The organism is Pantoea sp. SO10, assembly GCF_005281435.1.
Classification (GTDB): Bacteria; Pseudomonadota; Gammaproteobacteria; order Enterobacterales; family Enterobacteriaceae; genus Pantoea; species Pantoea leporis.
In genome coordinates this window covers 4,076,934-4,132,962 of the sequence record NZ_CP040095.1, presented here as the reverse complement: position 1 = coordinate 4,132,962, position 56,029 = coordinate 4,076,934, and the positions used below count along the sequence as shown (strand labels likewise).

At 53.2% G+C, this 56,029-nt stretch carries 57 protein-coding genes (1 of these 57 running past the window's edge); 27 read left to right on the top strand and 30 right to left on the bottom strand.

Annotation, left to right across the window (positions count from 1 at the left end):
* Positions 1-430: 430 nt before the first annotated feature.
* From FCN45_RS19170 to FCN45_RS19160, 3 genes are all read left to right on the top strand, one after another.
* Positions 431-1,360 carry a haloacid dehalogenase-like hydrolase gene (locus tag FCN45_RS19170; protein ID WP_137386788.1) on the top strand — a complete coding sequence of 310 codons (930 nt, stop codon included), beginning with the start codon at positions 431-433 and terminating at the stop codon, positions 1,358-1,360.
* An 838-nt stretch (positions 1,361-2,198) separates the two neighbouring features.
* Positions 2,199-3,170, top strand: coding sequence for an AAA family ATPase (locus FCN45_RS19165; RefSeq protein ID WP_137386787.1), 972 nt, complete (start codon positions 2,199-2,201; stop codon positions 3,168-3,170).
* Positions 3,171-3,191: 21 nt separating this feature from the next.
* Positions 3,192-5,792 (top strand): S8 family peptidase, encoded by a 2,601-nt coding sequence (locus FCN45_RS19160; protein WP_137386786.1) that lies wholly within the window; start codon positions 3,192-3,194, stop codon positions 5,790-5,792.
* A 474-nt stretch (positions 5,793-6,266) separates the two neighbouring features.
* Here FCN45_RS19160 and FCN45_RS19155 read toward each other — a convergent pair whose 3' ends face one another.
* Positions 6,267-6,713 (bottom strand): P27 family phage terminase small subunit, encoded by a 447-nt coding sequence (locus FCN45_RS19155; protein WP_168197472.1) that lies wholly within the window; start codon positions 6,711-6,713, stop codon positions 6,267-6,269.
* A 285-nt stretch (positions 6,714-6,998) separates the two neighbouring features.
* On the opposite strand from FCN45_RS19155, the gene FCN45_RS19150 reads away from it, so the two are divergent.
* Entirely contained in the window at positions 6,999-7,511 is a 513-nt protein-coding gene (locus tag FCN45_RS19150) for a DUF2778 domain-containing protein (RefSeq protein WP_137386784.1), read from the top strand.
* 395 nt (positions 7,512-7,906) lie between these two features.
* Here the strand turns inward: FCN45_RS19150 and FCN45_RS19145 are convergent, their stop codons facing one another.
* The gene (locus tag FCN45_RS19145; RefSeq protein WP_137386783.1) at positions 7,907-8,389 is read right to left on the bottom strand and encodes an Hcp family type VI secretion system effector; all 483 of its coding nucleotides are present in this window, start codon (positions 8,387-8,389) and stop codon (positions 7,907-7,909) included.
* Positions 8,390-8,635: 246 nt separating this feature from the next.
* Positions 8,636-9,499 (bottom strand): YicC/YloC family endoribonuclease, encoded by an 864-nt coding sequence (locus FCN45_RS19140; protein WP_061720336.1) that lies wholly within the window; start codon positions 9,497-9,499, stop codon positions 8,636-8,638.
* Between the two features lie 156 nt (positions 9,500-9,655).
* Between FCN45_RS19140 and FCN45_RS19135 the strand changes: the two genes are divergently transcribed.
* On the top strand, positions 9,656-10,099 hold the full coding sequence (locus FCN45_RS19135; protein ID WP_110868218.1) for a DUF3574 domain-containing protein: 444 nt from the start codon (positions 9,656-9,658) through the stop codon (positions 10,097-10,099).
* A 31-nt stretch (positions 10,100-10,130) separates the two neighbouring features.
* Here FCN45_RS19135 and FCN45_RS19130 read toward each other — a convergent pair whose 3' ends face one another.
* Positions 10,131-11,315 (bottom strand): NupC/NupG family nucleoside CNT transporter, encoded by a 1,185-nt coding sequence (locus tag FCN45_RS19130; RefSeq protein WP_137386922.1) that lies wholly within the window; start codon positions 11,313-11,315, stop codon positions 10,131-10,133.
* A gap of 144 nt (positions 11,316-11,459) precedes the next feature.
* Here FCN45_RS19130 and rph point away from each other — a divergent pair, with 144 nt between their 5' ends.
* Entirely contained in the window at positions 11,460-12,176 is a 717-nt protein-coding gene (gene rph / locus FCN45_RS19125) for a ribonuclease PH (RefSeq protein ID WP_101760691.1), read from the top strand.
* Between the two features lie 49 nt (positions 12,177-12,225).
* The gene (pyrE, locus tag FCN45_RS19120) at positions 12,226-12,867 is read left to right on the top strand and encodes an orotate phosphoribosyltransferase (RefSeq protein ID WP_008109749.1); all 642 of its coding nucleotides are present in this window, start codon (positions 12,226-12,228) and stop codon (positions 12,865-12,867) included.
* Between the two features lie 41 nt (positions 12,868-12,908).
* On the opposite strand, the gene slmA is transcribed toward pyrE, so the two are convergent.
* From slmA to coaBC, 3 genes are all read right to left on the bottom strand, one after another.
* Positions 12,909-13,505 (bottom strand): nucleoid occlusion factor SlmA, encoded by a 597-nt coding sequence (slmA, locus tag FCN45_RS19115; RefSeq protein WP_137386782.1) that lies wholly within the window; start codon positions 13,503-13,505, stop codon positions 12,909-12,911.
* Between the two features lie 116 nt (positions 13,506-13,621).
* Positions 13,622-14,080, bottom strand: coding sequence for a dUTP diphosphatase (gene dut, locus FCN45_RS19110; protein WP_167391166.1), 459 nt, complete (start codon positions 14,078-14,080; stop codon positions 13,622-13,624).
* On the bottom strand, positions 14,058-15,278 hold the full coding sequence (gene coaBC / locus FCN45_RS19105; protein ID WP_137386781.1) for a bifunctional phosphopantothenoylcysteine decarboxylase/phosphopantothenate--cysteine ligase CoaBC: 1,221 nt from the start codon (positions 15,276-15,278) through the stop codon (positions 14,058-14,060). The genes dut and coaBC overlap by 23 nt, the downstream gene beginning before the upstream one ends.
* A gap of 185 nt (positions 15,279-15,463) precedes the next feature.
* Here coaBC and radC point away from each other — a divergent pair, with 185 nt between their 5' ends.
* The 4 genes from radC to mutM all read left to right on the top strand — a co-directional run bounded on the left by radC (position 15,464) and on the right by mutM (position 17,658).
* Entirely contained in the window at positions 15,464-16,120 is a 657-nt protein-coding gene (gene radC, locus FCN45_RS19100) for a DNA repair protein RadC (protein WP_101760688.1), read from the top strand.
* A gap of 243 nt (positions 16,121-16,363) precedes the next feature.
* On the top strand, positions 16,364-16,600 hold the full coding sequence (gene rpmB / locus FCN45_RS19095) for a 50S ribosomal protein L28 (protein WP_007885297.1): 237 nt from the start codon (positions 16,364-16,366) through the stop codon (positions 16,598-16,600).
* Positions 16,601-16,611: 11 nt separating this feature from the next.
* The gene (gene rpmG / locus FCN45_RS19090; RefSeq protein ID WP_001051798.1) at positions 16,612-16,779 is read left to right on the top strand and encodes a 50S ribosomal protein L33; all 168 of its coding nucleotides are present in this window, start codon (positions 16,612-16,614) and stop codon (positions 16,777-16,779) included.
* Positions 16,780-16,848: 69 nt separating this feature from the next.
* Positions 16,849-17,658, top strand: a complete 810-nt coding sequence (mutM, locus tag FCN45_RS19085) for a bifunctional DNA-formamidopyrimidine glycosylase/DNA-(apurinic or apyrimidinic site) lyase (protein ID WP_137386780.1) — start codon at positions 16,849-16,851, stop codon at positions 17,656-17,658.
* Between the two features lies 1 nt (position 17,659).
* Here the strand turns inward: mutM and coaD are convergent, their stop codons facing one another.
* The 6 genes from coaD to FCN45_RS19055 all read right to left on the bottom strand — a co-directional run bounded on the left by coaD (position 17,660) and on the right by FCN45_RS19055 (position 23,517).
* Positions 17,660-18,154 (bottom strand): pantetheine-phosphate adenylyltransferase, encoded by a 495-nt coding sequence (coaD, locus tag FCN45_RS19080; protein WP_137386779.1) that lies wholly within the window; start codon positions 18,152-18,154, stop codon positions 17,660-17,662.
* The gene (locus FCN45_RS19075; RefSeq protein ID WP_101760685.1) at positions 18,151-18,927 is read right to left on the bottom strand and encodes a glycosyltransferase family 2 protein; all 777 of its coding nucleotides are present in this window, start codon (positions 18,925-18,927) and stop codon (positions 18,151-18,153) included. Before FCN45_RS19075 ends, coaD begins: the two co-directional genes overlap by 4 nt.
* A 3-nt stretch (positions 18,928-18,930) precedes the next feature.
* The gene (gene waaA / locus FCN45_RS19070) at positions 18,931-20,205 is read right to left on the bottom strand and encodes a lipid IV(A) 3-deoxy-D-manno-octulosonic acid transferase (RefSeq protein WP_101760684.1); all 1,275 of its coding nucleotides are present in this window, start codon (positions 20,203-20,205) and stop codon (positions 18,931-18,933) included.
* An 85-nt stretch (positions 20,206-20,290) separates the two neighbouring features.
* Positions 20,291-21,424: a glycosyltransferase family 4 protein gene (locus FCN45_RS19065; protein WP_137386778.1), complete on the bottom strand. Its 1,134-nt coding sequence runs from the start codon at positions 21,422-21,424 to the stop codon at positions 20,291-20,293.
* The gene (gene rfaQ, locus FCN45_RS19060; protein WP_137386777.1) at positions 21,417-22,493 is read right to left on the bottom strand and encodes a putative lipopolysaccharide heptosyltransferase III; all 1,077 of its coding nucleotides are present in this window, start codon (positions 22,491-22,493) and stop codon (positions 21,417-21,419) included. The genes FCN45_RS19065 and rfaQ overlap by 8 nt, the downstream gene beginning before the upstream one ends.
* A gap of 73 nt (positions 22,494-22,566) precedes the next feature.
* Positions 22,567-23,517, bottom strand: a complete 951-nt coding sequence (locus FCN45_RS19055) for a glycosyltransferase (protein WP_371419606.1) — start codon at positions 23,515-23,517, stop codon at positions 22,567-22,569.
* A gap of 204 nt (positions 23,518-23,721) precedes the next feature.
* Here FCN45_RS19055 and FCN45_RS19050 point away from each other — a divergent pair, with 204 nt between their 5' ends.
* The gene (locus FCN45_RS19050; RefSeq protein WP_137386775.1) at positions 23,722-24,753 is read left to right on the top strand and encodes a glycosyltransferase family 9 protein; all 1,032 of its coding nucleotides are present in this window, start codon (positions 23,722-23,724) and stop codon (positions 24,751-24,753) included.
* Here the strand turns inward: FCN45_RS19050 and FCN45_RS19045 are convergent.
* Positions 24,734-25,699 carry a polysaccharide deacetylase family protein gene (locus FCN45_RS19045; protein ID WP_137386774.1) on the bottom strand — a complete coding sequence of 322 codons (966 nt, stop codon included), beginning with the start codon at positions 25,697-25,699 and terminating at the stop codon, positions 24,734-24,736. The genes FCN45_RS19050 and FCN45_RS19045 overlap by 20 nt on opposite strands.
* A 205-nt stretch (positions 25,700-25,904) precedes the next feature.
* Between FCN45_RS19045 and FCN45_RS19040 the strand changes: the two genes are divergently transcribed.
* The gene (locus FCN45_RS19040; protein ID WP_137386921.1) at positions 25,905-26,987 is read left to right on the top strand and encodes a glycosyltransferase; all 1,083 of its coding nucleotides are present in this window, start codon (positions 25,905-25,907) and stop codon (positions 26,985-26,987) included.
* Positions 26,988-27,022: 35 nt separating this feature from the next.
* Here FCN45_RS19040 and tdh read toward each other — a convergent pair whose 3' ends face one another.
* On the bottom strand, positions 27,023-28,051 hold the full coding sequence (tdh, locus tag FCN45_RS19035; protein WP_101760674.1) for an L-threonine 3-dehydrogenase: 1,029 nt from the start codon (positions 28,049-28,051) through the stop codon (positions 27,023-27,025).
* Positions 28,048-29,256, bottom strand: a complete 1,209-nt coding sequence (locus FCN45_RS19030) for a glycine C-acetyltransferase (RefSeq protein WP_137386773.1) — start codon at positions 29,254-29,256, stop codon at positions 28,048-28,050. The genes tdh and FCN45_RS19030 overlap by 4 nt, the downstream gene beginning before the upstream one ends.
* Before the next feature lie 231 nt (positions 29,257-29,487).
* Between FCN45_RS19030 and rfaD the strand changes: the two genes are divergently transcribed.
* The 4 genes from rfaD to FCN45_RS19010 are packed head-to-tail and all read left to right on the top strand — an operon-like array spanning position 29,488 to position 33,346.
* Positions 29,488-30,420, top strand: coding sequence for an ADP-glyceromanno-heptose 6-epimerase (rfaD, locus tag FCN45_RS19025; RefSeq protein ID WP_137386772.1), 933 nt, complete (start codon positions 29,488-29,490; stop codon positions 30,418-30,420).
* A gap of 17 nt (positions 30,421-30,437) precedes the next feature.
* On the top strand, positions 30,438-31,481 hold the full coding sequence (gene rfaF / locus FCN45_RS19020; protein WP_137386771.1) for an ADP-heptose--LPS heptosyltransferase RfaF: 1,044 nt from the start codon (positions 30,438-30,440) through the stop codon (positions 31,479-31,481).
* A gap of 2 nt (positions 31,482-31,483) precedes the next feature.
* Positions 31,484-32,446, top strand: a complete 963-nt coding sequence (gene rfaC / locus FCN45_RS19015) for a lipopolysaccharide heptosyltransferase RfaC (protein WP_137386770.1) — start codon at positions 31,484-31,486, stop codon at positions 32,444-32,446.
* Positions 32,447-33,346 carry a sugar glycosyltransferase gene (locus FCN45_RS19010; protein ID WP_110868202.1) on the top strand — a complete coding sequence of 300 codons (900 nt, stop codon included), beginning with the start codon at positions 32,447-32,449 and terminating at the stop codon, positions 33,344-33,346.
* 148 nt (positions 33,347-33,494) lie between these two features.
* On the opposite strand, the gene FCN45_RS19005 is transcribed toward FCN45_RS19010, so the two are convergent.
* The 3 genes from FCN45_RS19005 to envC all read right to left on the bottom strand — a co-directional run bounded on the left by FCN45_RS19005 (position 33,495) and on the right by envC (position 36,903).
* A complete protein-coding gene (locus FCN45_RS19005) occupies positions 33,495-34,571 on the bottom strand; it encodes a glycosyltransferase family 9 protein (RefSeq protein WP_137386769.1) in 1,077 nt (358 codons plus the stop codon).
* Positions 34,572-34,701: 130 nt separating this feature from the next.
* On the bottom strand, positions 34,702-35,598 hold the full coding sequence (locus FCN45_RS19000; protein WP_137386768.1) for a divergent polysaccharide deacetylase family protein: 897 nt from the start codon (positions 35,596-35,598) through the stop codon (positions 34,702-34,704).
* 3 nt (positions 35,599-35,601) lie between these two features.
* Entirely contained in the window at positions 35,602-36,903 is a 1,302-nt protein-coding gene (gene envC, locus FCN45_RS18995; protein ID WP_137386767.1) for a murein hydrolase activator EnvC, read from the bottom strand.
* Positions 36,904-37,152: 249 nt separating this feature from the next.
* On the opposite strand from envC, the gene FCN45_RS18990 reads away from it, so the two are divergent.
* The 5 genes from FCN45_RS18990 to cysE all read left to right on the top strand — a co-directional run bounded on the left by FCN45_RS18990 (position 37,153) and on the right by cysE (position 40,266).
* Positions 37,153-37,584, top strand: a complete 432-nt coding sequence (locus FCN45_RS18990; RefSeq protein WP_008109709.1) for a rhodanese-like domain-containing protein — start codon at positions 37,153-37,155, stop codon at positions 37,582-37,584.
* A gap of 18 nt (positions 37,585-37,602) precedes the next feature.
* Positions 37,603-37,857, top strand: a complete 255-nt coding sequence (grxC, locus tag FCN45_RS18985; protein ID WP_007885328.1) for a glutaredoxin 3 — start codon at positions 37,603-37,605, stop codon at positions 37,855-37,857.
* Positions 37,858-37,897: 40 nt separating this feature from the next.
* Positions 37,898-38,362 (top strand): protein-export chaperone SecB, encoded by a 465-nt coding sequence (gene secB, locus FCN45_RS18980; protein ID WP_101760668.1) that lies wholly within the window; start codon positions 37,898-37,900, stop codon positions 38,360-38,362.
* Entirely contained in the window at positions 38,362-39,381 is a 1,020-nt protein-coding gene (gpsA, locus tag FCN45_RS18975; RefSeq protein WP_137386766.1) for an NAD(P)H-dependent glycerol-3-phosphate dehydrogenase, read from the top strand. Before secB ends, gpsA begins: the two co-directional genes overlap by 1 nt.
* Positions 39,382-39,450: 69 nt before the next feature.
* Complete coding sequence (cysE, locus tag FCN45_RS18970; protein WP_007885334.1) at positions 39,451-40,266, top strand: serine O-acetyltransferase; 816 nt, start codon at positions 39,451-39,453, stop codon at positions 40,264-40,266.
* On the opposite strand, the gene trmL is transcribed toward cysE, so the two are convergent.
* The 3 genes from trmL to cpxR are packed head-to-tail and all read right to left on the bottom strand — an operon-like array spanning position 40,263 to position 42,843.
* Positions 40,263-40,736, bottom strand: coding sequence for a tRNA (uridine(34)/cytosine(34)/5-carboxymethylaminomethyluridine(34)-2'-O)-methyltransferase TrmL (gene trmL, locus FCN45_RS18965; protein WP_137386765.1), 474 nt, complete (start codon positions 40,734-40,736; stop codon positions 40,263-40,265). The genes cysE and trmL overlap by 4 nt on opposite strands.
* 35 nt (positions 40,737-40,771) lie before the next feature.
* The gene (gene cpxA, locus FCN45_RS18960; protein ID WP_101760665.1) at positions 40,772-42,148 is read right to left on the bottom strand and encodes an envelope stress sensor histidine kinase CpxA; all 1,377 of its coding nucleotides are present in this window, start codon (positions 42,146-42,148) and stop codon (positions 40,772-40,774) included.
* Positions 42,145-42,843: an envelope stress response regulator transcription factor CpxR gene (gene cpxR / locus FCN45_RS18955; RefSeq protein ID WP_007885339.1), complete on the bottom strand. Its 699-nt coding sequence runs from the start codon at positions 42,841-42,843 to the stop codon at positions 42,145-42,147. Before cpxR ends, cpxA begins: the two co-directional genes overlap by 4 nt.
* A gap of 150 nt (positions 42,844-42,993) precedes the next feature.
* Here cpxR and cpxP point away from each other — a divergent pair, with 150 nt between their 5' ends.
* The 4 genes from cpxP (at position 42,994) to FCN45_RS18935 (ending at position 46,919) form a co-directional block, all read left to right on the top strand.
* Positions 42,994-43,506, top strand: a complete 513-nt coding sequence (gene cpxP / locus FCN45_RS18950; protein ID WP_101760664.1) for a cell-envelope stress modulator CpxP — start codon at positions 42,994-42,996, stop codon at positions 43,504-43,506.
* A gap of 202 nt (positions 43,507-43,708) precedes the next feature.
* The gene (gene fieF, locus FCN45_RS18945; protein WP_137386764.1) at positions 43,709-44,611 is read left to right on the top strand and encodes a CDF family cation-efflux transporter FieF; all 903 of its coding nucleotides are present in this window, start codon (positions 43,709-43,711) and stop codon (positions 44,609-44,611) included.
* Positions 44,612-44,820: 209 nt separating this feature from the next.
* Positions 44,821-45,783 carry a 6-phosphofructokinase gene (gene pfkA, locus FCN45_RS18940; RefSeq protein WP_101760662.1) on the top strand — a complete coding sequence of 321 codons (963 nt, stop codon included), beginning with the start codon at positions 44,821-44,823 and terminating at the stop codon, positions 45,781-45,783.
* Between the two features lie 146 nt (positions 45,784-45,929).
* Entirely contained in the window at positions 45,930-46,919 is a 990-nt protein-coding gene (locus tag FCN45_RS18935) for a sulfate ABC transporter substrate-binding protein (RefSeq protein WP_101760661.1), read from the top strand.
* 45 nt (positions 46,920-46,964) lie between these two features.
* On the opposite strand, the gene FCN45_RS18930 is transcribed toward FCN45_RS18935, so the two are convergent.
* The 8 genes from FCN45_RS18930 to FCN45_RS18895 all read right to left on the bottom strand — a co-directional run bounded on the left by FCN45_RS18930 (position 46,965) and on the right by FCN45_RS18895 (position 55,615).
* Positions 46,965-48,134: a cupin gene (locus FCN45_RS18930; protein WP_137386763.1), complete on the bottom strand. Its 1,170-nt coding sequence runs from the start codon at positions 48,132-48,134 to the stop codon at positions 46,965-46,967.
* Between the two features lie 10 nt (positions 48,135-48,144).
* Positions 48,145-48,927 (bottom strand): HpcH/HpaI aldolase/citrate lyase family protein, encoded by a 783-nt coding sequence (locus FCN45_RS18925; RefSeq protein ID WP_137386762.1) that lies wholly within the window; start codon positions 48,925-48,927, stop codon positions 48,145-48,147.
* Positions 48,909-49,625, bottom strand: a complete 717-nt coding sequence (locus FCN45_RS18920) for an alpha/beta fold hydrolase (protein WP_137386761.1) — start codon at positions 49,623-49,625, stop codon at positions 48,909-48,911. Before FCN45_RS18920 ends, FCN45_RS18925 begins: the two co-directional genes overlap by 19 nt.
* Positions 49,626-49,627: 2 nt before the next feature.
* Complete coding sequence (locus FCN45_RS18915) at positions 49,628-50,809, bottom strand: MFS transporter (RefSeq protein WP_158238591.1); 1,182 nt, start codon at positions 50,807-50,809, stop codon at positions 49,628-49,630.
* 10 nt (positions 50,810-50,819) lie between these two features.
* Positions 50,820-51,581, bottom strand: coding sequence for an SDR family NAD(P)-dependent oxidoreductase (locus FCN45_RS18910; RefSeq protein ID WP_137386760.1), 762 nt, complete (start codon positions 51,579-51,581; stop codon positions 50,820-50,822).
* 10 nt (positions 51,582-51,591) lie between these two features.
* Positions 51,592-52,911 carry a histidinol dehydrogenase gene (hisD, locus tag FCN45_RS18905; protein WP_137386759.1) on the bottom strand — a complete coding sequence of 440 codons (1,320 nt, stop codon included), beginning with the start codon at positions 52,909-52,911 and terminating at the stop codon, positions 51,592-51,594.
* A gap of 170 nt (positions 52,912-53,081) precedes the next feature.
* A complete protein-coding gene (locus FCN45_RS18900) occupies positions 53,082-54,383 on the bottom strand; it encodes an amidase (RefSeq protein WP_137386758.1) in 1,302 nt (433 codons plus the stop codon).
* The gene (locus FCN45_RS18895; protein ID WP_110868189.1) at positions 54,380-55,615 is read right to left on the bottom strand and encodes an MFS transporter; all 1,236 of its coding nucleotides are present in this window, start codon (positions 55,613-55,615) and stop codon (positions 54,380-54,382) included. Before FCN45_RS18895 ends, FCN45_RS18900 begins: the two co-directional genes overlap by 4 nt.
* 298 nt (positions 55,616-55,913) lie before the next feature.
* On the opposite strand from FCN45_RS18895, the gene FCN45_RS18890 reads away from it, so the two are divergent.
* Positions 55,914-56,029 carry the start of a LacI family DNA-binding transcriptional regulator gene (locus FCN45_RS18890; protein WP_137386757.1) on the top strand. It continues 952 nt past the right edge of the window, so only the first 116 of its 1,068 coding nucleotides appear in the window; the start codon lies at positions 55,914-55,916; its stop codon lies off the right edge, out of view.

The window sequence follows — 56,029 nt, the reverse complement described above, 5'->3', positions numbered from 1 at the left end:
TATAGTGACCGGGTCGGTAAACTTCACTCTCACATCTGCCTGTGCATTAGGTGAAGGGCGACAGATTTCTCGATAAATTAATAGGAAAAGTAAAATATTAATATCGTAAGTAATATTCAGAAAAACAACGTCTTTTTATTATAAAAGCATTAATAAGATAGGTGCTTGTGATACTTAGATAGATGTTTTCTGAAATTAAAGACATGTCTTATACACAGCGAGAGAAATGCAATCATTTTAAAATGATTAAGACCTTCTGTTACTTTACCTGATGATAATCATAATCTTTTCATGAATTGCTTTCGCTACCTATTACGGCGGGAGATTTACAAAGAGTTGATCAGGACATATATCTTTTGAATGCCTGAATGTTATTTTGTGCAAAGATTTCCCGGTCTTAATCTGATGATTACCAAAGAGAATAAATTCTATGACACATAAACGTTTGCTGGATTGCTCAGCTTCCGAGCTGCTGCCGATGGATAAAGATGCGTTGATATATGCTGTGCGTGCCAGCGAAGGGCGGGTGGTAGTCAGCGAAACTATCGGCATGACTTCGCCTTTGCTGCATAATATTACTAACGCCGAATTGGCGGCCTCTCAGGGGGCTGATATTGTATTGATCAACATGTTCGACAGTGAAAACCCTGTTATTCATGGCATGCCCGCAAACATTGCGCCGGAACAAACTTTACATGAATTATGCCGGCTGACCGGGCGTATTATTGGGGTCAATCTTGAAGCGGTAGATCCTGATTTTAATGCCACGCATCTTGATGAATTACAAATGGTGCCAGGGCGCGCGGCAACAGCGGAGAACGCCTGCCGTTTGGTGCAAATGGGAGCCAAAATTTTGGTTCTCACGGGCAATCCTAATAACGGTGTAAGCAATCGTGCGCTGGCTAAAGCGGCGAAAATGATCCGCGAGGCAGTTGGTAACAGCGCACTCATTATCACCGGTAAGATGCATGGTGCTGGCATTGTTCAGGAGAGTGGCAGCGGCATCCTCACCGAGCAAGATATTGCTGAGTTCGTGCAGCAAGGGGTTGATGTGGTGTTGGTGCCTGCACCCGGCACACTACCGGGTATGAGTCAGCAAAAAGTTGCCTCACTGATTGAATGTATTCATTCGCATGGCGCTTTAGCAATGACCGCGATCGGGACATCGCAAGAGGGGGCAGATGTGAATACCATTCGTCAAATCGCGTTAATGAGTAAGATGGCGGGCGCGGATCTTCATCATATTGGTGACACCGGTTACATCGGGATGGCATTGCCTGAAAATATCATGGCTTACAGCATTGCCATTCGCGGTATCCGACATACTTACACGCGCATGGCACGCTCAATAAATCGCTAACCCGCATTAATCGTCAAGCCCGTAGGATGACGGACTTGACGTTATTAATGGAGGGCGTGATCACTCGATGTTCTGAATCTGATTATAGAGTTAACCAATAAGCTATTGATTTTAATGTTTTGTTTTGAATCTTTTTTGTTTTTTGTACACTCATGTGTACACTTTATGGCAGGGTGTTAGTTTCTTTTAACCATAAACTGAATTTCGTCAGCTCTGAGTACGAAGAGTGTTTCTTTATACGTTCTGATTCCCGCCTTCCTAAAATCCAAATCGGTGTGCTGCCGAAGAGGTTTACTTTTCTGGATAGCAACTATCGATGTTTTTATGTGGAAGATTAACAGATTGATAACTGTTTGAGAATTTTTACTATAAAATTCAAATAGATGTCTTCCTGAGCTTTTGAAGTTGTTAACAATCTTCAAACACAGCTGTCAACTGTTACCGAAAGGCGAACATTAAGCCTTTCAAATCGACGGCGGTGTTGGTTAACAATGGAATCGCTTACGTACTTAAAAAAATCAACGACTCAATTTTCAACGAATGATTGCGGTGATGAGTAGCCTAACTATATAAAATATAATGGTTTTCATTAGCCCGTCAAACAAAAAACATCTAGTGAAATTAAAGTTAGTCACCGTTATCAAAGGCTATAATGCCTAGGAGGATGTTTATCAGAACCCTGAATGTCCAATGAATCATTTAACATTTTTTAGAGATCAATCCTGTTTGGGTATAAAGAAGCAACTTGGGAGTCTTGATTGCAGGGTTTAACCAGATATGTGTTTGCCGGGTTTGATCGGCTTGATAAACTACACTCTGTAGTAATGTGAGGTGAGCAATGGCCAGAGCCGACTTAGTACTGAATTTAGTTGAAACGGGAATGAAGGGTGACCTGCCTCGTTTCAAAATTACCGCAGAAGCTATCGCTGCGGAGGCTACGGCACGCCACCAACATCAACTGGCTGACAAGCTGAAAAATATTCTTACCAGTTCAGGCTCGGGTGAAGCACGTCGCTATACCTACGATAATGATCTTCAGAATGCGTTTTATGAAATTCAACCCCGCAAAACTCTGGATGACCTCATTGTTCCTGAATCTGTTGTTACGCAGTTTATGGAGCTTATTGAAGAACACGCACGTCGTGATATTCTCCGATCGTACAATCTTGAGCCCCGACATAAACTACTTTTATCAGGCCCTCCTGGCAATGGTAAAACTTCTATTGCCGAGGCGCTTGCAAATCATCTGTCTCTACCATTCTTCACGGTTAAATATGAAGGAATCATTAACCGTTATCTGGGCGAGACAGCGCAGCAGATTGATAAGTTATTTGAGTTCGTTAAAACTCAACGCTGCGTCCTTTTCTTCGATGAATTTGACGCCATCGGGAAAGAGCGCGAAGATGCTAATGACAGCGGCGAAATGAAGCGTGTAGTGAACTCACTACTTAAGCAGATAGATTTATTGCCAAGTCACGTGGTGGTAGTTGGGGCCACAAACCATGAATCAATGCTCGACAAAGCCATCTGGCGAAGATTTCAGTTACAGATAACTGTGCCTGCACCAACACAGAGAATGGCAACAAAATGGTTTGAAGAATTTGAAAAGCGTGTCGGCCACTCTTTTGGATTGGCACCTGCTACCCTTGCCAGAAAATTGTCAGGGTTGAGTTTTGCCGAACTTGAAGAGTTTGCTCTCGACGTGCAACGTAAATACGTGCTCGGCCTCCCTGCAAGTAAAAACAAGCTGAAGGATATTTCCGTTCATTGTCTTAAATTCTGGATGGAGAGATACCGACAGGAAGATTAATTCACATAAAAGGAACGTGAAATGGCGAAGAACCCTCTACTGATATTTACCGCCCCGAAAACAGTCAGAGAGAGGGATGTGCTTCCGCCCTTTGTATCATCAATACAATCACCCCCCTTAAATATACAGGCCAATCGTATACTGCCCAAAGTAGAGAGGCTCGAACGTAAATTTGCAGAATACATAGAGCTTGCTGATACTGCTGATGGTTTCTTGCCAGAAAAAGTGCTCGTCCTTGAAGTTGCAGGTGAAATTCAAGGTGTTGCTAATGCACTTGCACGAGTTAAAGGTTTTGAATATCTCTCATCATCCCTTCTTGAAAAATCTTTTGACAGCGAAGATTACTACACGCTGAGTAACAATAAACGTTCTCCCACCTCCAAAAATGCTTACCTCACGATGAGTAACCAAGCCGGGTTGAGCCGACTTTTGGCTTTGTGGCGAGAATATCAAAGAACCAGTACGGTTGAACGCGGCTACGGAGCCCTTAAAGAAGTATTCAACAGGCTGATTGATATAAGGTTTTGGAATACGCGGGATAGGCTGGATGCCACGTCGGTAGTTGAAAATTGGCAGACTCTTGTAGAAGATGCTGCGGCAGGATATGACACGCCAGTGCCCTTTGAAATCGAACTCTGGTATCGGGCGTCATCGGTAGAGCAGGCCAGAGCGGAAACGCGCATAAGACGCCTTATTTCCCAGGCAGGTGGGAATATTTCTGGCGGATGTTTACACAAAGGGATCAGCTATCACGCTCTAGTTGGTCAACTGCCTGTCAGCAGTGTTCAGCAGGTGCTGGCCGAGGGAGCCGAAGTTCTGGAACTTATGCGGTGTGATGATGTTATGTATTTCAGACCCCTTGGACAGTGCGCGATGCCAGTGAACAGTGAGGAAACGGTAGCTAGTGAAGGGTTGCCAATTGGCCATCAGTCTTTGCCTGATCCCTATGCCAGTCCGGTGATTGCTTTGCTCGATGGGCTGCCGCTTGAAAATCATCAGGCACTCAGCGGCAGACTTGAAATTGATGACCCAGATGACTTTGAGTCACTCTATACTTCTCCTTCTCACCAGAGCCACGGGACTTCAATGGCTTCATTGATTGTGCATGGTGATTTGTCAGACCCTGTAGAGCCTCCACTCCGACGCCGCATTCACATCAGGCCAATTATGGCACCAGGTAGCGCAAGTTTTAACGGCAGCGTCATTGAGCAGATTCCGACTCATTATCTTCCGGCTGATCTTATCCATCGGGCCGTAGTTAGAATGAAAATAGGGGAAAACGGGCAACCCCCAACTGCGCCTAATGTTTCGGTGATTAACCTATCCGTAGGGGATCCCAGCAGAATGTTTGATGCGCATATGAGTCCTTGGGCGCGAATGCTTGATTGGCTTTCTGTCGAGTTTAAGGTGCTGTTTGTAGTAAGTGCGGGCAATTCAGGGATGCAACTGATTCTTGATAATGTCGCAGGCGACGATTTTGGAGCACTTACGCCTGATGAATTGGAAGAACATGCTCTAAAAGCAATTGCAATACAACGCCCGCTTCGACGTTTGCTCTCACCGGCAGAGTCAATTAACGCTTTAACCGTTGGAGCAACACACCACGACGGCTATAAAGGTGTCATTCCTGCTAATCAGGTGGATATTTTTAGAACGCAGGGGATGTTTTCCCCCATTAACACCGTTGCTCTCGGCAGACGTAAATCGGTTAAGCCTGAAATTCATATGCCCGGCGGCAGGCAGACCTATATTAACAAAACCATTACAGCCCGAGATCCTGTAAGGCTGGTTATCTCTCAGACTCCTCGCTTTGGGCCAGGGCTTCAGTCCGCCATGCCTGGAGCTGGAGGTGCCATTAATCAGTATGGATTTACATCCGGCACTAGTAATGCAGCAGCACTGGCAACTCGCAGGCTTGGCATTCTTCATGAGACGCTCCAGGAAATGAAAGAACTAGGCTATGGGGATGCGCTCTCTAAAGCCCCTGAAGCGCTGATCCTTAAAGCCATGATGATCCATGGAGCTGAGCACAATGTGTTGTCAAGACAACTTATCAGCCGCCATCTTGACGTAAATGGTAGCCGGACATTCAAGTCTGACCTTAATCAGTATTTAGGCTTTGGCCGTGTGAATGAAAGCCGTATTCATTTCTGCGATGACAACCAAGCTACGCTGCTTTACACCAACGTTATCGAGGGTGAAAAGGCTCAAGATTTCTTCCTCCCACTTCCCCCCAGCTTAGCCGCGCGGACAATAAATCGTCGCCTCATTGTAACGGTCGCTTGGTTTTCACCTGTAAATCATGGACATAAAGATTATCGGGGAGCTCAGCTATGGGCTAGCCCTGCTTTTGGCGCTATTGATCTGGATGAATTCGATAACTACCCCTCCCATCTAAAGAATGGGACTGTTTATCACGAGGTTCGTAGAGGAAATCGTGCCTCGGCGTTTACTAAAGGCGATCAGCTTGCAATCCGAATTAACTGCTATGGACGTGCCGGTATCAGGCAACTCAAAGTCCCTTATGTTGTGATTGCGACACTGGATACGCCGGGCGTTGCGTTACCCGTCTATGAAGAGGTCCGTGCGGCATTGCAGATTGCAACGCAGCAAAACGCTTAATTCTTGTTTCATGCAGGAATGAAGCTGGTAATACAGAATGGCTCTAAGGGTAAAGGTTGGCGGCGCGTTAAGAAGGAGAAATTTCTTTACGCGCACCTACGCATATGAGCCTTTTGACCTAATCTGCCCCACTTATAATTTAAGAGATTGCGATGATATTTAATTACCATCCAATAACATATTTTAAAGGTGGATAGCTGTTTATAATGCTATTAATTGTATGCGCCATCAGATGAATTGATGCTGGCTAATAAATTTAGATTGTTGATCCAGACTTTTTGCTTTTTCTTAAAGATAGTTAAATATCTGGAACACTAAAATTGTATATGATTTATTCGCCAGCGAAGAGTTATGGGTATTTAAGCTAGAACAGATTTTCGCGTTATTTGATACACGGATTTTAAGCGATTTTCATAGCATGTATGAATGCAGTCGGCATCAAGTCGCTTGATGGGGAGCCCGTCACATCCAATTTTAAAACTTATCAAACTCACCGTAGCCTTCATCCTTAAAACTCGCCGAAAAGCGCATTGAGCTCAGCGGATCTAGCCCTAGAAGTGAGCCTGCACGAATGAATTGATTAAACGCGACGTTTCGAGCCGTAAACGTTGGATTGGTTTTCTCCCCGCCAGAGCCACCTTCACTGGTTAAACCACCGCTAACTGGATGAGTCTCTGCCTTAGCTGTGACGCTCTGATCAGCCATTATCATGTAATGCCAAGCGTTGCAGTAAAGAACCAGCATTGGATAGTGCGCAGGCTCGAATGTGCCGCGTTCAGTCAACACTTTGGCTTGTTTACGCCACATGTCTTTAGCAACATTACCAAGCAACTCTTGAGGCGGCGGAACGCTTACAGCTCGTTTTTTAGAGAGATGAATAACGTTCTTCTTACGTCCCGCACCACTTGCACGAATAGTCATAAGTCCTCCCAAGATAGGTTTCAACATAGAATTGATCATATATCAACGATGAAAGCTATCAGAAAATATGATCCTTATTTAGCGTGCGGAAAAATACGATGGGGCGGGCAGTACGAGACAGATGGCGGCCAAAAAGTTTAACCCATCCTCCCTATAATCAAATCAATTTTTGTGCCCGCCAGCACAGACCGCATTTTTAAACTGCTCTTAAGCCGATGTCTGCTTTCAAATATTACCCTTATCCATATAATAAACGTGGTTTATTAAGGTGGAGACAGGCGACGGATGGCTATACAAGGGAAGTTTATTTTGAATGGTGCAGATATAGCGCCTTTGACGATCTACGGAGTTGGTACGTTTATGGCTTTCTCAGGCCAGCAAAACTACATCAACAAAGGCGGGTGCGCACACATCAAAAGTTTAGGGCCAACACCGCCGGGTAATTACTACATAGTTGATCGCCCTTGGGGGAGACTTGGCAATATGCTGCGTGCAGCAGCGGCTGACATCGCTCTATCAATAAAGCGTGGCACAATCGTGGATCATTATGAATGGTTCGCTCTCTATAGAGACGATGGCATTATTGATGATGACACGTTTTATGAGGGTGTAGCACGTGGAAACTTTAGATTACATCCAGGTCAGATATCAGAAGGTTGCATAACGCTGGTACATCGAACCGATTTTTACAGAATTAAAACGGCCATTTTAAACCAGCCTCAATTTTATATACCGGGAACAAAAATTAAAGCTTATGGAAAAATTGAGGTTATCAGTAATGGGACGTTCTGCCCTTAGTCTTTTATGGTTTATAGTTTTTGTTATCGTGCTCATTTGCATGGTTAGGATTGACTATTATTTTAGCGTGAGCGAAAGCTATAGAAATTCAGAGTTTATATACACACTGGCGGAGTTATTAAAAGTTTTCCCAGATGGCGAATCGATAATGAATTTCAAAGAATGGCTTATAATGCACGTATTAATATTAGCGTCGTTACTACCATTCTCTTTGATTCGAATTTCAGTCGAGTGTGCCATAAGAAAATACTGTTGTATTAAGCTAATAACAAAAGAATGGTTGCATTATTATATCAAACTTAATGTGATCGTGATTATCTCAATGATATCAATAAACTTGGTGATTGAATTACTAGACCGCCTATGATGTGAATAGGGGCGTAAGCCCCTTAATATTATCTTTCATTCCATGAATCAGAGTGTTGTACGTTTCCGTCACAATATTTGTGTGTGATTTTCTCGTACATTAATGCAACCGATTCTGTGTGATTCGCGCCACTAATCCCTGACAGTTTGGTATTAGGCATTCCTGGATTAAACGAAATGACCGTGACGCCTTCCAACAGCATGTTGTAGTACTCTTGTTCCTGCCCGGCATCATTGATGCGATACCATTTAAATTCTGCCGATTGAAGTTTCTGGCCGGTAGTTACAGCCTTGAACAGATAGGGGCTTGATGAATCAAAATCCTTCTCGAAGGATATTGGGGCATGTGTACGTTTGCCCGTTGCTTTACCTGTTTGAGAATCTACAGGGAGCGTGATCGCATGGGAAAAACCGATTACTTCTACGCTGTTTTCTCTGTCCTGCACATCAACACTGCCTCTAATCAGCGCACCACCATCATCTTTGAGCCACAGATAAGCTGGAATTGGCATATTTACTCGTCCTTTTATTAGATATCCCTAAAGCAATATACACTAATTAATAATAACCATTAGTTATTTTATGGTTTTATGGATGAGGGGGGTGATTTCAATGTGGAAGAGTTTGAGGCTTCTGTCATGATACGCATTAACGCGTATTACCTATTCCTGGTACTGGCTTTTATATATCAAAGCCCGCTGCAGTCCACGGTGCGGGCTTTTTAGGATTTAAGCTAGCTGATGAGTTATCGTAATTTCTTACTCAATATTCTGAATCTGCTCACGCATCTGTTCAATCAACACTTTCAGCTCAATCGCTGATGTCGTGATCTCGGCATTAATTGATTTTGAAGCCAGCGTGTTCGACTCGCGGTTGAACTCCTGCATCATAAAGTCGAGGCGGCGGCCAACGGCTTCTTTCTTTTTCAGGATGTTGTAGGTTTCTTTAACGTGCGCATCCAGGCGATCCAGCTCTTCCGACACATCGGTGCGCTGCGCCATCATCACCAGCTCTTGCTCCAGGCGATTATTTTCCAGCTGCACTTCGGCTTCTTCCAGCTTGGTGACCAGACGTTCGCGCTGCCATTTAATTACTTCTGGCATCTGCGCGCGCACTTTGCTGACTTCGTGCGATACGCCTTCCAGACGCTGTTCAATCATCGCTTTCAGCGCGGTGCCTTCGCTTTCACGCGCTTCGATAAAGTCATCTAACGCGCCATCCAGCGCCACCAGCAGTTCGGCGTTGATGGCATCGAGATCCTGCTCTTGCGCAGACATCACGCCCGGCCAGCGCAGAATATCCAGCGGATTAATCGCGCCTTCATCACTCTGCATCTTCACCCAGTTGGCGGCCTGCACCAGCTGTTTGGCCAGTGATTCATTCAGCTGCAGTTCGCCTTGCGCGCTGGCATCGGCGTCATAACGCAGGTTGCATTCGATTTTACCGCGCGTCAGGCGATTACGGATGCGCTCGCGGATGACCGGCTCCAGGCCACGAAATTGCTCCGGCAGACGGATATAGGTTTCCAGATAGCGCTGGTTAACCGAACGGATTTCCCAGGCGGCGCTGCCCCAGTGGCCTTTGGCTTCGCGGCGGGCGTAAGCGGTCATACTGCGGATCATAATCGTCTTCTCTTTTTCAGAAATGTTGGGTGAAGTATAGCGAGGCAGCCACGACGCTAACAGGCATAAGCGCACTTAAGCGTGAATAACAAAAAATTACCTCTTTTACCGACAGACACTTATGCTTAGCGCTGGTTCGCTTAAAAGGATGAAGTGATGTTCCGCTCTCTGGCTCTTCCTGCTTTATTAACCTTACTGCTCGCTGGCTGTCAGGCTCCGTCGACGAAAATGCATCAGATCCCGCCCAACACCGCGCCGGTTGCGGTATGCGGTTCTGGTGACGTGATGATGCAAACTACGTTGTGGTTTGGCATGAATAAACCGAAAGGTGGCATCGTCAGCAGCAGCGAATGGCAGCAGTTTGTCGATAACGATGTGACGCCGCGTTTCAAAGACGGTTTATCGGTATATGACGCCAAAGGTCAGTGGCTGGGCGAGAACGGTAAGCTGGCGCGGGAAAACAGCAAAGCGTTGATGCTGATTCACACTCCGGATGTGGCGAGTTCTGACAGCATCAACAAACTTCGTGATGTGTATAAACAGCGCTTCGAGCAGGAATCGGTGATGCGGGTTGATTCACTGGTGTGCGTGGCGTTTTAAAAAATGGCGGCCATGCAGCCGCCATGCGTTATCAGATAAACAGCCCGGCGAACGCGGCCGACAGCAAGCTCACCAGCGTGGAGCCATACACCAGCTTCCAGCCAAAACGGGAAACCACATTGCCCTGTTTCTCGTTCAGGCCTTTAATCGCACCGGCAACGATGCCGATTGAGGCGAAGTTAGCGAACGAAACCAGGAACACCGACAGAATCCCCAGTCCGCGTGGCGTCATTTCAGCCGCCACTTTCTTCAGCTCGATCATCGCGACAAATTCATTAGCTACCAGTTTGGTGGCCATAATACTCGCCGCCTGCAAAGCATCGGCGGAGGGAATGCCAACCAGCCATGCAAACGGATAGAAAACGTAGCCGAGTAAATGCTGGAAGCTGTAACCAAATACTGCCGCAAACAGCGCATTGATCGCCGCAATCAGCGCGATAAAGCCAATCAGCATCGCCATGATGATCATCGCCACTTTAAAGCCAGCGAGAATGTATTCGCCCAGCATCTCAAAGAAGCTCTGATCTTCATGCAGCTTATCCAGCGCAATCTGCTCTTCGTTTTCCGGACGGGTGGGATTGATGATCGACAGGATAATAAAGGTGCTGAACATATTGAGCAGCAGCGCCGCAACCACATATTTGGCATCAATCATCGACATATACGCGCCAACAATCGACAGCGAAACCGTCGACATCGCCGTCGCCGCCATGGTGTACATGCGTGGCGCGGAAATATCGGCGAGAATGCCTTTATAGGCAATGAAGTTTTCCGACTGGCCGAGAATCAAGGTGCTGACGGCGTTAAACGACTCCAGCTTGCCCATGCCATTCACTTTCGATAACAGAGTGCCAACGGCGCGAATCAGCAGCGGCAGAATGCGCCAGTGCTGCAAAATGCCGATCAGTGCGGAAATAAACACAATCGGGCAGAGCACGCCGAGGAAAATAAAGGCTAATCCCTGATCAGCCATATTGCCGAAGACAAAGTTGGTCCCTTGCGCGGCGTAGGTTAATAAGGTTTCAAAGAAGCCGCCCACCGCAGTGACTACCGATTGGCCGCCGGCCGAGTGCAGGAAGAACCAGCCCAGCGCGGCTTCGACAATCAGCAGCTGAATAATAAAGCGAGGACGAATGCGTTTGCGGTCGTGGCTGACCAACAGCGCAAGGGCAAAGATCACCACCAGCGCCAGCAGGAAATGGAGTATCGCGATCATCATTTATCTTTTTAAGGGAGGAAACGCGCATTTAGCCACAGCCACCACAGAATTTCATCCCGGATTGTGGCGATCGCGGGCGGGACAGCCGCAGCTGAAGTCCGTATAATGCGCAGCCAAACCTAAGCAAGCCGGAGAGAAACCATGCGTCCAGCAGGCCGTAGTGCATCTGAAACACGTCCCGTCACACTCACTCGTCACTACACCAAACATGCAGAAGGCTCTGTGCTCGTTGAATTCGGCGAAACCAAAGTGCTGTGCACCGCAACCGTCGAAGAGAGCGTGCCGCGTTTCCTCAAAGGCAAAGGTCAAGGCTGGATCACCGCGGAATACGGCATGCTGCCGCGTTCGACCCACAGCCGCATGGCGCGTGAAGCCGCCAAAGGCAAACAGGGCGGACGTACGCTGGAGATTCAACGTCTGATTGCCCGTTCACTGCGCGCAGCAGTGGATTTGCAAGCGCTAGGCGAATTCACCATCACGCTGGATTGCGACGTGATTCAGGCCGATGGCGGTACGCGTACTGCATCTATTACCGGCGCCTGCGTGGCGCTGGCCGATGCACTGAATGCGCTGGTGGCGGCTGGCAAGCTGAAAGCCAGCCCGCTGAAGGGTATGGTGGCGGCGATTTCTGTGGGTATCGTCGGCGGTGAAGCGCTGTGCGATCTGGAGTATGTGGAAGATTCCGCCGCAGAAACTGACATGAACGTGGTGATGACCGAAGACGGCCGCATGATTGAAGTGCAGGGCACCGCAGAAGGTGAGCCCTTCAGCCACGACGAGTTACTGCAGCTGCTGGCGCTGGCGCGAGGCGGCATTGAGCAGTTGATTCAGGCGCAGAAAGCGGCGCTAACTAATTGATGTAACAGGCGACCATAGAGTCGCCTTTTCTTTATTTGAGGAGTGAGAAATGAAAGCCTGGCAGCGTCAGTTTATTGAATTCGCCCTGAACAAAGGGGTGCTGAAGTTTGGTGAGTTCACCCTGAAATCGGGACGTAAAAGCCCCTATTTCTTCAATGCCGGTCTGTTTAATACCGGTCGCGATTTAGCGCTGTTAGGCCGTTTCTACGCGCAGGCGCTCGTTGATGGCGGCGTTGATTTCGATCTGCTGTTTGGCCCGGCGTACAAAGGCATCCCAATTGCCACCACTACCGCGGTGGCGCTGGCCGATCATCATGAACGTGACGTGCCTTACTGCTTCAACCGCAAAGAAGCCAAAGATCACGGCGAAGGCGGTTTGCTGGTGGGCAGCCCGCTGCAAGGCAAAGTGATGCTGGTGGATGATGTGATCACCGCCGGTACCGCGATTCGTGAATCAATGGATATCATCAGTGCGCATAATGCGACATTGGCGGGCGTGTTGATTTCGCTGGATCGTCAGGAACGCGGTCGCAGCGATATTTCGGCGATTCAGGAAGTGGAACGTGACTATAAGTGCAAAGTCACGGCGATTATTACCCTGGCTGAGCTGATTGATTACCTGGAAGAGAAGCCGGAGATGGCTGACCATCTGGCGAAAGTGCGCGCGTATCGTAAAGAGTACGGGATTTAATTATTCGGTAATGAGGTCGGCATTTATGCCGACCTGGTCTTTTAAACCAACTGTGCCGCCATCAGCGGCCAGCGGCTCTCGAAATCCACGGTCGGACGAAACCGAAACTCCGAGCGCACATAGCGCGACAACAGCCCTTCACAAAACGCCAGTAACTGGCTCGCCAGCAGCGTTTCGTCGTTCTGGAAACCTTCACCATCACGCATTTTCTTCTCGCGCATCACTTGACGCAGCTGCACTTCAATACGCTCAAACAGCTGATTAATACGCCCTTGCAGGCGATCCTGTTCAAACATCAGCGCGTGGCCGGTCAAAATACGCGTCAGCCCCGGATTACGCTCACCAAATCCCAGAATCAGCTGCACGATTAAACGCAGGCGCGTCAGCGTCTCTTTTTCATCTTTCAGGATCAGATTGATGCGGGTAATCAGACTGTCTTCAATAAACTCGATCAGGCTGTCAAACATGCGCGTTTTGCTGGGAAAGTGGCGATAAAGCGCCGCTTCCGACACGCCGACATTAGCGGCCAGCTTCGCGGTGGTGATGCGCTGACTGCCATCGCCCGACTCCAGCATTTGCGCCAGCGCCTGCAAAATCTCTTCGCGACGATTCCGTTTCGCGACTTTTTTTTCTGCCATGACCTTCAACACCCCTGAAATTCACCAAAAACAGGCAATACTGCCTCATCTGCCACAGACATAGCGGCCTGTGGCGACAAGAAATAAAAAGATGGCTAAGCGAAAAGTGTCGCGTGTTACTGGCGGCCTGAGTGACCGAAGCCGCCTGCGCCGCGGTCGCTGGTGTCAAAATCTTCCACCAGGTTAAATTCGGCCTGCACGACCGGCACGAAGACCAGCTGTGCTAAACGGTCGCCTGGCTGCAGCGTGAAGCTGTCCTGGCCGCGGTTCCACACGGAAACCATCAGTTGGCCCTGATAATCGGAGTCGATTAAACCGACCAGATTACCCAGCACGATGCCATGTTTATGGCCAAGACCGGAGCGCGGCAGAATCACGGCGGCAAGAGCAGGATCGGCAATGTGAATCGCCAAACCGGTGGGAACCAGCGTGGTCATGCCGGGTGTGATTTCCAGCGCATCATCCAGGCAGGCGCGTAAATCGAGGCCTGCGGAACCAGAGGTTGCATAAGTCGGCAGCGGGAATTCATTGCCCACACGTGCATCAAGAATTTTAACGTCGATTTTTTTCATCATAACGGCTGACAATCTCGTCTATTAATTGTTGGCCAAGGAGCGTCTTATCACTGAGCGGTAAGACTTTTTCTCCTTCCTGCCAAAAAAGGTGAAGAGCATTGGTGTCGCTATTGAAGCCCTGACCCGCCTGCGCCACATCGTTGGCACAAATCAGATCCAGGTTTTTTCGCACCCGTTTTTGCCGCGCGTATTCTTCCACATTCTGGGTTTCGGCAGCAAATCCCACAACATAAGGGCGATTTTCCTGCAGCGCCGCGACGCCTGCGACAATATCGGGGTTCTTCACCAACTGCAGCGTGACGCTGTCGTCGCCACCCTGTTTTTTGATTTTCTCTGCGGCAATGTTAGCCGCCCGGTAGTCTGCCACGGCTGCGCTGGCAATGAAAATATGTTGTTGCTGGATTTGCGCCATCACCGCCGCTTCCATCTCCAGCGCGCTGTCGACGTTCACGCGTTGCACGCCAGCTGGCGTTGGCAGCGCCACTGGGCCGGTAACTAATGTCACCTTCGCACCGCGTTTGGCCGCAGCCGCAGCAATCGCAAAGCCCATCTTGCCCGAGCTGTGATTGCTGATATACCGCACCGGGTCCAGCGCTTCGCGGGTTGGACCGGCGGTGATCATAATGCTGAGATGTTGCAGATCGTTGACGGGCGCAGCCCATTCAAGCGCGTGCGCCACAATCGCCAGCGGATCGAGCATGCGGCCGGGACCCACATCGCCGCACGCCTGGCTGCCGCTGTCGGGGCCCCAAATCAGTACGCCGCGCTGCTGCAGACGCTGCAGGTTCTCTTGCGTGATCGCCGCGCGGTACATCTGTTGATTCATGGCCGGGACGATGGCAACCGGCGCTGCGCTTGCCAGGCACGCGGTAGTGACCAAATCATTCGCCATGCCGGCAGTGACGCGGGCAATCAGATCGGCGGTAGCCGGTGCCAGCACAATTAAATCGGCCCATTTCGCCAGTTCAATATGGCCCATCGCCGCTTCGGCTGCCGGGTCGAGCAAATCATCAAATACCGGATAACCGGAAACCGCCTGCAGGCTCAGCGGAGTAATAAAGGCCCTGGCCGCTTCGGTCATCATTACGCGCACATCAGCACCGCGATCGCGCAGCCGACGCACCAGCTCCGGCGCTTTGTATGCAGCAATGCCGCCGCTCACGCCCAGCAGAATTTTCTTTCCAGCTAATCCCGTCATGTTGTTCGCCTCAAAGCAAATTGCCGCGTCAGGGGCGGCAGATGCAGGCAACTTTATCACAAAATCCACAGTGCGCCTTTTCACTGCCTGCGGCCTTTGCGAGCTGGCTCTGAAATCGTTCAGCGCGTGCTAGCGCTGACGGTGGCTGACGCGCAGAATCGCCGCATCGCAGGGAGGAGATGGTCATGACGGAACTGGCACCACGGGAAAAACTGATGTTAATGGGCGCTGAAGTGTTGAGTGATGCTGAGCTGCTGGCGATTTTTTTGCGTACCGGTATCAGCGGCACCAGCGTGCTGCTGTTGGCGCATCAGATGTTGAACGAGTTTGGCTCGCTCTATCGCATTATGACGGCCAGCAAAGAGGAACTCGGGCAGATTAAAGGCGTGGGCAGCGCCAAAATGACGCAGCTTTATGCCATCGCCGAGCTGGGAAGGCGATTTTTTGCCAGCCAGCTGGCGCGGGAAAACGTGATGGAGAATCCGCAGGTGACGCGCCATTACCTGCAAAGCGTGCTGGCGCATCAGGAGCGCGAAGTGTTTATGGCGCTGTTCCTCGATAATCAGCACCGCGTGTTGCAGGCGCAGAAGATGTTTTCCGGCTCGATTGCCAGCGTGGAAGTTCACCCGCGCGAAATCGTGCGCGAAGCGCTGAAACTTAACGCGGCGGCGGTAATTCTGGCGCACAATCATCCGTCGGGAATCGCGGAACCCAGTCGCGCCGACCGGGATATTACCGGAAAAGTCGGGCAAGCGTGCGCGCTGCTCAATATCCGTTTACTTGATCATTTGGTGATCGGTCACGGCGAGTTTACCTCTTTCGCCGAGCGCGGTTGGTTGTAATTCATCGATTCAACTGAACAGAAATAGGGCATTTTTGCGCGATCCAGAGGGATCTTTATCTGTTCGGGACTTGAGCACTCGGGCTGAGCGGCGTATACTACGCCACCTTTGAGAATCTCGGGTTTGGCGTTTGGGCCAGCTTAGCGGGTTCACATGGAACTCGCCTGGGCGGGCTAAGGCCTGACGAGGCGGCCAAAACCTAGTTTTTAAAGCTCGAGCTGATTTGATTTTTGGAGAATAGAAATGTCACGAGTCTGCCAGGTAACTGGAAAGCGTCCGGTAACGGGTAACAACCGTTCCCACGCAATGAACGCGACGAAACGCCGTTTCCTGCCGAACCTGCACTCTCACCGTTTCTGGGTTGAGAGCGAAAAGCGCTTCGTTACTCTGCGTGTATCTGCTAAAGGTATGCGTGTTATTGATAAAAAGGGCATCGATACGGTTCTGACCGAAATCCGCGCCCGTGGTGAGAAGTACTAAGGAACTGAATCATGGCTAAAGGTATTCGTGAGAAGATCAAGCTGGTTTCCTCTGCTGGTACAGGTCACTTCTATACCACCACGAAGAACAAACGTACTAAACCAGAGAAATTAGAACTGAAAAAGTTCGATCCGGTTGTACGTCAGCACGTGATCTACAAAGAAGCTAAAATTAAGTAATTTTAGTGTTCTGTGAAAAACCCGGCTTCGGCCGGGTTTTTTGTTTCTGCGATTCGTTGAGGAGATGAGATGCCTGAATTACCTGAGGTAGAAACCAGTCGTCGCGGTATCGAACCCCACATGGTGGGTGCCACGATTCTGCATGCGGTGGTGCGCAATCCACGTTTGCGCTGGCCGGTCTCGCATGAAATCCACGCGCTGAGCGACCAACCCGTATTGAGCGTGCAGCGTCGCGCTAAGTATTTGCTGCTCGAACTGCCGCATGGCTGGATCATCATTCACCTCGGCATGTCCGGCAGTCTGCGCGTGCTACCCGGCGAACAACCGGCCGCCAAACATGACCATGTCGATTTAGTGATGAGCAACGGCAAAGTGTTGCGCTACACCGATCCACGTCGCTTTGGCGCCTGGCTGTGGAGCAATGACCTCGCAGGCAGCAGCGTGCTGGCCCATCTCGGTCCGGAACCGCTCAGCAGCGAATTTGATGGTGCCTATCTGTTTGAAAAGTCACGCTGCAAACGCACCGTGATTAAACAGTGGCTGATGGATAACAAAGTGGTGGTGGGCGTCGGGAACATTTACGCCAGCGAATCGCTGTTTACTGCCGGGATCTTGCCCGATCGTTCGGCAATGAGTTTGAGTCAGGAAGAGGCCGAGCTGCTGGTTAACACCATCAAAGCGGTGTTGTTACGCTCGATTGAGCAGGGCGGCACCACGCTGCGTGATTTCCTGCAAACGGACGGTAAACCCGGCTACTTCGCGCAGCAGTTGCAGGTTTATGGCCGCGCCGGCGAACCTTGCCGTGCGTGCGGTACGCCGATTGTCAGCGGCAAACATGGTCAGCGCAGCACCTTCTGGTGTCCACGCTGCCAGCACTGAGTTAAGGCTGCGCCAGTCGCGCCAGTCGCGCCAGTAACGCCTTGTGCACAACGGCAGGCAGAAATGCCTGCACGTCACCGGCATGGCGCGCGACTTCTTTGACCAGCGAAGAAGAGACGAACGAGAAACCCTCTGACGGCATCAGAAACACGCTCTCCAGCGTGGGCAACAGATGACGATTCATCTGCGCCAGCTGCAGCTCATATTCGAAATCCGAAACCGCACGCAATCCACGCACCAGCACATTGGCATTCTGCGCCTGGGCAAAGTTCGCCATCAGGTCGCTAAACCCGATCACCTCGACATTCGGCAGATGTGCCGTCACCTGACGCGCCATATCCACGCGCTCATCGAGACTAAACAGCGGCTTTTTACTCGGGCTGGCGGCAATCGCCACGACGATGTGGTCAAACATCTTCGCTGCACGCGTCACAATATCCAGATGACCCAACGTGAAGGGATCAAAGGTGCCGGGATAAATCGCTTTCGTACTCATACGCGACCTTGTGTTGAGGTGTGATGCAGCGCCCAGAGCGCCGAGTATTTGTTGAAAGTGTACTGCGCATTAACCACCGCCAGAATCCAGCCCTGTTTGCCATCGAGAAAACCCGCACGCAGCAGCAGGGTTTTAACGAATGCGCCGAGCGTGTGGCTAAAGATCGAGAACAAGCCGCAGCGTTTGCCGCGCTGGAAACGCTCATTTGCCCAGGCTTCGGCATAGTTCATCTGCTTACGCTGAAACGCCATCAGGTCACGACAGGTGAGATGTTGCAGATCGCCCGCCAGCTTCACCACCGGCGCACCCTGCGTCTCCAGTGATTCATGCACCAGATTGTCGTTGTAATTGAACTTGCGCGGATAGAGGCGCATAACGCGATCGGGATACCAGCCGCTGTGGCGCATAAAGCGGCCGAGAAACAGGTTGCTGCGACCGAGGCTGTAAACGTTGTCCGAGGCGGGCTGTGCGAGAACCTGCTCGATAGCGCGACGCAATTCGGGTGTAACGCGCTCGTCGGCATCGATCATCAAAATCATCTCGCCTTGCGCATGGGCCTGCGCGCGCTGGCGCTGCTTGCCAAACCCCTGCCAGCCTTCAGCCTGGAAAACCTGCGCGCCCTGTTCGCGAGCGACCTGCATCGTGTTGTCGCTGCTGCCGGAATCGAGCACCACAATCTCATCTGCCCAACTGACAGAAGCCAGCGCCTCCGGCAGCAGTTCAGCTTCGTTTTTGGCGATCATCACCACGGAGAGACGTTGGCGTTGCGACATGAATTAGTGAGCTCGCGGCGGTAGGTGAGGTTCGAGTAACTGTAGCAGACGCTGTAATGCGCCCTGATTTTGATGCAGCACTTCCACAGCATGACGGCCGTAATAGCGGCGATAATCGTCATCCTGCAGCAGGTTAGCGACTTCTTTCTGCAGCGATACCACGTCAGTAACGGTAATCAGCCCTTCGGCCTGCTGCAGCTTGGCGCAGATATCTTTGAAGTTCCAGATGTGCGGGCCCATCAGCACCGGAATAGCATGTGCTGCCGGCTCCAGCGGATTGTGGCCGCCGCGCTCAACCAGGCTGCCGCCAACAAAGGCGAGGTCGGCGATGCCGTACAGCATCATCAGTTCGCCCATGGTGTCGCCAATGACCACCTGCGTGGAGCTTGATGGAATTTCGCCGCTGCTACGCAGGATAAAGCTGAAGCCGCGTTTTTGCGTCAGGTCGCAGGCATCTTTGAAACGTTCCGGATGGCGCGGCACCAAAATCAGCAGCAGATCGGGGAACTGCTGCAGTAGACGTCGATGCGCATCGAGCACAATTGCCTCTTCGCCTTCGTGAGTGCTGGTGGCGATCCACACCGGACGACGCGACGCCCACTGACGACGCAGCGTGACCGCTTTTGCCGCCAGCTCTGGCGTTACGGAGATATCAAACTTGAGGCTGCCGGTAACGGTGAGATGCGAACGTTTCAGGCCAAGGCTGAGGAAACGGTCGCCATCTTCGGCGTTTTGCGCGGCAATCAGCGTGATGCGCTGCAGCAGGTCGCGCATAAAGCCGCCGAGTTTCTTGTAGCCTTTGGCCGAGCGCTCAGACAGGCGCGCGTTGGCAATCACCAGCGGAATCTTGCGCTGATGCAGAATACGGATAATGTTTGGCCACAGCTCGGTTTCCATGATGATCACCAGTCGCGGATCGACGGTATCGAGGAAACGGTTAATCGACCCTGGCAGATCGTAGGGCAGGTAAACGTGGTGTACATCTTTGCCAAACGCGGACTGCGCACGTTCGGAGCCGGTTGGCGTCATGGTGGTGACGGTAATCGGCAGCGTTGGATAGCGGTGGCGCAACGCGCGCACCAGCGGCACTGCCGCCAGCGTCTCGCCGACGGAAACCGAGTGCAGCACAATGCCATGTGGCAGCACTTTTCCGCTGCAATAGCCGTAGCGTTCTGCCCAGCGTTTACGATAGGCCGGTGCTTTTCGACCGCGCAGCCACAGGCGCAACCAGATTAGTGGCTGAATCAGGTAGAGCAAGGCTGTGTATAGAGTCGTCATAGTTACCGTTACGACAGAATCGCGTCAAAAAACAGATGAAAGGCGGCATGTTATCAGAAATTAACCGCCTGCTCATACCACTTCGTCAGCTGGTCTGCAGCACTTGCTGATACAGTGAGGTCAGCGCTTGCGCCAGCCGCTGCGGACCATAAGGTTCAATTCTGCGACGTGCGGCTTCGCCCATGGCAGAATTGTGCGTAAGCGCCGGTGTTGCCAGTACGGCTTCGTTTAACGCGTTGATATCTAATGCATCGCAGACAAAACCTTCCTGACCCGCGGTGATAAACTCCGCGCCGCCGCAGCCGGTGCTGGTGATCACCGCCAGGCCGCAAGCCATCGCTTCCAGCACCACATTTGGGAAGGGATCATAAAGCGTGGGCAGCAGCAGCGCATCGGCTGCATGGTAGAACGGTTGCACGTCCTGCTGCACGCCGACGAAGCGTAAGCGATCGAGGCAATTGAGCTGGTTTGCCAGCTGCTGATAGCGCGACAGCTGCTTATCCTGGCCGACCACCACCAGATAGCGATCGCTTTTCGCCACCGCTTCAATCGCCGCTTTTAAGCCTTTGCGCTCAAAGCCCGAACCCACGTAAATCATCACCGTGGCATCTTGCGGCAGTTTGAGCTGCTGACGTGCTGCATGACGCAGCGCTTCGCTGGCTGGCTGGAAGCGTTGGCTATCAATCGCGTTGTGAATCACATGGATCTTGCTGGCATCGAGCCTGAAATGACGCAAAATATCCTGTTTTACCATCACTGAGTTACAGATCACCGCTTTCAACGACGGCGCGTTGAACATATCGGCTTCCGCCTGTAACACATAACGATGATAAGGACTGAGGCGGGCGCTTAAGCGCTGCCACGGTGACACGATGCGCGCGCGCTGCTCCAGCCAGACGCGATGCACGCCATCACCAGCACGAAAGATATCGCAACCGGCGATGCGTTCGTGGCTTTGCACAATATCGAACTTTTCGCGTTCCCAGCATTCACGCGCGGCACGCGCAAAACCGCGCTCGCGCGAGATGCGACCGAACTTCGCTGGATTGCAGATGTGCAGATGCCAGGCCGGATTCGGCGTGCCCTGCCAGCTGCGAGTGATGATATTGAGATCGAGCTGCTCACTGTCCAGCGCTTCCAGCGCACGCGAAATAAAACGTTCAGCGCCGCCGTCTGGGCGGTATTTCTGCCGGACAATCGCCAGGCGTAACTTACTCATGCAAAAAACTCCGGGCGGCAGCCACCACATCCTCAACGGGAATGGCAGAAAGATAGCGCTGTTGCGTGTTGGTATCGATGTCGTCTGGCGAGGGTAGCGGGCCATAATCACCGGCCCAAATCACGCGATTGTGATCGCCCCACGGACGCCAGTGTTGCAGCTTGGTAGGTCCAAACAGCGCAAGACACGGCGTTTCCAGCGCGGCGGCCATGTGCATCGGCGCAGAATCTACGCCGATAAACAGCTGTGCCGCGTCAATCAGCGCCGCCAGCTGCGGCAAGGATAATTCTCCCGCCAGCGACACCACGTTGTGGCTGCGACACAGCGACTGAATATTGGCGATCATTGCCATTTCTTTCTGGTCCGGCGCCGCCGTCAGTACCACGGTGCGGCCTTCGGCAGCGAGCGCATCAATTAGCTGTGCGACTTTTTCATCTTCCCAGCATTTGAACAGCCAGCGTGAAGTGGGTTGCAGCACAACAAACGGCATTTTCACCGCATGATGAGCCAGTACATCCTGCACTATTTGTTGATCGGCTGTGCTGAAATGCATCGAGGCTTTTGCGCCGGCGGCGCTGATGCCCAGCGGCTTCAGCGCCGCCATATTCTGTTCAACCGTATGCAGCTGATGATGATCTTCCGTACTGACCAGATGGTTGTGCATCCAGCGCCATAAGGCGTTATCACGTTTGCGGAAGGCAAAACCGATACGCACCGGCGCGCCAGAGAATCCGGTAATGATGGCGCTGCGCCACTGATCGGCGAGGTTAATCACCAGGTCATAATGGCACGCGCGCACCGCGGAAAGCAGGGCCATTTCATGCCGGAATTTCTGCCAGCCGCCTTCCTTCTTCCAGTTGCGATCGATGATGTGCAACTGGCGAATGGCCGGGTGCGCCTCCAGCATTGGACGGGTTTCTTTGTAGAGCAGAACGTCGATGTTCGCCTGAGGATAGCGTTGGCGCAGCGCGTTTATCGCGGGCGTGGTCAGCAGCATGTCGCCGTGATGACGCAGCTTGATCAGCAGAATATTTTTCGGTGCAAATTGGTCTGGAATCGGGCTTGCCATACTCAAATGATCTCAGAATTCAGTCAGCTGATTGTAAGGCAAACCCCAAAGGCGTGAAAGCCGGACGCGGCGCTTATTTCTTGCGCCAGCGGTAAATCCGGCTTAGCCACAGCAGCAGTTGATACCATTGCTTTATACCGCGCGCGTTACGCAGCATGCGCCGGTGAGTTTGCGTAGCGAACAGATCGGCAATCATCGCCTGACGTGCGCTCTCTTCGGGTTCGCGTCGGATACAGTGGCAGACGCTGAGCGCCTCATGCGTAATCTGGTAGTGAAATGCCGGGTAGATTTTTACCTTATGACGGTAGCGTGCATTGAGCTCTTCCAGCAACTGCGCGATTCTCAGATAGTGACGCTGATATTCCACATTACGCTGGCCGGTGCGCTTACGGTTGCTGATGGAAGCATCATGCATGTAGTAGCAGTACAACACTTTATCGGTGTAACGCACACGTTGCGCGTTGAGCATGAACTCGGTGGTCCATGGAATGTCCTGATGATGCAGGCCGGGTTCAAAGTAGAGTTTGAGCTGTTCGATCAACTCTCGGCGGTAAATGCCCAGCCAAACCACATGCATGTAGCGATGCGTTTGCAGCGCCTTATTAAGCCACTCAGGGCCGCTCAGTACCTGGGTGCTGGTGAGGCGATCGAGCGGAATCAGCGGTTTTACTTGCTGGCTGGCTTTGAAAAACCATTCCGCGTTGCACTGTGCGGCATCAAGGTTGTCGCGCTCCGCCATCTCAACCAGCGTTTGATACATCGCGGCATCCATGGTGTCGTCAGCATCCGGAAACGAAACGTACTTACCGCGCGCCACCGCTAAGCCCGCATTACGCGCGCGCGATACGCCGCCATTGGTCTGATGGATAACGCGAACATGGGGATGCTGCTGCGCATAAGCATCAGCACGTTCGCCCGAACCGTCAGTGGAACCATCATCGACAATGATAATTTCCAGTGAGGTGAGAGTTTGAGCCAGCAGCGAATTCATAAACGTCTCAAACATCACGCCAGCGTTGAACAGGGGCGTGATGACCGAGAGCAAAGGGATAGTTTGCGACATTGTTCATCTAATAATTTACAAATTTATTACATCAATTATTAGTAAGGAATTCAGAACTTTTTGCACATTAATGGTCAAAAGCCTTTTGTTCCCTGGTTTTCCGCATTTTTTTTGAGTTTGTCTTAGTGGATAAGCGAGACAACGCTCCTCAATCTGGGCATCAGCATGAAAAATATTCTCGTGATTAGGCGCGATAACATTGGCGACATGGTGTGTACCACCCCGCTACTGGAAGGGTTAAAACGGGCCTTTCCCGAGGCAAAACTGACCTTGTTAGTAAACAAAGTTGCTGAGGATGTGGTGAGCCATAATCCGCATGTTGATCGCCTGTATGTTTACAAGAAAGCTAAGCACCGCGCTAAAAACGAAACCACGCTAGGTGTCTATTGGCAGCGAATAAAGGTCATGCTGGCGCTGCGTAAAACGCGCTTTGATGCGACCATTCTGGCGAATCCTGTGCCGTGTAAATACAGTCTGCGATTGGCGAAAATGGCCGGTGCAGGGAATGTGATTGGCGCGGCTCAGAATGACGCACAGCTTGATCATCCGTTCCAGAAAAGTGATTTCCACGGCGAGCATCAGGTTGAACACACCTACTCTTATCTCTCTGCGCTAACCAGCACGCCGCCTGCTATACCCGCTGTGAATCTCTATCTCTCCACCAGCGAACGTGAAGCAGCTGGCAAACGCATCAGCGCTTTGTTCTCCTCATTGGGCAAGGTTTATGGCGTGCACATCAGTAGTCGCAGCCCAAAGCGCCGCTGGCCGGTGGAATCCTATGCGGCTTTTATCAATAAGCTGCTGGAAGATGAGCAGGCGCGCGTGCTGGTATTCTGGTCGCCGCAGGGAACGCTCGATCTCAATGATAAAGGCGATGCAGCACGCACCGATGAGCTGATGCAGTTGGTCAATTCGCCGCGGGTGGCGCGCTATCCCACCGCATCTGTGCGCGAACTGGTGGCGGGTTTTGATCGCTGTGAGCAGATTCTGTGTAGCGATGGCGGGCAGATGCATCTTGCCGCCGGGCTGCACAAAAAGCAGGTGGTGTTTTTTGGTGATACCAATGCCAGCCAGTGGCATCCGTGGTCAGGGGAATACCGGATCATGCAGACCGCTTCGGGCGAATGTCAGGATGTCTCGCCAGAAGCAGTATGGGAAGCATGGCAGCAACTCAGCGTTAAGCCTGTTGCAGTTTGAAGTTGTCGTGATACTCCGACAGTGTCTGTCCGACGAAGCGGGGGGCTAACCAGCTAAACAACGCTTCTAAATCTTCGTACAGTCGCTCGATATCCTGTTGGTTTTTGAACGTTGGACTGCCGTCAGGCATAAATTCTGAGCTGTGCAGCATAAACTCGGCGTAATCCTGGCCTTCCGCCAGCGACATTTCAACCACCCGTTTCATGTCAGCCAGATTCCCGCCTGATGGACGTAACCAATAAACGGCAGGACTCTTTTGTTTGCCGCGTAAGCGGTACAGACCCTGTTTGACCGTATTCATCAGCGGTGAATACTTGTATTGAATGCTCATGGGGATTTCGAGCAGCGAGGAGTGACCGCTGCGTGAGATGTCGTCAGGATCGATAAAATAAGGTTTATGCGGGAAGTGAGTGTAGTTCGTGCCGCCTTTCCCCTGCGGCGCACCACGGGTGAAGGCCCAGTTAACGCGCGGTGTGACGGAGCAGTCTACCTTATAGCCCAGTTCAGTTAAGATCGCCGCATAGCGCTCATCAAAAGCCCAGCGTCCGGCACGATGGCTGAGCATTTTTGTCTGGAACTTCTCCTCCAGCAGATCAGTCATATAGGCAACTTTATCCCGCAGTACTGCATCGGGATATTCAATCAGAAAAGGTTGCCAGCGCCAGTCATCATCGGTGAGTGGCGCTTCCGGTGGGCTGTTCCAGGCGTGAAGATGCATGCCAATTTCGCCCTGCTTGCGTGCAATCACATCTTTGCCGAATTCGACAAAAGCAGGATCCGTTGCCATTTCATAGTTGGTTAGCCAGGTAGGTTTAAAACCATAGCGCTCACATAAAGCCTGAAAGCGTGGCAAATAGCCGGTATTTTCAGTGGTGATGGAGCGATGATTGCGCCAAAGGTTGTCGCCTTCGGTGTCTATGGTAATAAGGAAAGCATGCCGGGTCATGTTTGCCGCCTGAGGCCAATAAAATCGCAATGTTACGCTGTGCTTTTCAGTGACGCAAAACTAATTGCTGCGGATGCTTAGAGCGAAAATAGCGCCGTGAAAAATCGGATTTGCTAGCAGACTGCGTTAAGATTCACGCGGCATTATTTAGTCAAACAGAGTTTTAAAATCGGACAGGTGGAGCATTTTGTCAAAGCGCATACTGATGGTGATTGATGGTTTACCGGGCGGTGGAGCCGAAAAAGTCGTGCTGACGTTGGTGACCGGTATGCTTGAGTTGGGACATCGGGTGTCGCTGTTTTCGCTGCGCAAAGTATGCGATTACCCTTTGCCTGACGGCGTTGATTATCAGGTCATCCAGGATACTAATCGTCAGCCCTGGCGCAAGCTGACCGAATTAACGCGTCGCGCCAGATTGCTGGATGACGCTGTTCTGCGGGCAGAACAGAGCGCCGGTAAATACGATTTAGTGGTATCTCATTTACACAAAACCGATCGTATTGTGCGCCGTTGTCGGACGCTCTTGCCTCGTAAAACCTGGTTTTGTCTACACGGTGTATTCTCCGCCTCCTATCTGGGCCATCGTGCGGGACTATCGCGCTGGTTAAAAGCACGCAAAATTCACCGTGTTTATCAGGCACGCAACGTGATTGGCGTCTCTGCTGCGGTGGTGGAAGACCTAAAGACTGCTTTTGCGGTTACGCCGGCGCGCGAGGCCGTGATTGGTAATCCGTTCGATATCGAAGATATTAAGCAACGTGCAGCCGAGCCGGCTGATGTGCCGCCGCAGGGATTTCTGGTGCATGTGGGGCGATTTCACGAAACCAAACGTCATGATCGCTTGTTGCAAGCCTATGCACTGAGCAACATACCGCTGCCGCTGGTGTTATTAGGCCAGGGATCACCGCAGCGTAAAGCTGCGCTGCAGACGCTGGCCCAGCAGTTGGGTATTGCGGATCGCGTCATCTTTCAGGGATTTACGCTCAATCCTTATGCGTGGATTAGCCGGGCAACAATGCTGATAGTCAGCTCGGACAGCGAAGGTTTTGGTAATGTCCTGATTGAAGCGATGCTATGCGGCACGCCGGTGGTGAGTACGCGCTGTCCGGGTGGGCCAGCTTCGTTACTACAAGGCGATTTGGCGCGCGGACTGGCGGATTTAACACCTGAATCACTGGCAGAAAAGATGCTGGAGATTTATCAGTCCCCACCTCAGCTCCATGCTGATGAGTTCGCTGCTTTTGATACCAAGGTCATTTGCCAGCGCTATCTGGCGCTGGCCGAATAATCATAAATGGGAGCATTGCTCCCTTTTATGAGGGTTTAATCCCAGCTCAACACCACTTTGCCGGATCTTCCCGAGCGCATCTCATCAAAGCCCTGCTGGAACTCATCAATGTGATAGCGATGGGTGATGATAGGCGTGAGATCGAGGCCGGACTGAATCAGCGCAGCCATCTTGTACCAGGTTTCGAACATCTCGCGGCCGTAGATGCCTTTGATGAACAAGCCTTTAAAGATCACCTGATTCCAGTCGATGGACATCTCGCCCGGCGGAATGCCCAGCAGCGCGATGCGACCACCGTGGTTCATTACCTCCAGCAAGGTGCGGAACGCCGGTGGCGCACCAGACATCTCCAGACCGACATCAAAACCCTCGGTCATGCCGAGTTCGGCCATCACATCACGCAGATTTTCCTGCGCCACGTTGACAGCGCGCGTTACGCCCATTTTGCGCGCCAGATCGAGGCGATAGTCGTTGATGTCGGTGATCACCACATGGCGCGCGCCGACGTGCTTGCACACCGCCGCCGCCATGATGCCAATCGGCCCGGCACCGGAGATCAGCACATCTTCGCCCACCAGATCGAACGACAGCGCAGTGTGCACCGCATTGCCAAAGGGATCGAAAATCGCCGCCAGTTCGTCAGAAATGTTGTCGGGAATTTTAAAGGCATTAAACGCCGGAATCACCAGATATTCGGCAAAGCAGCCCTGACGATTAACGCCAACGCCTACCGTGTTGCGGCACAGATGCGTGCGTCCAGCGCGGCAGTTGCGGCAATGGCCGCAGGTGATGTGGCCTTCACCGGAAACACGATCGCCAACGGCAAAGCCCTTAACTTCCTGGCCCATTCCCACCACTTCACCCACATATTCGTGGCCGGTGATCATCGGCACCGGAATGGTTTTGCGCGACCAGTCATCCCAGTTGTAGATGTGCACGTCGGTACCGCAGATAGCGGTTTTACGAATCTTAATCAGTAGGTCGTTATGGCCGGGTTCAGGTATTGGCGCGTCCTTGACCATCCAAATGCCTTCTTCGGCTTTTAATTTGGCGAGTGCTTTCATTTCCCTGCTCCTGAAATAACGCCCAGCTGTTGACCAATACGGGTGAAGGCCGCCACGGCGTGTTCCAGCTGCGCCTGCGTATGTCCGGCAGAGATCTGCGTGCGGATACGTGCCTGACCTTGCGGTACCACCGGATAGAAGAAGCCTGTGACGTAGATTCCTTCCTGCTGCAACAGGCTGGCAAATTGCTGCGCCACTTTGGCATCGCCCAGCATCACGGGGATGATGGCGTGATCTGCGCCGGCCAGCGTGAAGCCTGCGGCAGTCATCTTCTCGCGGAAGAAGCGGGCATTTTCCCATAGACGCTGGCGCAAACCGTCACCTTCACTCAGCAGCTCCAGCACGCGAAGCGAGGCAGCCACAATCGCGGGCGCCAGCGAGTTGGAGAACAGATACGGACGCGAGCGCTGACGCAGCCACTCAACCACTTCTCTTTTCGCCGCCACGTAGCCGCCCGATGCGCCACCCAGCGCTTTACCCAGCGTGCCGGTCAGAATGTCGACGCGATCCATCACGCCGCAATATTCGTGCGTGCCGCGTCCGGCAGAACCCACAAAGCCCACCGCATGGGAATCATCGACCATCACCAGCGCATCGAATTCATCGGCCAGATCGCAAATGCCCTGCAGATTGGCAATCACCCCATCCATCGAGAACACGCCATCGGTGGCAATCAGGATGTGGCGCGCGCCTTTGTCGCGTGCTTCCTGTAAACGCGCACGCAGCTCACTCATGTCATTATTGGCGTAACGATAGCGCTGCGCTTTACACAAACGCACGCCATCAATGATCGATGCGTGATTAAGGGCATCTGAAATAATCGCGTCTTCGGCGCTGAGCAGTGTTTCAAACAGGCCGCCGTTGGCATCAAAGCAGGACGAGAACAGAATCGCGTCTTCCATGCCGAGGAACGCAGCCAGCTTGTGTTCCAGCTGCTGGTGGATGTCCTGCGTGCCGCAGATAAAGCGCACCGAGGCCATGCCAAAACCGTGCGTATCCATGCCGTCTTTCGCCGCCTGGATCAATGCCGGATGATTGGCTAAACCCAAATAGTTATTGGCGCAGAAGTTGATGACGGGCGGGCTGTTGGCAACGTTGATTTCTGCCTGCTGCGCCGACGCGATGGTGCGTTCTTGTTTGAACAATCCGTCCTGACGTGTTGTCTCAAGTTGTTGACGAATTTGCGAATAAAACTGACTGGACATGATTATGCTCCTCAGATAGCAAATATTTGGCACATATTACTGATCGAAAAGCGAATCAACGACATTTCAGCCATCAATATCTCGGTTTTGCAGCATAGTTCACGCTGCGAACAGGATTTGTGCAGCGCATACGGCGTCATCTGGCTGCCTGCGTCTGGCTGAAATGTTATGATGATAGGCATTCGTGGGTGAAACCTCCTGTTTCCCCCCAACTCTTTAAAGGCAAAGCATATGATTATCGTAACCGGTGGCGCTGGCATGATTGGCAGCAACATTGTTAAAGCGCTGAACGACCGTGGTCTGACCGACATTTTGGTGGTGGATAATCTGAAGGATGGCACCAAGTTCGTGAATCTGGCGGATCTCGACATCGCCGATTACATGGATAAAGAGGAATTCCTCAGCTACATCATGTCTGGCGAAGATCTCGGCCCCATCGAAGCCGTGTTCCATGAAGGTGCGTGTTCCGCAACCACCGAGTGGGATGGCAAGTACATGATGGATAACAACTATCAGTACTCCAAAGATCTGCTGCACTTCTGCCTCGAGCGCGAAGTCCCGTTCCTCTACGCCTCATCTGCTGCCACTTACGGCGGCCGTAATGAGAATTTCATCGAAGAGCGCCAGTACGAGCAGCCGCTGAATGTGTACGGCTACTCAAAAATGCTGTTCGATCACTACGTGCGCCAGATTCTGCCCGAAGCAGACTCACCGGTGTGCGGCTTCCGTTACTTCAACGTGTACGGCCCGCGTGAAGGCCACAAAGGCGGCATGGCGAGCGTCGCGTTCCACCTCAATACGCAAATTAGCAACGGTGAAAATCCAAAACTGTTCGAAGGCAGCGACGATTTCCGCCGCGACTTCATCCATGTTGATGACGTGGTTGCGGTAAATCTGTGGTGCTGGGAAAACGGCGTTTCCGGTATCTACAACTGCGGAACAGGCCGTGCTGAATCTTTCCAGGAAGTGGCGGATGCGGTGCTGAACTTCCATCAGAAAGGCCAGATTGAATACATTCCGTTCCCGGACAAGCTGAAAGGCCGTTATCAGGCGTTTACCCAAGCCGATCTCACCAATCTGCGTGCAGCCGGTTACGACAAGCCGTTCAAAACCGTTGCGCAAGGCGTGGGCGAATACATGGCCTGGCTGAACCGTAACGTATAAGGAAACCGGCAGCAGCGATGAAAATTCTGGTTATTGGCCCATCATGGGTCGGCGATATGATGATGTCGCAAAGTCTCTATCGCACGCTCAAGGCTGAGCATCCTGATGCGGTGATCGACGTGATGGCGCCGGCCTGGTGCCGCCCATTGTTGTCGCGTATGCCGGAAGTGAATCAGGCGCTGGCGATGCCGCTCGGCCACGGCGCATTGGCGCTGGGCGAGCGTCGTCGTTTGGGGAAAACCCTGCAGGCCAGCGGCTATGACCGCGCCTATGTGCTGCCGAACTCCTTCAAATCTGCGCTGGTGCCGTTTTTCGCCGGGATCAAACGTCGCACCGGCTGGCGCGGCGAGATGCGCTATGGCGTGTTGAATGATGTCCGCGTGCTGGACAAAGCGGCCTTTCCGTTGATGGTTGAGCGCTATGTAGCGCTCGGCTATGACAAACCGGTTGCTTCCGCGCAGCAGCTGCCGCAGCCGTTGCTGTGGCCGCAATTGCGCGTCGATGACGATGAAAAGCGGATGACGGCGGCGCAATTTGCGCTGTCCGCCGATCGTCCAGTGATTGGGTTTTGTCCGGGGGCAGAGTTTGGCCCGGCGAAGCGCTGGCCGCATTATCATTATGCCGCGCTGGCAGAGCAACTGATTGGCGAAGGTTATCAGGTCGTGCTGTTCGGTTCGGCGAAAGATCGCGAAACCGGCGACACCATTGTGCAGACGCTGTCAGAAGCGGCGCGTGCGCACTGTAAAACTCTGGCGGGTGAAACGCAACTTGAACAAGCCGTGATTCTGCTGGCGAACTGTGCAGCGGTGGTCAGTAACGATTCCGGCCTGATGCATATCGCTGCGGCGCTTAATCGTCCGCTGGTGGCGCTGTATGGCCCAAGCAGCCCGGACTTCACTCCGCCGTTATCTCAGCACGCGCGCATTATTCGTTTGATCACCGGCTATCACAAAGTCCGCAAAGGTGAGGCCGAGCAAGGTTATCACCAGAGCCTGATTGATATTCAGCCAGCGCGCGTCCATCAGGAACTGAGCGCGCTGTTGCATCCGGTGCAGGAGTAAAGATGCACGTTTTGATTGTTAAAACCTCCTCGATGGGAGACGTGCTGCATACCTTGCCCGCGCTCACGGATGCGATGCAGGCGATTCCTGGCATCAAGTTTGATTGGGTGGTTGAAGAAAACTTCGCTCAAATCCCCGCCTGGCATCCGGCGGTGGATAAAGTAATGCCGGTGGCGATTCGCCGCTGGCGCAAGCACTGGTTCGGTAGCCAGCAGCGTGAAGAGCGTGTGCAATTTAAGCGTGAGCTGCAATCGCGTCAGTATGATGTGGTGCTGGATGCACAAGGTTTGATCAAAAGCGCCGCGCTGGTAACGCGCCTGGCAAAAGGCGAGAAGCACGGGCAGGACAGCCGCAGCGCACGCGAACCTTTCGCCAGCTGGTGGTATGACAAACGCCATGAAATCAACAAGCAACAGCATGCCGTCGAACGCACGCGCGAGCTGTTTGCCAAAAGCCTCGGCTATGAAAAGCCTGCAACGCAGGGCGACTACGCGATTGCCGGCCATTTCCGCTCTACGCTGCCCAATGACACGCAGCCTTATCTGGTGTTTCTGCATGCTACCACGCGTGATAACAAACACTGGCCGGAGTCACACTGGCGTGCGCTGATTGAGTTAGTTCAGCCAACAGGATTGCGCGTGAAATTGCCGTGGGGCGCAGAGCATGAACATCAACGCGCACAGCGTCTGGCCGGAGGCTTCGACCATGTTGAGGTATTGCCTAAGTTAACGCTGGAGCAGGTAGCGCAAGAATTAGCTGGCGCGCGCGCGGTAGTGTCGGTAGATACCGGTTTAAGTCATCTGACGGCAGCGCTGGATCGTCCGAATATCACGCTATTTGGTCCCACCGATCCGGGACTGATTGGCGGGTATGGCAAGAATCAGCATGAATTAAAAGCAAGCGATGGTACCATGCAGGCAATTACGGCCGAGATGGTTATGGAAAAATTGAAGGAACTGCTCTGAATGACCTCAATTTTTAAACAAATCTATCGTTATACTCATGCAAGGGCATTGAGACATAACGAAAACTTGTGGCCCCATATTAAGATCCGCCGAGCCAAAACCGATAATATTCAGCGGCTAAGCTACTGGGGAAAGCAAGTTAAGATTGAGGATCTCATCGCATTGCGTGCCACGATAACGGGAGATGTGACAATCCTGGCTACTGGCCCTTCGGTTAAATCATTAGACATTGAGAAACTTGCCAGCACCACATTTGTGGGCGTGAATGGCGCCTATAATCTGCGCGATAGAATTACCTTTGCATATTATGTCATCGTCGATCGGGGATTTATCGATAAAAGATTCGATCTTGTCACAGATATTATTAATGACGAAAAGCTGGTTCTGTTTACAACCGTGCACTGCTTCAATGATATCTTGCAGCGCGCTGATTTACGGGACGTTAAGTGCCGCCTGGCAATTATTGAAGATCTCAGCTTTAAAGTATTCAGAGGTATCGTTCGTCCTGAAGAGTATGCCCTCAATTATCAGGGGAAAATGGGGATTTCTCTCTCTGAAACGCCATTCATATCTGGTTTTTCCTGGGATATATGTCAGGGGGTTTTCGATGCTGGCACGGTTGCTTATTGGGCCTTGCAGATATCCGTCTGGCTGGGTGCCAGTCGTATTTTATTAGCTGGCGTTGATATGAATAATTTTTCAGCGCCGCGCTTTTATGAAAGCGACAATGATAAGCTTCCAAGCCTACTTGAATCTAACTTTAGCGCGGTTATTAAACCCGCCTTTATCCATGCAAGCCGGGAATTAGAACGAGCGGGGATTAAAGCGTATAACCTTTCATTAGAAAGTGCTCTTGATGAGAATATTTTTGAGAAGGCTACACCAGAAGCTATTTTTTAAAATAGATCATAACCTTAAATCTATTTATTATTTATTATTATTATTTATTATTTATTATTTATTATTTATTATTTATTATTTATTATTTATTATTTTCTAATTTCTAAAAAACTATACCAGGCTTCACATTAAAACCTGGTATATATTATCAATTTAACGTTTTCAACATTGCGTTATAGACCTGTTCCACATTGATTTTCCGCATAGGAAATTGTGGGTCATCATTTTCTTCAGGCTCAATACGGATTATCTGGTGAATATCCAGATCCTGATAAGGTCCAGTATGGCGAGGATTGGCACCCACATACAGACTTACCGTCGGCGTTTGCGCGGTAACAGCAATATGTAATGGCCCCGTATCGCCCGTTATCAATACATCAATTCGCTTAATAAGCTGAAGCAGTTCGGGCAGACGCGTTTTGCCAATATATGAAGTGACCCGATGATGATACTTTTCTGGCAGTAGTGCAAAGAAGGCGCTTTCGATCGGGCGATCCTGGCCGGCTCCAGTCAGAACCAAAGTGGATTCTGGACTATGGCTAAAAATACGTTCTGCCAATTGTGCAAAGTGTTCCACGGGCCAGCGACGGTTATCACCTGATGCGCCCATTTGAAAACCGACAATGGTTGAGCTTTCCTGCTGGTGACCATTATCAACTTTTATAGGAAATTCCATGCGGATATCAGTGGTGTCACAGCCTAATGAACCAATAAGATTCAGTTTACGTTGAATAATGTGTGATTCTGCTCGCGGTGAGTAGAGATCAAGCCAATGATTAAATACAGGATTATCGCTACCGAAATTATCTCTAACCAGATATTTTGAGCCGCTTAACCGCGCGCAAAGAATATCGTAGCCTAAGCTGGAGTGCAGTAGCAGCGTTAGATCAGGTTTGAAACGGCGTAGTTTCCTGATCAGATTAGGCGCACGGACAATTTTATTGTCCCAAATAGCCACTTGATCAAACCATTCGCTGTCTTCAACCAGATCGCGGTTTTTATCGCTGGAAACCAGCATGATTTTGGCGGATGGATAACGGCGCTTAATCGCTTTTATTGCTGGTGTGTTAAACAGCAAGTCACCTAATGCCGTCGTCGAAAAAATAACGATGCGCTCGAACTCATGGGTCGCGCTCAGCGGGGACTTATTTCTGTCGATTTGGCTCAGTTTAGCGTGCAGACTCAGCACGGAGTTAATTAGATTTATTTTCCAACGCTTTTTCATTAATACGGCTTACCCTAGAGAATCTGACTATTCGACAGCCATAGCAAAAAATAATTTCGCCATTATAACGAAAAAAACATCAGCCCCGTATAGAGGCTAACGTTAAGGCCCATTTGCACTTTGACTTAATTTAGAACAAAGACTCTAAATACTTGAACAATGGGCTTTGCGCAATGCTTTCACTGATCAACTCAACGGCATAGTGCTGCGGCACGGGCGGCAACGGTTTGCCCGGCTTACACACGCCTGGCGCACGGAAGCGTGGCGGCTGGGTTTTGGATGGCGGCGGAGTCGTACCCTGATGCAGCGGCTCATTCAGCAACTGGCTTGGCCGCACTAGCGTGATATCGGCTGGCAATGTCGGCAGCATCTGCTGCAAGACGCGCACCGTCGTCGGATGCGGATGACCAATCGCAATGGCATAACCATCGCGCTGCGCAAGTTTCACCGCGCGGGTAAACTGCGCGCGGATTGAAGCCTCATCCTGACTATCATCAAGGAACACGCGGCGTTTCAGGACTTTAACGTTGGTACCTTGCGCGGCTGGGATCGACTGACTATTGCCAATCGTCATGCTATCGAGAAAGTAATAGTTGTAGTGATTGAGCACCTGCATCACTTTCTGCATGCCGGGCAGGCTGGAGGTCATTTTGCTGCCCATATGGTTATTCAGGCCAACCGCAAAAGGCACTTTGCCGCTGGCTTCTCGAATAATCCGCTCGATTTCCGTGCTGCTCATCTCGGGCGTCAGCGTGTCTTTCTCCAGCGGCTGTTTGCTAAGCGGTGCCATCGGCAGGTGGATCAGCACTTCGCGACCACCCTGATGCGCTTTGGTGGCCATCTCACGCGCATGGGGCGCATTCGGCAGGACCGCAACGGAAATCGCGGTGGGCATCTGCAGCACTTTATTCTCTTCTTTTGGCCGATAACCAAAGTCATCGATCACGATGGAGAGTTTTCCCGCATGGGCGGAAAGTGACAGAAACAGGCCGCATAGGGCGGCCGAGAGCTTAGAGGGTTGAAACAAAACTTATCTTCCTAACCACGGTAGTGGATTGACGGCCTGTCCCTGGCGTCGGATTTCAAAGTAGAGCGAAGGCGTGCCGCGGCCGCCGCTGGTGCCCACAAGGGCGATAGGCTGTCCTGCCTTCACCTGAGCACCCACGCTCACCAGTGCGCTTTGGTTGTAGCCATAAAGGCTCATATCACCTTTACCGTGTTCCAGAACGACAACCAGACCATAGCCTTGCAGCCAGTCGGCCATCAGTACGCGTCCATCAGCGATGGCTTTCACTTCGGTACCTTCTGGCGCATCGACGACCAGACCTTTCCAGCGTAATTCGCCCTGCATCGATTCACCGAAGCGATGTTCGATACGTCCCCGTACCGGCCAAACCGCTTGCCCGCCGGGCTTGCCTAATCCGCCGGTACGCGCCATCAGCTCGCGCTCACTCTGCGTTGGCTGATAACTTGATCCTTTGGCTTTCGCCTGCGCCTGACGCTGACGCACTTTTTCCGCCTCGCGCGCTTCACGTTCCGCACGTTCGCGTGCTTCACGCTCTGCCTTGGCGATTTTGCTTTGCAGGCGGCTTTCATTCTCACGCATTTCAACCAGGTCCGCCTGATCTTTCTCCAGCGAACTTTCCAGTATGGTGAGCGTTTTCTTACGCGCCGCGCTGGCGACTTCCAGCTTGCTTTGCTGCGTCTGCTGCTGGGCCAACAACGATTTTTGCTGCTCCTGTTTGCCCTGCAATGATTGACGCTGTTCCGCTAATTGCTGCTGAGTTTGTTTGAGATCGTCGATGTTTTTCTGGCGTGCGGCGTTGAGATAGCCGAAATATGCAAGAATGCGCTCACTGCGCTGGGCTTCTTCGCCTCCGAGCAGCAACTGCAGACCATTATGCTGTCCCTGACGGAAGGCGGCATCAAGCTGTTGTGCCAGCAGTTTTTCCTGCTGTGCTTGCTGCTTTTCCAGCCGCGAGATAGAAGAGGTGACCTGCGCAATTTCACCCTCGAGCGTGCTGAGGCTGTTACGCGTTTCGCGCAGCTGACGGCTGGCCTGCGCAATCACTTTTTCCTGGCTTTGCAGCTGATCCAACAACTTACTGCGCTGCACTTTCTGCGCTTTAACGCTCTTTTCTTTCTCGGCAATGTCCTGCTGAATGGACTTCAACTGCGTTTTACTGTCATCCGCACTGCGTGCAGCGGCAGGAAGTAATAATGTGCCCGCCAGAAGCAGACTCAGGGAGATTTCGGACCAGCGAAATGACAACGGAAGCGCAGTGCCGTTGTAACGGGTCCTTGTGTGTGTAACGGTCGCTTTTCCCTTCATAGTCGATAATTATTCCACGATGAACAGCCGCTTACCAGTTAGCCCGGCCGGGTTTTACTTTACTAAAAATGTCTGTACCGAGCTTACCGGCATAAACTTTGTCTTAATTTTGGGATTAGAACACTTTTTTTGGAAAATGACGCACAAATCGTAACTCTGTCCCCTTAGCGACTGTACATGCGAAGTGGCGCAGGTATACTCAGAACCCTTGTTTTAGCTTATCAGCCCGGTTTGGAGTCGTTACCCCTCATGCAAGAAATTATGCAGTTTGCAAGCAATCACCCCATCCTCAGTCTGGCATGGGTCGCTTTACTCGTTCTCGTGATTGTGACCACCGTTAAAGGTATGTTCTCTAAAGTAAAAACTATCAGCCGTGGTGAAGCTACCCACCTGATAAACAAAGAGGACGCGGTGGTGGTAGACGTGCGTTCACGTGACGATTACCGCAAAGGACACATTTCTGGGGCTATCAACGTAGCGGCAGCAGACATCAAAAAAGAGAGCTTTGGCGAGCTGGAAAAGCACAAGTCACAGCACATAATTGTAGTTTGCGCGACCGGTCAAAGTGCGGGTGAATCTGCAGCGAAATTGAGCGCAGCGGGTTTTGAAAAAGTCTCCGTACTGAAAGATGGCGTGAGCGGCTGGAGTGGTGAAAATCTGCCACTGGTGCGCGGTAAATAACTTCTCAGAGGTAACCGTATGGCGAATGTAGAGATCTACACCAAAGTCACTTGTCCTTATTGCCACCGTGCAAAGGCGTTGTTGGATCAGAAAGGCGTGTCGTTCCAGGAGATTCCCATTGACGGGAACGCGGCGAAACGTGAAGAGATGATTCAACGCAGCGGCCGCACTACGGTGCCACAGATTTTTATTGATGCGCAGCACATTGGCGGCTGTGACGATCTTTACGCGCTGGATGGGCGTCAGGGACTTGATCCTTTACTCCAGGCATAACTTTTCGGTCAGACAATTTTAACTCACAGGATTTAGTCACATGTCAGAGCAAAGCAGCAGCGAAATGCAGTTCCAGATTCAACGTGTTTACACCAAAGATGTTTCTTACGAAGCGCCAAACGCACCGCAGGTTTTCCAGAAAGAGTGGGAACCGGAAGTGAAGCTCGATCTGGACACCGCCTCTTCTCAGTTAGCTGATGGCGTTTTTGAAGTCGTTCTGCGCGTTACCGTAACGGCAACCGTTGGCGAAGAAACCGCATTCCTGTGTGAAGTACAGCAAGCGGGCATTTTCACCATTAGCGGTATCGAAGGCACGCAGATGGCGCATTGCCTCGGCGCGTACTGCCCGAACATTCTGTTCCCGTATGCACGCGAATGCGTAACCAGCCTTGTGTCTCGTGGTACTTTCCCGCAGCTCAACCTGGCGCCAGTGAACTTCGATGCGCTGTTCATGAACTATCTGCAGCAGCAAGGTGAAGGCGAAGCGCCACATCAGGATGCCTGATGACTAAACTCAACGCTTCAATTAGCGTCATCGGTGCCGGCTCGTACGGCACCGCATTGGCCATCACGCTGGCCCGCAACGGCCATCCGGTTCTGCTCTGGGGCCACAATCCTCAAAGCGTGGCGCAGCTGCAAGCTGACCGCTGCAATGCTGCTTTCCTGCCCGATGTCCCTTTCCCTGATAATCTCGTTCCTGAAGCCGATCTGGCAACCGTGGTTAACGCCAGTCGCGATCTGCTGGTCGTCGTGCCGAGCCATGTATTTGGCGACGTGCTGACGCAGCTTAAGCCGCATTTGCGTGCCGATTCGCGGATTGTCTGGGCGACTAAGGGGCTGGAAAAAGAGACCGGCCGGTTGCTGCAGGATGTGGCGCGTGAAATCCTCGGCGATGCGATTCCACTCGCGGTGATTTCCGGACCCACCTTTGCCAAAGAGCTGGCAGCCGGCATGCCAACGGCCATCGCACTGGCATCCACCGATGCGGAGTTCGCTGAAGACCTGCAGCAGAAGCTGCACTGCGGCAAAAGTTTCCGCGTCTACAATAATCAGGATTTCATCGGCGTGCAGTTAGGCGGCGCGGTGAAGAACGTGATTGCGATTGGTGCGGGGATTTCTGACGGCATCGGCTTTGGTGCCAACGCGCGTACTGCCTTAATCACCCGTGGTCTGACGGAAATGAGCCGTCTCGGCGCAGCGCTGGGTGCCGATGCCACCACCTTTATGGGCATGGCCGGTTTAGGCGATTTGGTGCTGACCTGTACCGATAATCAGTCGCGCAACCGTCGTTTCGGCATGATGCTGGGGCAAGGCGAGAGCGTAGACGATGCGCAACGCATTATCGGACAAGTTGTAGAAGGCTACAGAAACACTAAGGAAGTCAAAGCATTGGCCGCGCGTGTCGGCGTAGAAATGCCGATTACTGAGCAGATTTATCAGGTGCTCTATTGCGGAAAATCAGCGCGAGAGGCAGCATTGACCTTACTTGGCCGTGCAAGGAAGGACGAAAACAGCCAAAGCTGAAGCAGGATGCGCCAGCGTCACCACCTGTAGCGCCCCATCAGGCGCTTTTTTTATCGGGAGCAAACAGCAATGTCGTCTGAAGAGTTAGAACTGGTCTGGAACCATATCAAAGCCGAAGCCAGAGCACTGGCCGACTGTGAACCGATGCTGGCCAGCTTTTACCATGCGACATTGCTTAAACACGAAAACCTCGGCAGTGCGCTCAGCTATATGCTCGCCAACAAGCTGGCGAACCCGATCATGCCCGCTATCGCTATTCGCGAAATCGTGGAAGAAGCCTATCGTGAAGACCCGGAGATGATTGTCTCTGCGGCCTACGATATTCAGGCTGTACGCCAGCGCGATCCCGCCGTTGATAAATACTCTACGCCGCTGCTTTACCTCAAAGGTTTCCACGCCTTGCAGGCCTATCGCATCGGCCATTGGCTGTGGAAAGAGGGCCGCCGCGCGCTGGCTGTCTATCTGCAGAACGAAATCTCCGTCTCATTTGCCGTGGATATTCACCCGGCGGCACGCATTGGTCGCGGCATCATGCTTGACCATGCTACCGGCATTGTCATCGGCGAAACGGCAATCATTGAAAATGATGTTTCAATTCTGCAATCGGTGACGCTCGGCGGTACTGGTAAAACCAGCGGCGATCGTCATCCGAAGATCCGTGAAGGTGTGATGATTGGCGCCGGCGCCAAGATTCTGGGCAACATTGAAGTGGGGCGCGGCGCAAAAATCGGAGCCGGTTCAGTTGTCCTGCAGCCTGTACCGCCGCATACCACGGCGGCCGGCGTACCAGCGCGCATTGTCGGTAAACCGACCAGCGATAAACCGTCGATGGATATGGATCAGCACTTCAACGGCGCAGGCTTTGAGTACGGCGACGGCATCTAGCCTTTGATCAGTGCGCCAGCATAATCGAGTTGGCGCCACGCCTCATACACCACCACTGATACTGCATTAGACAGGTTCATGCTGCGGCTCTCCGCCATCATCGGAATGCGGATTTTCTGCTCAGCGGGTAGCGCGCTGAGAATTTCTGCGGGTAAACCGCGACTCTCCGGACCAAACACCAAATAATCACCCTTTTGATAGCTCACCGCGCTGTGCGCAGGCGTTCCTTTGGTGGTGAGGGCGAACATGCGCTGTGGCGTTTCTGTTGCCAAAAATTCCGCGTAATTGGCGTGTTTTTTTAAGGCGGTATATTCGTGGTAATCCAGCCCGGCGCGGCGCAGGCGCTTGTCATCCCAGGCAAAGCCCAGCGGTTCAATCAGGTGTAACTGGAAACCGGTATTTGCGCACAAGCGAATGATGTTGCCGGTATTTGGCGGAATTTCAGGTTCAAATAAGACAATGTTTAGCATAAGGCCCCCAGAAACGAGGGCCGAAGCATAACAAATTATTGACGGGCGGAGTACAGCGGCAGCCACAGCGTGAGGCGTAAACCGCCGAGCGGGCTGTCATCCGCTTTAACCCAGCCGCGATGCTGCTGGATGGCGGTTTCGACAATCGCCAGGCCCAATCCGGTGCCGCCTGACTCACGATCGCGCGCCTCATCGGTGCGGTAGAACGGACGGAAAATCTGCTCGCGATCTTCTGGGCTGACTCCTGGACCATCATCATCGACATGAATGGTGATGCCCGCAATATCCACCGAGAAGCTGACGCTGATGTGCGAATTCGAATAGCGCAGCGCATTACGCACGATATTCTCCAGCGCACTCTCCAACGCATGGGGGTTACCGTACAGCGGCCACGGGCCAGGCGGATAGGGCACTTCCATCAGTTTGCCCATCTGCTCGGCTTCAAATTTGGCATCTTCCAGCACGCCATTCCAAAGCTGATTGGCCTTCATCGCTTCGCTAACCAGCGCGTTATTGTGCTGCGTTCGCGACAGCACCAGCAGATCGTTAATCATGCCATCCAGACGCTGCGCTTCCGTTTCAATGCGCTGCAGCTCTTTGCCTTCACCGTTACGGCGACGCAGGAGCGCGGTTGCCAGCTGCAAGCGAGTTAACGGCGTACGCAATTCATGGCTGATATCGGATAGCAGACGCTGTTGCGCCGTCATCATGCGTTCGAGCGCGCTCACCATTTGGTTGAAACTGGAACCCGCAGCCAGAAACTCTTGCGGCCCCGATTCCAGTTCCGGATGCTGGCGCAAATTGCCGCTTGCCACTTCATCCGCCGCATATTTAAGTTTGCGCGCGGGGCGCGCCAGGCTCCACGCCAGCCACAGCAGCAGCGGCGAGCTGATCAGCATCGTGACAATCAGCAGCAGTAGCGGGCGGTCAAACAGCAGATTAACGAAATCGAGCTGCGAGCTGGTGGCAGGACGAATCAGGTAAAGCTGATAGTTGTCTTCGCCATCGCGGACCGCGAAAGGTCCAACCATCTCTACGCGACCATACTTTTTCTTTTGTGGGTGGTCGGCGTTATCCGACTGCCCAATGAAGTTGCGGATGATCTGCATTTCATTGTGCTGCGCGCCAATCACCCGGCCTTCGCTGGTCACTAATAATAAACGCTGACCGGGCGGCGCCCATTTGTCGATGGAGCGGAACAGGCGACGCCACCACATTAAGTCGTTCGGCGGATCCTGAGACAGCTCCGCTTCAACGTGCTGTTCAATCATGGTGCCCTGACGCTGCTCGCTTTCCAGTAACGCGGTCATCTGGCGCGAATCGAGTTTAGGCACCATGAGAACCAGCATCAACACCAACGCTAGCGTGAGCCAGAAGATGGCGAAGATGCGGGTGGTTAAACTTCCAATCATGATGCCGAAACCATCAGATAGCCGCGTCCGCGTAGGGTTTTAAACCACGGATGACCATCACGACGTTCCGGCAATTTACGACGCAGGTTAGAAATGTGCATATCGATAGCGCGGTCAAACGGTGTCAGACGTTTGCCCAGCACTTCCTGACTAAGGTGCTCACGCGATACCACCTGACCCAGATGCTGTGCCAGCAAATAGAGCAGGGTGAACTCGGTGCCGGTGAGATCCAAAGTTTCACTGTCGAAGCTGGCCTCCTGACGACCCGGATTCAGGCGCAGGCAGTCGACTTCCAGCGTTGGTGAGCTGTTATCGTGCTGCTGTTGCTGCTCGCTCCAGTTTGAACGGCGCAGAATGGCACGAATACGCGCTACCAGTTCACGATCGTTAAACGGTTTAGGCAGATAGTCATCTGCGCCCAGTTCAAGGCCCAGAACGCGGTCCAGTTCGCTGCCACGTGCAGTCAGCATAATGACCGGAGTTTGGTGCTGTTGGCGTAGTTCTTTCAAAGTGTCGATACCGTTCTTCTTCGGCATCATCACATCAAGCAATAGCAAGTCCACGGTGTTGTCTAGCAGGTTAAGCGCCTGCTCACCATCGCTTGCCACAATGACTTCAAAACCTTCCATCTCAAGCAGTTCTTTAAGCAGCGAAGTTAATTCGCGGTCGTCATCAACCAACAGGATTTTATTCATTTTTTATTGCCCTCCGCAGGCAAAATACCGTGTTCCTTGACTTGCAATCCAACGCTTTACGTAGTTTTACACCCCCTGACGGATGTTTGCAGCCACCGCCGTACACTGGCTCTCGTTGAATCGCAAAACGGAACGAACTGGGAGTTAACGATGCGCTACTTAACCGCCGTCGTCATTGCCTCAGCGATGGTTCTCAGTCACGCCAGCGCCGAAGCAGCAGACACGACGACGATTGACGAGATGCATCCGAACAGCGGATTGACGACAGGCAGTATGACGCAAAATCCGCAAAGCTACATGTTCGATGGCATTGAGCTGACTGAACAACAGCGGCAACAGATGCGAGACCTGATGCAGCAAGCGCGACACGAACGCCCAACCATCAGCGTTCAAGATATAGAAACTATGCATGACCTTGTCATTGCAGACAAATTTAACGAATCGGCTATCCGACAGCAGGCAGAGAAACAAGCCCGCGCAGCGGTAGAACAGCAAGTCGAGATGGCTCGGGTTCGTAATCAGATGTATCACCTGCTAACGCCTGCACAGCAAGCGACATTGCAGAAAAATTATGAGCGACGATTAGCTGAAGTTCGTCGGCTCTCAGGATTGCAGCCATCATCACCGCTGCAAGCAGTGAGTAGTACCAGCAGTAACCAGTAACATAGTATCCCTGTTTTCCTTGCCATAGACACCATCCCTGTCTTCCCCCGCATGATGCGGGGGTTTTTTTTGCCTGTCATTTCTCTCTAACATCATTGCCTTAAAATTCAATCACGCAGCACACTTATGCCGATGATAAACTTTAGCCATCTTGAGACCTAAAGGCCGCACCTATGAAGCGTGCGATCCGACGAGGCATAGCATGGATTCTTCCTATGCAAAGTTAGTGAATCGGGCGGCGCTGGCGGCAACTACGCTGGCGACATTGCTGTTAATCGTAAAAATTTTCGCCTGGTGGCATACCGGTTCAGTCAGTATGTTGGCGGCGTTAGTAGATTCATTGGTGGATATCGCCGCTTCACTCACCAATTTGCTGGTAGTGCGCTATTCACTGCAGCCGGCCGATGACGATCACACCTTCGGCCACGGTAAAGCCGAATCACTGGCCGCGCTGGCGCAAAGCATGTTTATCTCCGGCTCGGCGCTGTTTCTGTTTCTCACCGGCATTCAGCATCTGGCCTCGCCCGAAACCTTACATGCGCCGCTGGTGGGTATTGTGGTGACGGTGATTGCGCTGTTTTCAACCCTGACGTTGGTTGCCTTCCAGCGCTGGGTGGTGCGACGCACGCGCAGCCAGGCGATTCGCGCAGACATGCTGCACTATCAATCTGACGTGGTGATGAACGGCGCAATATTGGTCGCTCTCGGTTTGAGCAGCTATGGTTTTGTACGGGCGGATGCGTTGTTCGCGCTCGGCATCGGCGTTTACATTCTCTATAGCGCGTTGCGGATGGGTTATGACGCGGTACAGGCGCTGTTGGATCGCGTTTTGCCCGAGCATGAAACGCAGGAGATTATCAACGTGGTGACCAACTGGCCGGGCGTACGCGGCGCGCATGCATTACGCACGCGACAATCGGGCCCCACGCGTTTTATCCAGCTGCATCTGGAGATGGAAGATCAGCTGCCGCTGGTGCAGGCCCATCAGGTGGCCGATCAAATTGAGCAGGCGTTACTCAAGAAGTTTCCCGGCTCAGACGTCATCATCCATCAAGATCCCTGTTCTGTCGTGCCGAGCAATCAACATGGATTTTTTCAAGGTTAGCGATTTAAAATCATGCAATTACACAAAAAAAGTGACGTAACGCTAACAACTCTGTAAAAAATTAGCGAAAACTTGTCTGACCTGAATCAATTCAGCATCAAGCGTTTGATATACTATTTTGCAACTATTAAGCCATGCGATCGCGAGCTGGTCCACGCCGGACACATGGCAGGAATAATCCTTAGTTTTTGAACAATCCAGAGGTTGTCATGATCAAAAAAATCGGAGTACTGACCAGCGGCGGCGACGCCCCAGGCATGAACGCAGCCATTCGCGGAGTTGTACGTTCCGCGCTGAGTGAAGGACTGGAAGTTTTTGGTATTTACGACGGCTATCTGGGATTGTACGAAGATCGCATGATCAACCTTGACCGCTACAGCGTGTCAGACATGATCAACCGCGGCGGTACCTTCCTCGGTTCCGCCCGCTTCCCAGAATTCCGCAACGATGAAGTGCGCCAGACCGCGATTGATAACATGAAAAAGCGTGGTATTGATGCGCTGGTGGTTATCGGCGGTGATGGTTCCTACATGGGTGCCAAGCGCCTGACTGAAATGGGCTTCCCGTGCATCGGCCTGCCTGGCACCATTGATAACGACGTAGCAGGTACTGATTACACCATCGGTTACTTCACTGCGCTGGAAACCGTGGTGGAAGCGATTGACCGCCTGCGTGACACCTCATCTTCCCACCAGCGTATCTCCATCGTGGAAGTGATGGGCCGTTACTGCGGCGATTTAACCCTGGCGGCAGCGATTGCCGGTGGTTGCGAGTTCATCGTGCTGCCTGAAATCCCGTATACCCGCGAAGAGCTGGTTGCTGAAATCAAAGCCGGCATTGCCAAAGGTAAAAAGCACGCCATCGTGGCGATCACCGAGCACATCTGCGATATCGACGATCTGGCGCACTTCATCGAAGCTGAAACCAAACGCGAAACCCGCGCTACCGTTCTCGGTCACATTCAGCGTGGCGGCGCACCTTGTGCCTATGACCGCATTCTGGCCTCGCGCATGGGTTCCTACTCCATCGAGCTGCTACTACAAGGCTACGGCGGCCGCTGCGTCGGTATTCAGAACGAGAAGATGGTGCATCACGACATCATCGATGCGATTGAAAATATGAAGCGTCCATTCAAACGCGACTGGCTGGATACCGCGAAAAAACTCTACTGATTATTCAGCATCAAGGCGCGACGCGATTCGCGCCTTTTTGATGCCTGCTCATATTCCGTGCGGTTATAACAGCTTATTTTTAATTCTTTAATCCGTGGATAAGTTTGTGTCAGTCTTGTTCTATAACGACCTCGGGAGAGCAAGCAATGAATAAGTGGAGTATTGGTGTCACCCTGTTACTGGCTTCAACCAGTGTTCTGGCAAAGGATATTCAGCTGTTAAACGTCTCTTACGATCCAACCCGTGAGCTGTACGAGCAGTACAACAAAGCGTTTAGCGCGCATTACAAGCAGGAAACCGGCGACAACGTGGTGATTCGCCAGTCGCACGGCGGTTCAGGGAAACAAGCAACCTCAGTGATCAATGGCATCCGTGCTGATGTGGTTACGCTGGCGCTGCAATCTGATGTCGATGCTATTGCTGACCGTGGTCGTATCAATAAAGACTGGATTAAACGCCTGCCGGACAACTCCGCACCCTACACCTCAACCATCGTGTTCCTGGTGCGCAAAGGCAACCCGAAAGGCATTCATGATTGGCCAGATCTGATCAAACCGGGCGTTTCCGTCATCACGCCAAACCCGAAAACGTCAGGCGGCGCACGCTGGAATTATCTGGCTGCATGGGGCTGGGCGCTGGATCAGAACAACGGCGATCAAGCCAAAGCGCTGGCTTACGTGAAATCGCTGTTTAAGAACGTAGAAGTGCAGGATTCCGGCGCACGTGGTGCCACTAACACCTTCGTGGAACGCGGCATTGGCGATGTGCTGATAGCGTGGGAAAACGAAGCTTATCTGGCGGTAAATAAGCTGGGTAAAGACAAGTTTGAGATCGTCACCCCAAGCGAATCGATTCTGGCGGAGCCAACGGTTTCGGTAGTGGATAAAGTGGTCGACGAGCAGGGCACCCGCAAAGTAGCCGAAGATTACCTCAAGTATCTCTACTCGCCGGAAGGTCAGACTATCGCGGCGGAGAATTTCTATCGTCCACGTGATAAAGCCGTTGCGGAGAAATTTGCCAATAAATTCGCCCCGGTAAAACTGTTCACTATCGACAACAAGTTTGGTGGCTGGACGCAAGCCCAGAAAACTCACTTCGCCGATGGCGGCAGCTACGACCAGGTGATGAAGCCATAACGTACATTGTCAGGTCGCCATTTATGGCGACCTTTTTACATACGATTACGCCTCTTGCGTCGCTAACCGCCGACCGGCACGCTGCGCCACCAGCGGCAACAATGCCTGACGTACCAGATAGCCATCTGGATCCAGCCCCCAACCTAAAGCAGCAGCGGCATCGACAATCGCTTTATCCCATTCCAGTTTTTTCCGTCCGTCACCCGCAGTGGTAATCACCACTTCACACGGATGATCGGGTGCCTGATAGCGACGCCAGCTGCCTGCCGGCACGGAAATCACCGAACGCTCCGGCGCTGTCATCGTCACTTCTTCACCATCACGATTGAAGGTCACAGTAAGCGTGCCTTTAAACACCATGAGTACTTGCACCTGTGCGCAGCGATGCGTACCCATTTCACCCGCTTTTGGCAAAGCCAGCCACTCTACCGAGAAGCCGTGTGGCGTGTTGATGGGCGGAGCGACCTGACGATCCTGATTGATGCCATAGCCGATGACGGGCGCCATACGCGCACCGTGACCTGGCAACATGGCATCCAGCAGCGCGTGTTCGCTCCAGGCGCGCTGCTCACCGGTGACGGCAAACTGCGCCATCTGCTCGGGCGTAAAATGCTGTAACTGCGCCATCTCCGCCTCGGGCAGCGGCGGCATACGCTCTGCAACCGGCGGGATCGCCGCGCCGGTTGAGGTATCGATCAGCATGTTATTGGGGCTGAGATAGAGTCCATACTCCGCCGCCGCCGACATCACATCGGGATGCCAGATAATGCCGCCGGTGTTATCGCCGCCCAGCACGGTAAATACCCAGCCATCGGTATCGGTAGCCGACACATTGGTGAAGCCACGGAAAATCCATGTTGGCAGGCTGACAATCGCCGGAGCCTCGAGCTCCAGCGACGCTTCGCCTTTATTTCCCCAGCGGAAACGCCAGCTGCCTTCATGGATCAGGAAGACTTCGGCAGTGAAATGCAGATGCAGATTATTGGTCACGCCTTTTGGCATCGCTGCCGCGCCAATGTTAAAACCGTGCGCTTCAGGAATATTGATCACCTGCTCAGACGACTGCGTCACGCCCGGCCCGATAAATGAGTAATTCTGCTTGAGATGCGAACCCGGCAGTTTGCAGTCGATAAACGCCAGATTGCACGACACCATATCTTGCGGCGCGATCAGGCGCGCACGTGCTGCTGTAGCGGACAATGTTTGCTGTTTCATCTTCTTCTCCTCAATAACCCGAACCAGAACGAACAGGCAACGCCTCACCTCGCGCGGTGGCGACAGCGTGGCGTGCGGCATGCGTTAGCTGCATCACATCATTGGCGGGGGTCACCAACTGAAAGCCCTGTGCGATGCGCTGTGCGGCGGCTTCTCCGCTGGTACAAAAAATACCGGCCAGTTTGTGGCCGGCGCGGGTGCGGCTCAGCACCCGTTCAATGGCATTTAACATCTCAGGATGCTGCGATTCGGCGCTGGCCTGGCCGGTGAGCGTAAGAGACATATCGTTGGGGCCGATAAACACGCCGTCCAATCCCTCGACGTCGAGAATGGCATCAAGATTGGCCAACCCCGCGCGTGTTTCAATCATCGCCAGCGTCAGAATTTGCTGGTTAGCATGCTGCGGATAATCTTTGCCGCCATACAGCAGCGCACGCGCTGGACCAAACGAGCGCGAACCTTGCGGCGCATAGCGGCAGGCATCGACAAACTGCTGCGCTTCGGCGGCATCGTTGATCATCGGGCAGATAATGCCGTAGGCGCCGGCATCCAGCATGCGCATAATCTGCGCCGGCTCGTTGTGCGAGACGCGCACCAGCGGCGTCGCGGGTGTGGAGGATAGCGCCTGCAACATGCTGAGTGCGGCGGCGAAATCGATCAGGCCATGTTGCAGGTCAACGGTGACGGCATCAAAGCCCTGATGTCCGGCAATCTCGGCGCTGTAGCTGCTGGGGATCGCCAGCCAGCCGTTAATAATCGGTTCACGGCGTTGTTTTAAAGGGTTGATACGCATAATTCACTCCTCTTAATCCAGGTTTGCAGCGCGCGGGCACAGGCTTGCGGCTGCTCCAGCAGCAGAAAGTGTCCGCACTGCTCAAGCGTGATGTGGCGTGCGGCGGGAGCCGCTTTGACAAGCAGGTGATGGTGTTCGGGGGTGCAGATGGCGTCGCTATCGCCGTTGAGGATCAACAGCGGTGCCTGCAGCGCCGGTAAGGTATGCCGTAAATCGCGACGTTGTAGGGCGATGGCGGTCTGTTGACGAAAGCGCTCAACGCTGCTGCGTTCTGCCATCGTCACCAGCGCGCCAAACAGCTCGCGATCCGCCAGCCGCGATGCATGGACATAGCGCGGCCAGAGTTGCTCAATCACCGATCGCATACCGTTTTTCGCAGCTCGATCAAGCAAGGCAATACGTCCCGCAGCGTTGACCGGCGCATCCGCCAACGGATTCACCGCCAGCAGCGCGAGGCCCGCGATGCGTTGCGCGGCTTGCGCCTGCATCTCCAGTGCCACCAGCGCACCCAGCGAGAATCCCACCAGTAAAAAGCGCGCCGGCAAATCATTCAGCAGCTGTGCCGCGAGCTGTTCGGCGCTGTCAGCACCGCTCATCTCGGGAATGATCATCGGCTGCTGCGGTAGATGGCGGCAAAGCGGTTGCCACAACGCGCCGTCGCACAAGGTACCGCCCAGTAACACCAAAGGCAGTGACATGATTAGCCCTCCGCCACAGGACGGGCATTCACCATCCGCATCACATGGCGCACCAGCAGCAGCGACAGCAATGAAATAATGCCAATCACCATAAAGCCCTGCTGCATCGCGAAGTAATATTTGATGTAGCCGACCAGCACCGGGCCAAAGAAAATCCCGGCGGAGTAGATGCTTTGATATAGCCCAACGCGAGTGGATTGCTGCCAGGCGGGCGTGCGGGTGACGATCAGCGAATTCAGCACGGTGGAGATCATGCCGAAGGCACAGCCCGCCAGCGCCTGCAAGCCATACAGCAGCCAGATATTGGGCGCGTAAGGCATGGCTATCGCTACGGCCCCTTGCAGCACGCCGCCGATAATCGCGGTGTTGCGTAAGCCCAGCAGGCGATAGAAGAAGGGCGCGCACAGCGCGGTGGCCAGCGCATAGAAGAACAGATGAATGCCGCTTAGCGTCGCCAGCGAAGCGGCCGCCATGCCAAAGCCTTCTGCCAGTAGCGGCGTCAGCGTGTCGCGCGTGGCAAATGGCACCATCATCACCAGCGCACAGAGTCCGCCGAGATACCACACCGAAGGATCACGCAGCTGAGTGCGAACCGCAGAGAGACGTTGCGCCGTGGGCATCGCTTCCGGGCGTTTTTCACGGATAAAGAATGTCAGCAAAAAAGCCAGCAGCGCGGCAGCGGATGCCACCAAAAAGCTCGATTCGGCACCGAAATGACGGGCAATAAATCCCGCCACCGAAATCCCGATAAAAGTGCCTACCGGCGAGGTGACGCTCAGCATGGCGATCGCGGCGGCGGCTTCCAGCGGCGGGAAGTAAGCCACGAACATCACGTTATACACCACCCACGTCGCGCTGGTGACGCCATCGGCGAGCTTGGCGATAAACAGTGTTTCCGGTGTCGGCCAAAGGTAAACCACCGGCCAGGCGATCAGCGTAAACAACAAGCCAATCTGGATAATGCGTTTGCGGCGGCGAAAGCGGTCCGACAGAATGCCGGTCGGAAAACGCAGCAGCATCGAGGCCAATCCGGTCGCGCCGATGATGATTCCCATCACGCGCGCCTCGACATTCAGCGACATGATGTAGGGGGCGAGAAACGGATCAAAGGCGTGAATGCTGATAAAAAACAGCAAGCTAATAATGAAAAATAGCAGCACATCACGACGCAATAACGCTTTCATAATGAGTTCCTCAATAAGCCGTCCAGCCGCCATCCACCTTCAGCGCGCTGCCGGTGATCAACGCTGCGGCCGGTGATGCCAGAAACACCACCGGCCCCATCACATCTTCCAGCGTGCCAAGACGACCAATCTGAATGCGGCGCAGCGTCTGCTGGCGAAACGCTTCATCCGCCAGCGAGGCCTGCGACAGTTCGGTTTCGATAAAGGTGGGGCACAAGGTGTTGATGCGAATGCCGTCGCGTCCCAACTCCAGCGCCATGGCACGCGTCAGCCCTTCCAGCGCCGCTTTTGATGCGCAGTAGACGCTGCGCTGCGGGCCGCCGACGTGCGCCATCTGCGAAGAGAGATGGATAATGCTGCCGCCGTGTCTGGCGGCCTGCATACCGGCTGCGACCTGCTGCGACAGGAAAAACGTGGCGCGCAGGTTGACGTCCATCACCGCATCAAAGTTGGCTTCGCTGACCTCGCTAAACGGCTGATGGCGCGCCAGCCCGGCGCTGTTGACCAGCACATGAAAGCTCGGCAAATCGTGTAGTGTCTGGCGCACCGCGCGCGTGTTGCAGACGTCGAGCGGCAGCGGATGCAATGTCAGGCCGGCGCTCGCCGCCTGCTGCACGGCGTGCGCCAGGCGATCGGCGTCGCGCGCGGCAATCCACACCTGCGCTCCGGCGTCGGCCAGCGCGATAGCGGCGGCAAAACCGATACCGCGCGAGCCGCCGGTCACCAGCGCGCGCTGTCCATCCAGGCGAAATAAAGGGGTAGTCGGAACCATGCGCGCCTCCTTATTTCACCGTAACCGGCGCGGGTGCGGCGTAGGCCACTTCCTGCTGGCCGTAGCGGCGCACGCGGATGTTGGCCTGTTCGGCATGACCGGCAAAGCCCTCCAGCAGCGCCAGGCGCGAGCAGTAAGCGCCGATTTCTGCCGAAGCCGCATCGCTGGTGACGCGCTGCCAGGTGCAGGTTTTCATAAATTTGCCCACCCACAAGCCGCCGGTATAACGCGATGCACCCAGCGTGGGCAGCGTATGGTTGGTGCCGATCACCTTGTCGCCATAAGCCACATTGGTACGCGGCCCGAGAAACAGCGCGCCGTAATTGCGCATGTTCTGGTGATACCAGTCATCGCGATCGGTCATCACCTGCACGTGTTCAGAAGCGATGCGGTTGGCTTCTGCCAGCATCTCGTCGTGATCGGCACAGAGAATGATTTCGCCATAGTCGTGCCAGGCTTGTTGCGCCACATCGGCGGTAGGCAGTTGCAGCAACAGCTGGTGAATATAGCGCTCGGTCTCCTGCGCCAGCTGGCGCGAGCAGGTCAGCAGAATCGCGGGTGAGGTGGGGCCATGTTCCGCCTGGCCGAGCAGATCGGTTGCGCAGAGTTCACCGTCAACGCTGTCATCGGCGATCACCAGCGTTTCGGTCGGGCCAGCGAACAGGTCGATGCCAACGCGGCCAAATAGCTGGCGTTTGGCTTCGGCCACCCACGCGTTGCCCGGCCCGACTAACATATCGACCGGCGCAATCCGCTCAGTACCAATCGCCATGGCGCCCACCGCCTGAATGCCGCCGAGCGCATAGATCTCGTCGGCGCCGGCCATCGACTGCGCCGCAACAATGGCTGCAGCCGGTTTACCGTGAAACGGCGGGGCGCAGCTCACGATGCGATCGCAGCCTGCGACTTTGGCGGTAATGATCGACATATGCGCCGAAGCCAGCAGCGGGTATTTACCGCCCGGCACGTAACAGCCGACATTGCTGATGGGAATGTTGCGATGGCCAAGTATCACGCCCGGACGCGTTTCAATCGCCAAATCGGTCAGGCAATTTTTTTGCGCCTGAGCGAAGTTATGCACCTGCTCCTGAGCGAATTCGATGTCGCGAATATCTTGTTTGGTCAGCTGTTGCAGGCAGGCATTAATCTCCTGCGGCGTTAAGCGGAAATCATCGCGGGCAAAGCCATCGAACTTAATCGAGAGTTCGCGCACCGCGTCATCGCCGCGCGCTCCAATTTGCGCCAGCACTGCTTCCACATCGCTGCGTACGCGCTGTTGCTGCTGTTGGCGTTCTGCTTTCGCTGCCGCCTGTTTTAACCAGATTGCCATGCTCTTTTCCTCATCATTGATTGCTGTTAATCAGGTTTGCATACGTATGCAAAGAGCGTAAAGAGGCTGAAAGGGGAAAAGATGAAAAGTGAGAATGTGCGCAGTTTTTTCAAATTGCAGGCAGCAGAAAGCCCCGCAGAACGGGGATTAACATGATGAATTTTCTGGTTTTACAGTCGCTCTATCGCCAAAGCGAGCGCCAGCAATGCTTCTTCATCAGGCGCTGGATAGAGCAGTTCAAGCCCCAGCGGCAAACCGTTAGCCAGTTGACCAAACGGCAACGTTACGGCGGGTAAGCCGCTGATGGCCGCCAGCTCCGGCGCCCAGCCCGGCGGCATCTTCTCCAGTGAAATCGGAGTGCGCTGGCTGGTGGGATAAATCAGCGCCTCCAGCCGCTGATCCTGCATCTGCTGTTGCAGTTGCTGACGCAAAAGGCGTTGAAAACGGCGTTGCTCGCGCCATGCGGCACACACCAGCGCGCTGCGCGTGAGGTGTAATTGCAGCAGTTCATCGAACTCGGCGAGATGCTCGCCTCGTGCCAGCAGATCCGAAAGAGAAGCAGGCGCATGGTCCATTTTGCTTAGCCAGCGGGACATCGCCGGATGGAATTCGTGCAGGCTGAGACAAGGTTCCTGCGCCACGCGCGATGATAGCGGTAACCGCAGCGGAATTAGTGTGGCGCCCGCCCGCCGCAGACGAGAGAAAGCCTGTGCTAATGCCTGACGTTGCGCGTCATCATCGCCTGGCAGATCGCTAACCATGCCCAGCCGCACACCCCGCAAGGTTCGCTGCGCTAGCGGGCGCACCGGCAGCCCATGCGTTACCTGATGCAGCAGCGCCGCATCAGCCACGCACCATGTCATCGGCCCAACGGTGTCTTTGCTGAGCGAAAGCGGCGCGACGCCGCGCAGCTGGCGGCGGCGAAATGCCGGACGCAGTCCCACCAGACCGGTCCATGCCGCGGGAATGCGAATCGATCCGCCAGTATCACTGCCGAGTGCCGCATCCGCCATACCGGCCACCACCGCCGCTGCGCTGCCGCCGCTTGAGCCACCGGCGGTCAGCTGTGGATTCAGGGGATTGCGCACATCGCCGCCGAGCGAACTGCGCGAACGTACGTCAAAGGCGAACTCAGACAGATTCGCTTTGGCGAGAATCAGCGCACCCGCAGTTCTCAGGCGTGCAATCACGCGCGCATCTTCACGTGGCTGTGCTTCGGCCAGCGCCCGGCAGCCGAGCGTGGTAGCCATGCCGACGCAATCAATATTATCTTTTATCACCAGCGGAATGCCGTGCAGCACGCCAACCGGCGCGCCGCTACGCCATAAGCGATCGCAGCGCTGTGCCTCTTTCATCACCTGGGGATTAATACTGATAATCGCGTTGAGCGCGCGACCTGCGTTGATAGCGGCTAAGCGGCGTTCAACCTCTTCCGCACTGTTGCGCTGCGGTTGCAGGCGCGCGGCACTCATTTCACCGCATCCTGCGACAGCATGCCGCTCGCTTTACGTGCCGCTGGCGGCAGCTGACGCTGCTGCACCCGTTTTGCCGCTAGCGGCGTTAACACGCCAGCGATCAGACACAAGCCACCAATCACCCAATAACCCGCGTAGACATTGACGTGTTGCAACAACACGCCCATCAGCACCGGGCCGAAAAACATGCCGCACGAATAGATGGTTTGAAACAGACCCATCCGGGTGGTTTGTTCATGTTCCGAAGTGTTAACCACGCTCAAGGACATAAACACGGCAAACGCCATGCCAAAGGAAAAACCGGCCAGACCTTGCCACAGGTAAATCAGCCACATGTTGCTGGTCAAGGGGACGAAAATTGACGAGATGATTTGTAATCCGATGCCCACCAGCGCGGTGTTAACCAAGCCCAGCCGCTGATAAAACACGGAACTGCACAATGCCACGGCCACACCATAAAACAACAAGTGGATATTACTCAGCACTGCCAGCGTGCCCGCCTTGGCACCTAACTGCTGAGCGTATATGGGCGTGAGCGTGTCGCGAGTGGCAAACGGGACCAAAATCACCACCGTCGCCAGCAGCCCAATAAACCAAATTGAGCGGTCCGCTAGCTGGCGTTTAGCGCTGTCGATACAGGCTTTGAGGTGCGGCGCTTTGTGGCTATCTTCCTCTTCACGAACGCGCAGGCTGAGAAGCAGCGCCAGGCAACCGGCAATCGCTGGCACAAAAAACGCCTGCGTACTGCCCAGCCATAGGGCAACGGCACCGCAAATGGCATTGCTAATAAACACGCCAATCGGCCCGGCCAATGCCAACAGCGCCACTGCAGCCGGCGCGTCATCACGAGGAAAATAGCGGATGAAAATGATGTTGTAGAGCACCCAACTCGCGGCAGCGATGCCGCAGGCCAGCTTGGCCAGCCAGAATGTCAGCGCAGCGGGGAACATCCATGCCAGCGGCCAGGCAATCACCGGCAGCAGCAGGGCGAACTGCATAAACACTTTGCGATTTTTCATCACGTCAGAGATGACGCTGAGCGGAAAACGGATACACAGCGATGCCAAACCAGAGGCGCCCATGATCATGCCGATGGTTTGCGGTTCAATGCCTAATCTCACCATGTAAGGCGCCATGAAGGCATCGAAGCCGTGAATGCAGATAAAAAACAGCACGCTCATGGTGAAAAACGTCAACAGCTCGGGACGGCTAAACAGTGCTCGAAACATGTTAAACCTCTTATCAACACAGATAAGTGACTAAAAACGCGGGTTTCATCCTGAGTCCGGGTCGGTTATGTTGCATGCATTGAATACGTATTCAACGGCCGAAGTTACGAAATAATTTCATGTTTGTAAAGTGCGTGCTTGGCAATGTGAAAAAAAAGTTATTGAGTGTTGCATACGCATGCAAAAAAGGTGTAAGAGTAAAAAACACACACCGAAGCAGGTGAGTCCGGTTGATGAAATTGGCTACAATGCCCGGCAGTCACCCGTGCATCAGTGTGCTAAACAGGAAGATAACGCCATGAAACGTAAGACCTTCGGTCCAGTGACCTCACAACAAGTTGCGCAGCACGCCGGCGTTTCACAGTCTGCGGTATCGCGTACCTTCACGCCGGGCGCCAGTATTTCACCGGCCAC

What these genes read in the sequence shown, in the direction of transcription:
- pfkA (WP_101760662.1), top strand. Translation starts at nt 44,821, where the DNA reads ATGATCAAAAAAATCGGAGTACTGACCAGCGGCGGCGACGCCCCAGGC.
- slmA (WP_137386782.1), bottom strand. Translation starts at nt 13,505, where the DNA reads ATGGCAGAAAAAAAAGTCGCGAAACGGAATCGTCGCGAAGAGATTTTG.
- rfaC (WP_137386770.1), top strand. Translation starts at nt 31,484, where the DNA reads ATGCACGTTTTGATTGTTAAAACCTCCTCGATGGGAGACGTGCTGCAT.
- cpxR (WP_007885339.1), bottom strand. Translation starts at nt 42,843, where the DNA reads ATGAATAAAATCCTGTTGGTTGATGACGACCGCGAATTAACTTCGCTG.
- gpsA (WP_137386766.1), top strand. Translation starts at nt 38,362, where the DNA reads ATGACTAAACTCAACGCTTCAATTAGCGTCATCGGTGCCGGCTCGTAC.
- FCN45_RS19050 (WP_137386775.1), top strand. Translation starts at nt 23,722, where the DNA reads ATGAAAAATATTCTCGTGATTAGGCGCGATAACATTGGCGACATGGTG.
- waaA (WP_101760684.1), bottom strand. Translation starts at nt 20,205, where the DNA reads ATGACGACTCTATACACAGCCTTGCTCTACCTGATTCAGCCACTAATC.
- FCN45_RS18925 (WP_137386762.1), bottom strand. Translation starts at nt 48,927, where the DNA reads ATGCGTATCAACCCTTTAAAACAACGCCGTGAACCGATTATTAACGGC.
- FCN45_RS19145 (WP_137386783.1), bottom strand. Translation starts at nt 8,389, where the DNA reads ATGCCAATTCCAGCTTATCTGTGGCTCAAAGATGATGGTGGTGCGCTG.
- FCN45_RS19140 (WP_061720336.1), bottom strand. Translation starts at nt 9,499, where the DNA reads ATGATCCGCAGTATGACCGCTTACGCCCGCCGCGAAGCCAAAGGCCAC.
- rpmB (WP_007885297.1), top strand. Translation starts at nt 16,364, where the DNA reads ATGTCACGAGTCTGCCAGGTAACTGGAAAGCGTCCGGTAACGGGTAAC.
- cysE (WP_007885334.1), top strand. Translation starts at nt 39,451, where the DNA reads ATGTCGTCTGAAGAGTTAGAACTGGTCTGGAACCATATCAAAGCCGAA.
- FCN45_RS19160 (WP_137386786.1), top strand. Translation starts at nt 3,192, where the DNA reads ATGGCGAAGAACCCTCTACTGATATTTACCGCCCCGAAAACAGTCAGA.
- FCN45_RS19030 (WP_137386773.1), bottom strand. Translation starts at nt 29,256, where the DNA reads ATGTCCAGTCAGTTTTATTCGCAAATTCGTCAACAACTTGAGACAACA.
- FCN45_RS19075 (WP_101760685.1), bottom strand. Translation starts at nt 18,927, where the DNA reads ATGTCGCAACGCCAACGTCTCTCCGTGGTGATGATCGCCAAAAACGAA.
- FCN45_RS18915 (WP_158238591.1), bottom strand. Translation starts at nt 50,809, where the DNA reads ATGAAAGCGTTATTGCGTCGTGATGTGCTGCTATTTTTCATTATTAGC.
- rfaF (WP_137386771.1), top strand. Translation starts at nt 30,438, where the DNA reads ATGAAAATTCTGGTTATTGGCCCATCATGGGTCGGCGATATGATGATG.
- grxC (WP_007885328.1), top strand. Translation starts at nt 37,603, where the DNA reads ATGGCGAATGTAGAGATCTACACCAAAGTCACTTGTCCTTATTGCCAC.
- FCN45_RS19165 (WP_137386787.1), top strand. Translation starts at nt 2,199, where the DNA reads ATGGCCAGAGCCGACTTAGTACTGAATTTAGTTGAAACGGGAATGAAG.
- dut (WP_167391166.1), bottom strand. Translation starts at nt 14,080, where the DNA reads ATGATGAAAAAAATCGACGTTAAAATTCTTGATGCACGTGTGGGCAAT.
- cpxA (WP_101760665.1), bottom strand. Translation starts at nt 42,148, where the DNA reads ATGATTGGAAGTTTAACCACCCGCATCTTCGCCATCTTCTGGCTCACG.
- FCN45_RS18990 (WP_008109709.1), top strand. Translation starts at nt 37,153, where the DNA reads ATGCAAGAAATTATGCAGTTTGCAAGCAATCACCCCATCCTCAGTCTG.
- rfaQ (WP_137386777.1), bottom strand. Translation starts at nt 22,493, where the DNA reads ATGGCAAGCCCGATTCCAGACCAATTTGCACCGAAAAATATTCTGCTG.
- FCN45_RS19170 (WP_137386788.1), top strand. Translation starts at nt 431, where the DNA reads ATGACACATAAACGTTTGCTGGATTGCTCAGCTTCCGAGCTGCTGCCG.
- FCN45_RS19155 (WP_168197472.1), bottom strand. Translation starts at nt 6,713, where the DNA reads ATGACTATTCGTGCAAGTGGTGCGGGACGTAAGAAGAACGTTATTCAT.
- FCN45_RS19005 (WP_137386769.1), bottom strand. Translation starts at nt 34,571, where the DNA reads ATGAAAAAGCGTTGGAAAATAAATCTAATTAACTCCGTGCTGAGTCTG.
- FCN45_RS19045 (WP_137386774.1), bottom strand. Translation starts at nt 25,699, where the DNA reads ATGACCCGGCATGCTTTCCTTATTACCATAGACACCGAAGGCGACAAC.
- rph (WP_101760691.1), top strand. Translation starts at nt 11,460, where the DNA reads ATGCGTCCAGCAGGCCGTAGTGCATCTGAAACACGTCCCGTCACACTC.
- hisD (WP_137386759.1), bottom strand. Translation starts at nt 52,911, where the DNA reads ATGGCAATCTGGTTAAAACAGGCGGCAGCGAAAGCAGAACGCCAACAG.
- FCN45_RS18900 (WP_137386758.1), bottom strand. Translation starts at nt 54,383, where the DNA reads ATGAGTGCCGCGCGCCTGCAACCGCAGCGCAACAGTGCGGAAGAGGTT.
- FCN45_RS18935 (WP_101760661.1), top strand. Translation starts at nt 45,930, where the DNA reads ATGAATAAGTGGAGTATTGGTGTCACCCTGTTACTGGCTTCAACCAGT.
- mutM (WP_137386780.1), top strand. Translation starts at nt 16,849, where the DNA reads ATGCCTGAATTACCTGAGGTAGAAACCAGTCGTCGCGGTATCGAACCC.
- coaD (WP_137386779.1), bottom strand. Translation starts at nt 18,154, where the DNA reads ATGAGTACGAAAGCGATTTATCCCGGCACCTTTGATCCCTTCACGTTG.
- FCN45_RS18920 (WP_137386761.1), bottom strand. Translation starts at nt 49,625, where the DNA reads ATGTCACTGCCTTTGGTGTTACTGGGCGGTACCTTGTGCGACGGCGCG.
- pyrE (WP_008109749.1), top strand. Translation starts at nt 12,226, where the DNA reads ATGAAAGCCTGGCAGCGTCAGTTTATTGAATTCGCCCTGAACAAAGGG.
- envC (WP_137386767.1), bottom strand. Translation starts at nt 36,903, where the DNA reads ATGAAGGGAAAAGCGACCGTTACACACACAAGGACCCGTTACAACGGC.
- FCN45_RS18895 (WP_110868189.1), bottom strand. Translation starts at nt 55,615, where the DNA reads ATGTTTCGAGCACTGTTTAGCCGTCCCGAGCTGTTGACGTTTTTCACC.
- FCN45_RS18910 (WP_137386760.1), bottom strand. Translation starts at nt 51,581, where the DNA reads ATGGTTCCGACTACCCCTTTATTTCGCCTGGATGGACAGCGCGCGCTG.
- FCN45_RS19150 (WP_137386784.1), top strand. Translation starts at nt 6,999, where the DNA reads ATGGCTATACAAGGGAAGTTTATTTTGAATGGTGCAGATATAGCGCCT.
- rpmG (WP_001051798.1), top strand. Translation starts at nt 16,612, where the DNA reads ATGGCTAAAGGTATTCGTGAGAAGATCAAGCTGGTTTCCTCTGCTGGT.
- trmL (WP_137386765.1), bottom strand. Translation starts at nt 40,736, where the DNA reads ATGCTAAACATTGTCTTATTTGAACCTGAAATTCCGCCAAATACCGGC.
- cpxP (WP_101760664.1), top strand. Translation starts at nt 42,994, where the DNA reads ATGCGCTACTTAACCGCCGTCGTCATTGCCTCAGCGATGGTTCTCAGT.
- radC (WP_101760688.1), top strand. Translation starts at nt 15,464, where the DNA reads ATGACGGAACTGGCACCACGGGAAAAACTGATGTTAATGGGCGCTGAA.
- coaBC (WP_137386781.1), bottom strand. Translation starts at nt 15,278, where the DNA reads ATGACGGGATTAGCTGGAAAGAAAATTCTGCTGGGCGTGAGCGGCGGC.
- rfaD (WP_137386772.1), top strand. Translation starts at nt 29,488, where the DNA reads ATGATTATCGTAACCGGTGGCGCTGGCATGATTGGCAGCAACATTGTT.
- tdh (WP_101760674.1), bottom strand. Translation starts at nt 28,051, where the DNA reads ATGAAAGCACTCGCCAAATTAAAAGCCGAAGAAGGCATTTGGATGGTC.
- FCN45_RS19135 (WP_110868218.1), top strand. Translation starts at nt 9,656, where the DNA reads ATGTTCCGCTCTCTGGCTCTTCCTGCTTTATTAACCTTACTGCTCGCT.
- secB (WP_101760668.1), top strand. Translation starts at nt 37,898, where the DNA reads ATGTCAGAGCAAAGCAGCAGCGAAATGCAGTTCCAGATTCAACGTGTT.
- FCN45_RS19010 (WP_110868202.1), top strand. Translation starts at nt 32,447, where the DNA reads ATGACCTCAATTTTTAAACAAATCTATCGTTATACTCATGCAAGGGCA.
- FCN45_RS18930 (WP_137386763.1), bottom strand. Translation starts at nt 48,134, where the DNA reads ATGAAACAGCAAACATTGTCCGCTACAGCAGCACGTGCGCGCCTGATC.
- fieF (WP_137386764.1), top strand. Translation starts at nt 43,709, where the DNA reads ATGGATTCTTCCTATGCAAAGTTAGTGAATCGGGCGGCGCTGGCGGCA.
- FCN45_RS19040 (WP_137386921.1), top strand. Translation starts at nt 25,905, where the DNA reads ATGGTGATTGATGGTTTACCGGGCGGTGGAGCCGAAAAAGTCGTGCTG.
- FCN45_RS19130 (WP_137386922.1), bottom strand. Translation starts at nt 11,315, where the DNA reads ATGATCGCGATACTCCATTTCCTGCTGGCGCTGGTGGTGATCTTTGCC.
- FCN45_RS19065 (WP_137386778.1), bottom strand. Translation starts at nt 21,424, where the DNA reads ATGAGTAAGTTACGCCTGGCGATTGTCCGGCAGAAATACCGCCCAGAC.